54 protein-coding genes (1 of these 54 only partly in view) are annotated in these 56178 nt (G+C 62.6%); 17 read left to right on the top strand and 37 right to left on the bottom strand.

Features of this window, described 5'->3' with window-relative positions; translation table 11 throughout:
- The 9 genes from mshE to J9893_RS08485 all read right to left on the bottom strand — a co-directional run.
- On the bottom strand, positions 1-368 hold the 5' portion of the coding sequence (mshE, locus tag J9893_RS08525; protein WP_128271412.1) for an MSHA fimbrial ATPase MshE. It extends 1345 nt beyond the left edge of the window; only the first 368 of its 1713 coding nucleotides appear in the window; the start codon lies at positions 366-368; its stop codon lies beyond the left edge, outside the window.
- Positions 369-442: 74 nt separating this feature from the next.
- On the bottom strand, positions 443-1579 hold the full coding sequence (locus J9893_RS08520) for a tetratricopeptide repeat protein (protein ID WP_103858945.1): 1137 nt from the start codon (positions 1577-1579) through the stop codon (positions 443-445).
- A complete protein-coding gene (locus J9893_RS08515) occupies positions 1576-2466 on the bottom strand; it encodes an AAA family ATPase (RefSeq protein ID WP_103858944.1) in 891 nt (296 codons plus the stop codon). Before J9893_RS08515 ends, J9893_RS08520 begins: the two co-directional genes overlap by 4 nt.
- Positions 2457-2639, bottom strand: coding sequence for a hypothetical protein (locus J9893_RS08510; protein WP_124244044.1), 183 nt, complete (start codon positions 2637-2639; stop codon positions 2457-2459). The genes J9893_RS08515 and J9893_RS08510 overlap by 10 nt, the downstream gene beginning before the upstream one ends.
- Positions 2618-4294 (bottom strand): pilus (MSHA type) biogenesis protein MshL, encoded by a 1677-nt coding sequence (gene mshL / locus J9893_RS08505; protein WP_103858943.1) that lies wholly within the window; start codon positions 4292-4294, stop codon positions 2618-2620. Before mshL ends, J9893_RS08510 begins: the two co-directional genes overlap by 22 nt.
- A gap of 70 nt (positions 4295-4364) precedes the next feature.
- The gene (locus J9893_RS08500; RefSeq protein WP_029313533.1) at positions 4365-4667 is read right to left on the bottom strand and encodes an MSHA biogenesis protein MshK; all 303 of its coding nucleotides are present in this window, start codon (positions 4665-4667) and stop codon (positions 4365-4367) included.
- 55 nt (positions 4668-4722) lie between these two features.
- Entirely contained in the window at positions 4723-5370 is a 648-nt protein-coding gene (locus J9893_RS08495) for an MSHA biogenesis protein MshJ (protein ID WP_103858942.1), read from the bottom strand.
- On the bottom strand, positions 5370-5963 hold the full coding sequence (locus tag J9893_RS08490) for a PilN domain-containing protein (RefSeq protein ID WP_103858941.1): 594 nt from the start codon (positions 5961-5963) through the stop codon (positions 5370-5372). The genes J9893_RS08495 and J9893_RS08490 overlap by 1 nt, the downstream gene beginning before the upstream one ends.
- Complete coding sequence (locus tag J9893_RS08485) at positions 5963-6826, bottom strand: hypothetical protein (protein ID WP_041214302.1); 864 nt, start codon at positions 6824-6826, stop codon at positions 5963-5965. The genes J9893_RS08490 and J9893_RS08485 overlap by 1 nt, the downstream gene beginning before the upstream one ends.
- A 120-nt stretch (positions 6827-6946) precedes the next feature.
- Between J9893_RS08485 and J9893_RS08480 the strand changes: the two genes are divergently transcribed.
- Positions 6947-7861 (top strand): pyridoxal-phosphate dependent enzyme, encoded by a 915-nt coding sequence (locus J9893_RS08480; protein WP_181023119.1) that lies wholly within the window; start codon positions 6947-6949, stop codon positions 7859-7861.
- Here J9893_RS08480 and J9893_RS08475 read toward each other — a convergent pair.
- On the bottom strand, positions 7858-9777 hold the full coding sequence (locus J9893_RS08475; RefSeq protein WP_010672614.1) for an EAL domain-containing protein: 1920 nt from the start codon (positions 9775-9777) through the stop codon (positions 7858-7860). The genes J9893_RS08480 and J9893_RS08475 overlap by 4 nt on opposite strands.
- 517 nt (positions 9778-10294) lie before the next feature.
- On the opposite strand from J9893_RS08475, the gene J9893_RS08470 reads away from it, so the two are divergent.
- Positions 10295-11830, top strand: coding sequence for an EAL domain-containing protein (locus J9893_RS08470; RefSeq protein ID WP_103858939.1), 1536 nt, complete (start codon positions 10295-10297; stop codon positions 11828-11830).
- Between the two features lie 151 nt (positions 11831-11981).
- On the top strand, positions 11982-13079 hold the full coding sequence (locus J9893_RS08465) for a calcium:proton antiporter (RefSeq protein ID WP_010672612.1): 1098 nt from the start codon (positions 11982-11984) through the stop codon (positions 13077-13079).
- Between the two features lie 195 nt (positions 13080-13274).
- Here J9893_RS08465 and hutH read toward each other — a convergent pair whose 3' ends face one another.
- The 10 genes from hutH to ftsY all read right to left on the bottom strand — a co-directional run bounded on the left by hutH (position 13275) and on the right by ftsY (position 25384).
- A complete protein-coding gene (hutH, locus tag J9893_RS08460; protein ID WP_010672611.1) occupies positions 13275-14807 on the bottom strand; it encodes a histidine ammonia-lyase in 1533 nt (510 codons plus the stop codon).
- A gap of 1 nt (position 14808) precedes the next feature.
- The gene (hutU, locus tag J9893_RS08455) at positions 14809-16512 is read right to left on the bottom strand and encodes a urocanate hydratase (RefSeq protein WP_049637316.1); all 1704 of its coding nucleotides are present in this window, start codon (positions 16510-16512) and stop codon (positions 14809-14811) included.
- Between the two features lie 45 nt (positions 16513-16557).
- Positions 16558-17496: a formimidoylglutamase gene (gene hutG / locus J9893_RS08450; protein ID WP_103859095.1), complete on the bottom strand. Its 939-nt coding sequence runs from the start codon at positions 17494-17496 to the stop codon at positions 16558-16560.
- A complete protein-coding gene (gene hutI / locus J9893_RS08445; protein WP_210600130.1) occupies positions 17489-18724 on the bottom strand; it encodes an imidazolonepropionase in 1236 nt (411 codons plus the stop codon). The genes hutG and hutI overlap by 8 nt, the downstream gene beginning before the upstream one ends.
- A 156-nt stretch (positions 18725-18880) precedes the next feature.
- Positions 18881-19585 (bottom strand): histidine utilization repressor, encoded by a 705-nt coding sequence (gene hutC / locus J9893_RS08440; protein WP_041212197.1) that lies wholly within the window; start codon positions 19583-19585, stop codon positions 18881-18883.
- Positions 19586-19595: 10 nt separating this feature from the next.
- Positions 19596-20255 carry a carbonate dehydratase gene (can, locus tag J9893_RS08435; protein ID WP_010672606.1) on the bottom strand — a complete coding sequence of 220 codons (660 nt, stop codon included), beginning with the start codon at positions 20253-20255 and terminating at the stop codon, positions 19596-19598.
- Positions 20256-20382: 127 nt separating this feature from the next.
- Positions 20383-21237 (bottom strand): RNA polymerase sigma factor RpoH, encoded by an 855-nt coding sequence (gene rpoH / locus J9893_RS08430; protein WP_029313526.1) that lies wholly within the window; start codon positions 21235-21237, stop codon positions 20383-20385.
- Positions 21238-21689: 452 nt separating this feature from the next.
- Entirely contained in the window at positions 21690-22643 is a 954-nt protein-coding gene (ftsX, locus tag J9893_RS08425; protein ID WP_029313524.1) for a permease-like cell division protein FtsX, read from the bottom strand.
- Entirely contained in the window at positions 22643-23311 is a 669-nt protein-coding gene (gene ftsE, locus J9893_RS08420) for a cell division ATP-binding protein FtsE (protein ID WP_010672603.1), read from the bottom strand. Before ftsE ends, ftsX begins: the two co-directional genes overlap by 1 nt.
- A 222-nt stretch (positions 23312-23533) precedes the next feature.
- Positions 23534-25384 (bottom strand): signal recognition particle-docking protein FtsY, encoded by a 1851-nt coding sequence (gene ftsY, locus J9893_RS08415; protein WP_103859093.1) that lies wholly within the window; start codon positions 25382-25384, stop codon positions 23534-23536.
- 110 nt (positions 25385-25494) lie between these two features.
- Here ftsY and rsmD point away from each other — a divergent pair, with 110 nt between their 5' ends.
- Together rsmD and J9893_RS08405 are read left to right on the top strand one after the other, a co-directional pair.
- Entirely contained in the window at positions 25495-26124 is a 630-nt protein-coding gene (rsmD, locus tag J9893_RS08410) for a 16S rRNA (guanine(966)-N(2))-methyltransferase RsmD (RefSeq protein ID WP_043154418.1), read from the top strand.
- A 108-nt stretch (positions 26125-26232) separates the two neighbouring features.
- On the top strand, positions 26233-26547 hold the full coding sequence (locus J9893_RS08405; RefSeq protein WP_010672600.1) for a DUF1145 domain-containing protein: 315 nt from the start codon (positions 26233-26235) through the stop codon (positions 26545-26547).
- A 33-nt stretch (positions 26548-26580) separates the two neighbouring features.
- Here the strand turns inward: J9893_RS08405 and J9893_RS08400 are convergent, their stop codons facing one another.
- Both J9893_RS08400 and fabR read right to left on the bottom strand, forming a co-directional pair.
- The gene (locus J9893_RS08400) at positions 26581-26946 is read right to left on the bottom strand and encodes a YijD family membrane protein (protein ID WP_041212194.1); all 366 of its coding nucleotides are present in this window, start codon (positions 26944-26946) and stop codon (positions 26581-26583) included.
- A 19-nt stretch (positions 26947-26965) separates the two neighbouring features.
- The gene (gene fabR, locus J9893_RS08395) at positions 26966-27586 is read right to left on the bottom strand and encodes an HTH-type transcriptional repressor FabR (RefSeq protein ID WP_010672598.1); all 621 of its coding nucleotides are present in this window, start codon (positions 27584-27586) and stop codon (positions 26966-26968) included.
- A 149-nt stretch (positions 27587-27735) separates the two neighbouring features.
- On the opposite strand from fabR, the gene J9893_RS08390 reads away from it, so the two are divergent.
- Positions 27736-28854 carry a fatty acid desaturase gene (locus tag J9893_RS08390; RefSeq protein ID WP_103859092.1) on the top strand — a complete coding sequence of 373 codons (1119 nt, stop codon included), beginning with the start codon at positions 27736-27738 and terminating at the stop codon, positions 28852-28854.
- A gap of 468 nt (positions 28855-29322) precedes the next feature.
- On the opposite strand, the gene J9893_RS08385 is transcribed toward J9893_RS08390, so the two are convergent.
- Positions 29323-30576 carry a phospholipase D family protein gene (locus tag J9893_RS08385; protein ID WP_103858878.1) on the bottom strand — a complete coding sequence of 418 codons (1254 nt, stop codon included), beginning with the start codon at positions 30574-30576 and terminating at the stop codon, positions 29323-29325.
- Positions 30577-30651: 75 nt separating this feature from the next.
- Between J9893_RS08385 and J9893_RS08380 the strand changes: the two genes are divergently transcribed.
- Positions 30652-30813, top strand: a complete 162-nt coding sequence (locus tag J9893_RS08380) for a hypothetical protein (RefSeq protein ID WP_010672595.1) — start codon at positions 30652-30654, stop codon at positions 30811-30813.
- A 5-nt stretch (positions 30814-30818) separates the two neighbouring features.
- On the opposite strand, the gene J9893_RS08375 is transcribed toward J9893_RS08380, so the two are convergent.
- From J9893_RS08375 to tatA, 3 genes are all read right to left on the bottom strand, one after another.
- Positions 30819-32240, bottom strand: a complete 1422-nt coding sequence (locus J9893_RS08375) for a lytic transglycosylase F (RefSeq protein WP_010672594.1) — start codon at positions 32238-32240, stop codon at positions 30819-30821.
- Positions 32241-32456: 216 nt separating this feature from the next.
- Positions 32457-32759, bottom strand: coding sequence for a YfcZ/YiiS family protein (locus tag J9893_RS08370; protein ID WP_010672593.1), 303 nt, complete (start codon positions 32757-32759; stop codon positions 32457-32459).
- 10 nt (positions 32760-32769) lie between these two features.
- Positions 32770-32934, bottom strand: coding sequence for a twin-arginine translocase TatA/TatE family subunit (gene tatA / locus J9893_RS08365; RefSeq protein WP_010672592.1), 165 nt, complete (start codon positions 32932-32934; stop codon positions 32770-32772).
- Positions 32935-33226: 292 nt separating this feature from the next.
- Between tatA and J9893_RS08360 the strand changes: the two genes are divergently transcribed.
- On the top strand, positions 33227-34204 hold the full coding sequence (locus tag J9893_RS08360; protein ID WP_010672591.1) for a LysR substrate-binding domain-containing protein: 978 nt from the start codon (positions 33227-33229) through the stop codon (positions 34202-34204).
- Between the two features lie 60 nt (positions 34205-34264).
- On the opposite strand, the gene J9893_RS08355 is transcribed toward J9893_RS08360, so the two are convergent.
- A complete protein-coding gene (locus J9893_RS08355) occupies positions 34265-34864 on the bottom strand; it encodes a YhgN family NAAT transporter (RefSeq protein ID WP_010672590.1) in 600 nt (199 codons plus the stop codon).
- A 101-nt stretch (positions 34865-34965) separates the two neighbouring features.
- Entirely contained in the window at positions 34966-35211 is a 246-nt protein-coding gene (locus J9893_RS08350; RefSeq protein ID WP_039040405.1) for a YecH family metal-binding protein, read from the bottom strand.
- Between the two features lie 208 nt (positions 35212-35419).
- Here J9893_RS08350 and J9893_RS08345 point away from each other — a divergent pair, with 208 nt between their 5' ends.
- A complete protein-coding gene (locus tag J9893_RS08345) occupies positions 35420-36703 on the top strand; it encodes a dicarboxylate/amino acid:cation symporter (RefSeq protein ID WP_041214291.1) in 1284 nt (427 codons plus the stop codon).
- Between the two features lie 15 nt (positions 36704-36718).
- On the opposite strand, the gene J9893_RS08340 is transcribed toward J9893_RS08345, so the two are convergent.
- Together J9893_RS08340 and J9893_RS08335 are read right to left on the bottom strand one after the other, a co-directional pair.
- Positions 36719-37033, bottom strand: coding sequence for a DUF2007 domain-containing protein (locus J9893_RS08340; RefSeq protein WP_010672587.1), 315 nt, complete (start codon positions 37031-37033; stop codon positions 36719-36721).
- 50 nt (positions 37034-37083) lie between these two features.
- Positions 37084-37986, bottom strand: coding sequence for a LysR family transcriptional regulator (locus J9893_RS08335; RefSeq protein ID WP_010672586.1), 903 nt, complete (start codon positions 37984-37986; stop codon positions 37084-37086).
- A 97-nt stretch (positions 37987-38083) separates the two neighbouring features.
- Here J9893_RS08335 and J9893_RS08330 point away from each other — a divergent pair, with 97 nt between their 5' ends.
- Both J9893_RS08330 and J9893_RS08325 read left to right on the top strand, forming a co-directional pair.
- Positions 38084-39136, top strand: coding sequence for an HlyD family secretion protein (locus tag J9893_RS08330; protein ID WP_039040403.1), 1053 nt, complete (start codon positions 38084-38086; stop codon positions 39134-39136).
- Complete coding sequence (locus J9893_RS08325; protein ID WP_042864576.1) at positions 39136-40689, top strand: DHA2 family efflux MFS transporter permease subunit; 1554 nt, start codon at positions 39136-39138, stop codon at positions 40687-40689. The genes J9893_RS08330 and J9893_RS08325 overlap by 1 nt, the downstream gene beginning before the upstream one ends.
- Before the next feature lie 60 nt (positions 40690-40749).
- On the opposite strand, the gene J9893_RS08320 is transcribed toward J9893_RS08325, so the two are convergent.
- Entirely contained in the window at positions 40750-41376 is a 627-nt protein-coding gene (locus J9893_RS08320) for a lysoplasmalogenase (RefSeq protein ID WP_010672583.1), read from the bottom strand.
- A gap of 172 nt (positions 41377-41548) precedes the next feature.
- On the opposite strand from J9893_RS08320, the gene J9893_RS08315 reads away from it, so the two are divergent.
- Positions 41549-41707, top strand: coding sequence for a hypothetical protein (locus tag J9893_RS08315; RefSeq protein WP_005332188.1), 159 nt, complete (start codon positions 41549-41551; stop codon positions 41705-41707).
- A gap of 88 nt (positions 41708-41795) precedes the next feature.
- On the opposite strand, the gene J9893_RS08310 is transcribed toward J9893_RS08315, so the two are convergent.
- The 6 genes from J9893_RS08310 to J9893_RS08285 form a co-directional block, all read right to left on the bottom strand.
- The gene (locus tag J9893_RS08310; protein WP_103858879.1) at positions 41796-44360 is read right to left on the bottom strand and encodes a TRAP transporter permease; all 2565 of its coding nucleotides are present in this window, start codon (positions 44358-44360) and stop codon (positions 41796-41798) included.
- An 87-nt stretch (positions 44361-44447) separates the two neighbouring features.
- Positions 44448-45419, bottom strand: a complete 972-nt coding sequence (locus J9893_RS08305) for a TAXI family TRAP transporter solute-binding subunit (protein WP_103858884.1) — start codon at positions 45417-45419, stop codon at positions 44448-44450.
- A gap of 547 nt (positions 45420-45966) precedes the next feature.
- Complete coding sequence (locus tag J9893_RS08300) at positions 45967-48132, bottom strand: S9 family peptidase (protein WP_103858880.1); 2166 nt, start codon at positions 48130-48132, stop codon at positions 45967-45969.
- Positions 48133-48420: 288 nt separating this feature from the next.
- Positions 48421-48852 carry a DUF411 domain-containing protein gene (locus tag J9893_RS08295; protein ID WP_043154436.1) on the bottom strand — a complete coding sequence of 144 codons (432 nt, stop codon included), beginning with the start codon at positions 48850-48852 and terminating at the stop codon, positions 48421-48423.
- 45 nt (positions 48853-48897) lie between these two features.
- Complete coding sequence (locus J9893_RS08290) at positions 48898-49221, bottom strand: hypothetical protein (RefSeq protein WP_041214286.1); 324 nt, start codon at positions 49219-49221, stop codon at positions 48898-48900.
- A 76-nt stretch (positions 49222-49297) separates the two neighbouring features.
- On the bottom strand, positions 49298-50020 hold the full coding sequence (locus J9893_RS08285; RefSeq protein ID WP_010672575.1) for an SDR family oxidoreductase: 723 nt from the start codon (positions 50018-50020) through the stop codon (positions 49298-49300).
- Positions 50021-50160: 140 nt separating this feature from the next.
- On the opposite strand from J9893_RS08285, the gene J9893_RS08280 reads away from it, so the two are divergent.
- From J9893_RS08280 to J9893_RS08260, 5 genes are all read left to right on the top strand, one after another.
- Entirely contained in the window at positions 50161-51003 is an 843-nt protein-coding gene (locus tag J9893_RS08280; protein ID WP_041212185.1) for a LysR family transcriptional regulator, read from the top strand.
- A 59-nt stretch (positions 51004-51062) separates the two neighbouring features.
- Positions 51063-51662: an NAD(P)H-dependent oxidoreductase gene (locus J9893_RS08275; RefSeq protein WP_010672574.1), complete on the top strand. Its 600-nt coding sequence runs from the start codon at positions 51063-51065 to the stop codon at positions 51660-51662.
- 70 nt (positions 51663-51732) lie between these two features.
- Positions 51733-53589, top strand: coding sequence for a monovalent cation:proton antiporter-2 (CPA2) family protein (locus J9893_RS08270; RefSeq protein WP_010672573.1), 1857 nt, complete (start codon positions 51733-51735; stop codon positions 53587-53589).
- Complete coding sequence (locus J9893_RS08265; protein WP_039040394.1) at positions 53586-53972, top strand: SirB2 family protein; 387 nt, start codon at positions 53586-53588, stop codon at positions 53970-53972. Before J9893_RS08270 ends, J9893_RS08265 begins: the two co-directional genes overlap by 4 nt.
- Positions 53973-54257: 285 nt before the next feature.
- Positions 54258-55244 (top strand): WYL domain-containing protein, encoded by a 987-nt coding sequence (locus tag J9893_RS08260; RefSeq protein ID WP_029313511.1) that lies wholly within the window; start codon positions 54258-54260, stop codon positions 55242-55244.
- The last annotated feature ends 934 nt before the right edge of the window (positions 55245-56178 follow it).

Raw genomic sequence — 56178 nt, 5'->3', positions numbered from 1 at the left:
CTGAGCAGGGCAGCGATGGCGTCGAGGGCGCTCAGATCCGCCGGATCCGACATCACCACGGTGACCTTGTCGTCGCTCAGGTTGACGGCCAGCGCCCGGTAGCGGCGCGCCTGTACCTCGGGCAACAGCGCCACGGCCGAGACGTCGATGGTGAGGTTGTTGAGATCGAAGAAGGGCACATCCAGCTGACGGGCGAGGAAGGTCAGCAGTTGCACCTCGCTGATGAAGCCGAGATCGATGAGGGTGGTCCCCAGCTTGCGGCCGGTCTGGCGCTGCTGCTGCAGGGCGAGCTGCAGCTGATCATCCGAGATGATCTGTTCCTGTACCAGCAGGTCGCCTAGGCGCATTTTCAGTCTGGGTTGTGCCATTGTTGCTCCGATCTCTGTTGCTTCACGCCCGCTGCCTGGTCCGATGGCATGGGCTCATCGAACTGCCGCTTTAATCAATGGGTCAGTTGGCCAATTCGTTGTTCGAGCCATTGGGTGGAGGCCTCCCCCAGATTGCCGTGCAACTGGGCATTGCGATAGGCATCCAGTGCCCGCTGACGGTGTCCCTGACCATCCTCCGCCACCCCCAGTCCCAGCCACCAGCGCCCCTGATCTGGCTGCTGGCGCAACAGCCTGACGTACATCTCGGACGCCTGGACAGGCTGCCCCAGCTCCTGGGCAAGGCCGGCCCAGGTGGCGTAATAATCCAGATTGCTGGCAATATCGGGCTGATAGCCGGTGAGCCAATCCAGCGCCTTCTGCCGATCCCCTACGCTGATGGCCACACGGGCCAGCAGCAGACGCAGGTCCGCCTGCGCGGGATCCAGCCTCAGCCCCTCTTCCAGCACCTGGGCGGCCTCGGTCAGCCGTCCGGCGCCATAGAGCAGGCCCGCCAGCTGTTCCCGCGCCCCCTGGTTGTGGGGATCGTGGGCCAGCACCTCGTAGTAGCCATCCTGCGCCTCCTGCATCCGTCCCTTGGCCATGGCCGTGGTCGCCTTGCGCTCGGCCAGGGTGGCCAGCTCGGCGTCGGAGAGTTCCACCGTCTCGATCTTCAGGATCCCGGGTTTGCGCGGCGCGGCGGGTGCAGGCGCCTCTTCGGCGCTCTGCTCCGCGGCCAGCTCGGCATAGAGGTCCGGCTGCAGCTCCTCGTCGCTCGGGATCGTCTCGTCCCCCAGCGCTTCCTCCGGATTGCCCTCATCGGCGAGCACGGCCTCATCGGCCGGAGCCTGCTCGGCTGCGGAGGGGGCCACTCTCGCGGCGGTCGACTCGGCACTGGCGGCGGGCACCTTTGCCACTGGCGCAGCAGAGGAGACCGCCTGCGTGGTGGCCACCACCGCCAGGGGCGCGGATGGCGCCACCGCAGGGGCGGTGCGGGGGGCCTCGACCTGCGCCGCTGGCAGGGAGGCTCGCAGGCTCTGCTGCCAGAAGATCCAGGTGCGCCAGCCGAGGATCCCCAGGGCCAGGGTACACAGCAGGGTCAGCACCAGCATCCACCAGCCTTGCTGGCGCACCGGCGCCACATAGACGGCGGCTCCCTCGGCCTCTTGCTGACGCCTATCCAGATCTTTCAGCATCTGATTGATCACGCTCATGACCAGACTCCATACGCCAGGGCGGTGCCCAACAACAACAACAGGGGCCACCAGAGGGTGAGACGGCCACGGCGGACATCATCGGTATCCCGGATGGCGAGCCGGACCAGGGCGCTGTCGATCCGCCGCACACCGCGACCATAGGCCAGCATCAGGCACTTCTGCGCCAGTATGTTGATGAGGCGGGGAATGCCGCGGGATGCGCGCCACAGCCTGCGCAGGGCGCGGCCATCGAACAGGGCGGCCCCGCGATAGCCGGACACCTGCAGCCGGTACTCCAGATAGGCCCGGGTCTCGTCGAGCCGCAGCGGCCGCAGGCGGTAGGAAAAACCGATGCGCTGGCGCAACTGGCGAAGACGGGGCTGCCCGAGCCTGGCATCCAGCTCGGGCTGGCCGAACAGCACGATTTGCAGCAGCTTGCTGGATTCGGTTTCCAGGTTGCCAAACAGCCGGATCGCCTCCAGGGTCTCGTCCGGCAGGGCTTGCGCCTCGTCGATCAGCACCACCACCCGGCTCCCCTGCCGATGCAGGGAGATCAGATGGCGGTGAATGCGATCCGTGAGATCCAGCTCGCTCTCCCCCGCCAGCGTCAACCCCAGTTCCAGGGCCAGGGCCGTGCGCAGCTCCCCCGGAGTGAGATGGGGGTTGGGCAGCCAGGCCAGACGCACCGGGCAGGCCTCGGAGCCGAGCTCGCTCAGCAGCTTGCGACAGAGCAGGGTCTTGCCGGTGCCGACTTCGCCGGTCACCTTGATGAACCCCTCCCCCTGGGAAAGCGCCCAGTTGAGCACCTGCATGGCCTCCTCGTGGGGGGGCAGGCCGTAATAGAAACCGGTGTTCGGGGTCAGGCCGAAGGGAGCCTCCCGCAGTCCGAAGTGGCTCAGATACATGCTCCCTCCCGGCCAGAGTCCAGGGCGCGCAGCCGCAGACAGCCCCGGATCAGCGACATGGCGCCACCGCCGTCGGGCAGGGCAGACTGGCAGCAGCCGGGAGGCGCCACCACATGGGAGAAGGAGTGCTCAACAGGCGCGTCATCCCGGATCAGCCCTTGGGGGGATACCATTTGTCGAGCAGCTCGGAGGAGCGTTGCAGCTCTTTCTGCCAGGTGTCTTTTTCCACCACGGTGGGCTTGAGCAGGATCACCAGCTCCACCTTGCGGTTGCTCTCCCGGCGGTTGGTGAAGGCCTCGCCGACCCAGGGGATGTCACCCAGCAGGGGCACCTTGCTGACGATCTCCTGCCTGTCGGTCTTCATCAGACCACCGATGACGATGATGTCCCCATTGTTGGCCTGCACCACGGTATCGGACTCGCGGATAGAGCTCTTGGCCAGCGGCAACACCAGGGGATCGGCGGTGCCGACGCTGATGGTCTTACTCTGCTCCTCGGTGTCGATGACGGAGGGGTGGATATGCAGCAATACCTTGCCCTGCTCGTCGATCTGGGGCGTCACGTCCAGGGCTATCCCCGAGAAGAAGGGGGTCAGCTCCACGTTCGGGGTGACGATGGGGGCCGAAGTCCCCGAGGTGGTGGTGGTGGTCGAGGCGTTGGTGACGAAGTATTCGTCCGTCCCCACCTTGATCACCGCTTTCTGGTTGTTAGTGGCCGTCACGCGCGGGCTGGAGAGGGTGTTCACGTCCCCCTGGGTCTTGAGCAGGCTGACCGCGACGTTGAAGTTGCCATCAGAGATGGTGAAACCGGCGCCGCCCCCCAGAGCCCGGAAGATCTGGTTGGGGGTCGAAGCGATGGGGCTGTCCATGAGGGAGCCGCCCCCCGTGATGCCCTTGCCGCCGTCCCAGCTTGCGGAGAGGCCGCTCCAGTCCACCCCCTGCTCGTAACCCTCGTTGAGGGACACTTCCAGGATCCGCGCTTCCAGCACCACCTGGCGCTTGAGGTGTTCGCCGGACTGGTCCAGGAACTCGCGCACCGCCTTGAGCTCTTTGGGATAGGCACGCACCGTGACCAGGCCCGCCTGGGGACTGGTGATGACGGCCCGCCCTTCCCCTGTGCCGATCAGGGTCTGCAGGGAATCCCGCAGATCGGTCCAGTAGTCGTTGTTGCTGTCCGTCTCGATGCGGGTGCCGTTGCTGTTGGTGTTGTTGTCACCGCTGGCGGTGTTGCCCTGGCTGTTGTTGTTGCCGCTGTTGTTCAGGCCGTTGTCGAAGTTGTTGTTATTGCCATTGTTGTTGTCGTTGGCCGTCACCCCGCCTGTGCTCACCGAGGTACGGGAGAGACCGCGCCGGGCCATCATCAGGTAGTTGACCGGAATGGTCTCGGTACGCAGACCGGCGGGATAGACGTGGAACACGTTGCCCTTGCGCTGTACGTCGAAGCCGTACATGTCGCCGACGGTCGCCAGCGCCTCCTGCAGGGTCACGTCCTTGAGTTCTACCGAAATGACGCCCGCCACACCGGGATGGACCGCCACGCTGTAGCGGGAGCCCTTGAACAGGGAGCCGAAGAACTCCACCGCGTCCACGTCATGGGCCGCGATGCGCATCCGCTTCTCGGGAATGGTCATCGGCTGCTGGGGACGATTGAGCTGCAACAGCTCGCTCTGCACCGAGGGCGGCAGGGAAGTCAGGGGGGCGGTCGGGCTCTGCTCGCTCATCGCCTGCTTGAGTGCATCTTTGGCCTGTACCGGCTCGGGGTGACGATAGGTAGTGCAACCCGCCACCGCCAGCGCGAGGGGAAGCAGACAAAAAGGGGGTTTTTTCATGTTATTCGTGCACCTGACTCGCTATGAAACTCGACAAACCTGGCCCGCACCATCCCGTGCGACACCCACTTCACATCCGGATCTTGCTGCCAAACAGGGTCAGTGTCTGGCGTTTGCCCGCTTTTTCCAGCACTACGCTGTCGGCGCTGATCCCCACCAGCCGGAATCCGTTGACCTGCTGGCCGACCCGGTAGCTTTGACCGTCGAGCACCGCCAGGGCGGGCCCGCTCCCCAGGATGACGCTCTGCAACCTGGGCAGACCGGCCTCCTTGGCGACACTCGCCGCCGAGCCGGATCCCGCCAGGGGCATGGTGGGATCCTGCAGCACCTCGGCCTGGGCCTGCAGCGCGAGCAGGCTCCCCCACAGGGCCAGCCAGCGCCAGGATGGGAAGGCAAAAATGCGGGATCCCGTCCCGCCGACATGCCGCTTAACCACGGATGAACTCCTTGCTGGTGCTGAGGGTGTAGATCTCCATCGCTACCGCCGCCTTGGGATGCTCGACCACCCGGTAGTCAAAGCCCTTCCAGTAGAAGTGCCGAGGCAGGGCTTCGAGCGCTTTCAGGTACTGGTAGACATCGAAATAGCCGCCCTCCAGCTGAAGCTGGATGCCGTGCCTGAACAGGTTCACCTTCTGCTCCCCGGCCATCAGCGGCTCGGGCTTGAGGGAGGTGAGCGCCAGCATATGCAGGTTGGCGGAGCGGGACAACAGGGCTTCCAGCACCGCGGGCATTTCGTGGGCGGGGATCAGATCCACCGTCTGAGCCAGCAGCTCGGCATCCATCTGGCGCAGAGTGGTCTCGACACCAGCGAGCTGCTCGCGTACCTGGGCATCGGGATCCCGCCCCAGCCTGGCCTGCTTGCCCTGGTTTTCCAGAATCAGGATCTCCAGATCCCGCTGCGCCGCAGCCAGGGCCTGCCGATCCTGGCCCAGCCGGGTGTCGGCGTCATCCAGCCAGCCATAGATGCCCATGGCCCCGAGCAGCACGACCCCGGTCAACAGAATGAGGATCCGCTCGCGCAGGCTGAGGGCTGCGATCTGCTGCGCCCATCCCTGCCATTGTGCCTTCATGTCCATCAGGGAGTCTCCCGCGCTATGCCACTGAGCTGGAAGGCAAGCTGGCCCTCCTTGTCCCGACTCAGGGTGAGCTCGCCAAACTGCTTGCCCGCCAGGGAGGGGGTCTGCTTGAAGCGGTTCACCCAGGCAGGCACGTCCTGACTGCGTTCGGCCACGCCCGCGAGGTTGATGCGCCCGTCGCTTATTTCGAGCCGTTGCAGGGAGAGGCGGGGATCCCGCAGGCGGGCAAGGTCCGCCATCACCCCCGCATAGCCCTGGGATTTTTGCAGGGAGAGGTGGCCAAGCTGCTGCATCAGCGCCTGTTTCGCCCCCAGCTCTTCCCGCTTGTCGGCCAGTTGCCGCTGCAAGTCTACATTCGCCAGATGGCGCGCCAGCTCCGCATCGAGACGCCTGGCCTCGCCGCGCTGCACGTCGAGCTGTGCCCGCACGCCAGCCAATTCACGATCGAGGCCCTGCTGTTGCCAGCCATAGAAGAGGGTGGCCCCCAGCAGCAGTACCAGGACGCCGCCCCAGACCAACGCCATCTGGGGCAGGCTGGCCCACAGGCGTCTTGGCCGGAATTCGGCGCCATAGAGGTTGATATGGTGTTTCATCAGTCGCTCCTGCCCAGGGCCGCGCCATAGGCACTGAGGTATTCGACTCCTGCCAGTACCGCCTTGTTTGCCATGGCCGACACCGGGAAACCGAATGTCTGTTCCAGGTGACGCACCAGTACCCCCATGGCGGAGGAGGCGATGGCCAGTTGCAACTGGCCGGGCTCGGGCAGCTTGAGATGGCCGGCCAGATAATCGATGGATCGCTGGATCTCCAGCGCCAGCGCGTCGAGCTGGTCGGCATCTGGCTCATGGCTGCCGGTGAGGCTCGCAAATCCACGCAACTGGCGGGAGAAACAGAGTCCGCCCCGATGGAAGACCAGCAGTTGCAGCTCCTGCCCCCGGGGTTGCCAGAGCAGCATGCGCACCATCTGGTCCGCCTCGTAGAGGGCCGTCATGGCCAGCTCGTCACTGACGATGGCCTCCAGGGTCGCCGCGCCGTTGACCGCATCCGCCACCTGCTGCACCCGGCTCTTGGGCATGCAGACAACGTTGATGCGCGGACGCCCGGCAGGGGGCGTCGGCAGGTCCACATAATCCATGGCGAGCTGCAACACCGGCTCGTTGACGAAATCCTTGATGGCCCAGGGCAGGGCCCCCGCCATCTCGGCATCGGGGACGGCAGGCTTGTCGATCTGGATCTGCTGATAAAGGCTGGCCGCGAGGGCCACCCGCACCTTAGACTTGGCCAGACCGTGCCGGGAAAACAGCTCGGCCAGGGCCTTGGACCAGTCGTGGGGGCCGTTGACAGGCTGGCTGGCAAACACGGGAACGGGGTCCACGCAGGCCAGCAGAATGCGATCGCTGGCCAGCAGGATCCCGACCTGATGGCTGGAGGGAGAACGCCTGAACAGTGACTTCATCTGGATCTTCACCTGGCCGCGTAAAACGGACTAAACCTTAACATAAACAGGCTATTAGCCTCCAACTTTATGACAAACGACGCATCGACGGCCACGCTGGCACCCACGGGAGACGATCCCATGGCTCCCCTTCAGCTCCCCTCCCCCCTGCACCGGATCCGGCATCCTCTGCTGGCAGCCCATGACGTCACGCTCTGGTGCAAGCGGGACGATCTGATCCACCCGACCCTCTCCGGCAACAAGTGGCGAAAGCTCAAATACCATCTGCAACAGGCACAGATGCTGGGCAAGGGCCACATCCTCTCCTTTGGCGGCGCCTACTCCAATCACATTCACGCCCTGGCCGCAGCAGGACTCAGACTGGGACTGCGCACCACGGGCATCATACGCGGTGAAGGGGATACCGTCAGCAATCCCACCCTGAAAGCGGCGAAAGGCTGGGGCATGGATCTCGTTTTTGTCGACCGGCAGGACTATCGCCGGCGCCAGGATCCCGAATGGCTTGCCAGGTTCGAGGATGACGACACCCTGCTGGTACCGGAAGGAGGCAGCAGCCCGCTGGCCATCCCCGGAGTGGCCGAGCTTGTCGACGAGGTGCCCTTCTCGCCGGATCTCTGGGTGCTGCCCTGCGCCAGCGGCGGCACCCTGGCGGGGCTCATCGCGGGCAAGCGGGCACAGGAGCAGATCCTGGCCATCGCGGTGCTCAAGGGGGCCGACTTCATCACCGGCGAGGTATGCCGGTTGCATCCGGCGGCGGCCACTACTCCGGGCTGGCGCATTGCGCTGGATCACCACGACGGCGGCTATGCCAGGTTTAGTCCGGCACTCTGGCAATGGGTGCAGGCATTCAGTGCCGAAACCGGCTTGCCGCTGGAACCCATCTACAGTGGCAAGGCGATGTGGGGGCTGTTTCGCGAACTGGCGGCAGGCCGCATTGCGCGCGGCAGCAAGATCATCTTCATCCACACAGGTGGCTTGCAGGGGCTGGCGGGCCTGCAGGAGCAGGGCCGCCTGTCACCCCGGCCGGAACGCTAGTCAGGCAGGTTGAGGGGCTCGGGGTCGGCAAACCAGGGACCTTGACCGGCATGCACGCCCAGGTGTCGCAGCATCTTCCACTCGTCGCCACTCTCTACCCCCACCGCGATGACCCGGGCCTGGGTATTGGCACAGCCCCCCACCAGACTGCGTACCGCCATCTGGTTGACCTGGCGCAGGTGGATCTCCCGCACCAGGCTGGGGTGCAGCTTGAGGAAGTGGATCTCGAACTCCTTGATGTACTGGGTGCTCACCACGTCCTGGCCCGCATGATCGATGGCCAGCCTGCACCCCAGCATGCGCATCGCCCGAAGCGGCCGCTTGAGGGCCTCGTAGTGGCGGGTCACCTGGGACTCCGACAACTGCAGGATCAACCCCTCGTTGGTACTGCGCGGCAACTGGAACAGCTCGAAGAAGAGCTCGCGCTGGAACTCGCGGGTGAGCAGGTTCTGGGCGCACAGAGAGAGGCTGATGGGGCAGCTCGATGCCGGTCGCTGGCGCAGCAGTCGCAAGGCTCGGGCCACCACCAGCCTGTCCAGCGGCAGCAGCAGACCGGCCTTCTCCGCCATGGGCATGAAGACCCCCGCCTGCAGCTCCCGGCCCTGCTCGTCGTGAAGGCGGATGAGCAGCTCCTGCTGCAACACCACCTGATCCCGCTCCTGCTGCACAGGCTGGACGTAGAAGTCGATGCCCTGCTCCTCGATGCGACGGCTGATCAGGGTGCGCCAGCGCACCGTTCCCTTGCTGCTCGCCTCCTCGTTGAGGGATTTCTCGAACAGGAACCAGCCGCTGTGTCCTTGCAGGCGCGCGCTCTTGAGCGCCAGCTCCGCCTCTTCCTGCACCTTGAGCAGGGAATCCTGTGCTTGATAGCAGACCGCACCGAGATAGACGGCGGTGTCGGCATTGACCGCTTCGGGCCAGTGCAGCCGCTGCAGACTCTTGAGCAACTGGCTGGCACCGTCCACCATCTCGCTCTCTGACATGTTCGGCAGCAGCACGGCAAAGACCTGACCGGCATAGCGCGCCTGCAGGGCTCCGCTGTGCTTTCGCACGAAGGCGGCGATGGTGGCGCTAGCCTCCATCAGGAGTTCCTGGCTCGGGCGCCCGCTCAGCTCGGGATCCAGCTCCTCCAGACCGGCCAGCTCGATCAGCAGCACGCCGCCGCTGATCACACTTGCTTCCATGATGGCGCTCTCCAGCCGGTTGTCGAAGAAGAGGCGGTTGCCGATGCCCGTCGTCTTGTCGACGAAGGCGTTGCTGCGGATGAAGTTGTCGAAGCGGCTGCGCTCCTTGCGGGCGTCGGCCAGCTCGGTCAGCAGATGGGTGAGGGCCTGACTGGCCGAAACGGGCCACTCCTCGGCAGGGTCATGGGCCAGCTTGGTCAGCTTGCCATCCAGGATCAGCTGGGCACGCTCCGCCAGCAGCTCGGCACCGCGCAACTGCTGACGGAGCCAGCGGATGGAGTACCAGAGCCCGAACACCACGATGAAGATACCCAGAGAGATGCCGAACATCGCCTTCATGGAGTACTCGAACTCCTTGAACGGCCTGTCCAGCTTGAAGTCGGCCCGCATCCCGGCCTGATTGGGGATCGCCTCGCTGTAGGCGATCAGCAGGCTCTCATCCGTCTGCTGCTGCACGTCGCGAAACCAGTAGACCCGCTGCTTGTCCTGACGGATCTCCAGCTCCACCACATGGGAGGCCCGCAACAGGGAGGGCAGCCAGCGGGCAAGGGCTTGCTGGTCATCGGTCACCCCGAGCTGCTTGTCGATGATCTCTACCAGGGAGTCGACCCGGTTCTGCTGCAGCTCCATTCCCATCTGGCGGAAACTGAAGACCCCGCCGAGCATCACCATGGCCATGGCCGAGATCACGCACAGCGTAATAAAAGAGACGAGTTGAGTTGTCAGTTTCATGTGCCTTTCCGTAGCCGACAGCATCCATAGGGCATCATGGTATCAGCCCAGACCAAACGCCGCCTATGGATGAAGATCCCGCTTCTGCAAATAAGCGGGCGGATGCGTCATGCAGCGCCGTAGTGCAGGTCGCAAAAGAGAGAGGCATCAAGGGAGCAAACGAGGGGACACAGGCTGAGGAGCGGACAGAAAAATGGTCCCACAACGGGGACCAAAAGAAACACTCATATCAAAACTAACACTCTGTGCTACTGACAAAAATAGATACAGGAGTATTGAACACACGGTGAGTCAAACCGCACCGCTACTTTAGCCACTTCAGATAAGCTGGACAATTGTCATTTATGACAGGTCAGCGATTGAATCTTGTTCAGGTGTGTAGCCATATCCTTTATTTATCAATTAATTATCGTTTTTGTTCCAAGTGTGACCAACTTGGCTCAAATCGATGCAGCTAATGCTATGATGCTTGAGTCTCAATCGGGTTGTTTCATTTCAGGGAAGAAGGGGGCCCACCATGTCTGCACGATCTCCGTTATGGATTCCTCTGGGCCTCTTCTGTTTGCCCCCGCTGCTGATGCTGTTGCTCACCCCCCTGTTGAGCGACAAGCTGGCTCACCACCTGTTGCAGACAAAGGAAAGGGCTCTGCTCGACTACCAGCAGGAGCGCAACCAGCTCCTGGATCACGATGTCCCCGCTCAACTCGCCCACTTTGCCTTCGATTGCGGCCCCAAAGACATGGCGCTGCTGCGCTCACCCCAGTATTACAACCGCCATATTCGCCTGGCCGGCCTGCAGCTTGCCAACGGGAGCGGCTGCTCCACCCTGGGCCCCGCCCTGCCCCAGCTTGCCGACGCCGGCATACCGGTCTCCCCCGACTTTCATATTTCCAGCACGGCCCCCATGTTCGATACCGAACGCGAAACCCTGGTCTATGCGAGACGCAACGGCAATCTGGCCTATTGGGTGCTCGACAGCAGCTGGAGCCATGAGCTGCTGCGCACCCCCTGCAACGACTGTTTCTACCTGGAGTTCAACCACAAGCACCCGACCCAGTCCGGGCTCTTTTTCCCCCGTGGCAACAAGCACATTCGAGAAGAGGCAAACCCGATGCGGCTGCTCAGTTTCGACCCCCAGCATCAGGTGGAACAGACCCTCTGGGCTGGCGAGGCACTGAAACGCTACGCCCGCTCACAGATACACCGCGATGGCCTCTGGTCGGCCGGGGCACTGGGGGCGCTGCTGGCGGCCCTCTACTGGAGCCTTAGAAACTACCGGCGCTCCCTCAAGGGGTTGCTGCAAAGAGGGCTGGCTCGGCGGGAGTTCATCCCCTTCTATCAGCCCATAGTGGACAGCAGAAACCGAAGGGTGGTGGGATTCGAGGCATTGCTGCGCTGGCAGCGAGGACGGGATTTGGTGTCGCCAGGCACCTTCATCGCCTATGCGGAGGAGCAGGGGCTGATCCTGCCGATGACGGATCAACTGCTGGAGCGCATCCTGGCGGATCTCCCCGTCCTGGCCCCGCACCAGTGGGTCAGCGTCAATCTGGTGGCGGGCCATATCGAGCAACCTCGTCTGCGCACCCAGTTGCAGCGCCATGGCTGGCCCTCCCCGGCCCGCCTCACCTTCGAACTCACCGAGCGGGATCCCATCAAGCACATCCAGGGGGCCATGGCGGAGATCGCCGCTCTGCAGGAGAGGGGCTATCACTTCAAGCTGGATGACTTCGGCACCGGTTATGGCGGCTTTGCCTACCTGCAACGGCTCGGCATTCGCCAGATCAAGATCGACAAGATGTTCGTGGATACCATAGGCACGGACGACCTCAAGCGCAGCGTGCTGGATGCCACCATCGCCTTCGGCCTCAAATCGGGCATGGAGATGATCGCCGAAGGGGTCGAAACCCAGGAGCAGGTGGAATACCTGCATCGCCACGGAGTCCACCTGATCCAAGGCTACGTCTATGCCAAGCCCATGCCCCTGAGCAAACTGAAGATCTGGCTGATGGCATGGCAAGAGGGCGAGACAACCAACCCCTCCGACCCGCACTGAGGCGGTATCTGCCCCGTCTCTCACCCTTTGCAACAAAATGATGCTCCGCATGAGGAGCATCTCCCCTTATCATGGGTCTGTGCACCTTGGGTGCACCAAGTCGCTCCATACCCCGTCGGCCGAGGCCGCCCCGAGATGAGAACCACTGCCTATGAAGTCTTTTATCCGACAAGAGATTGCTCTGCCTGCCGGTCTGCTGACCCTGCTCTTCTTCAAAACCCTGGGGAGCGACCTGCTGGCAGAGACAACCCCCCTTGCGGTCTACCTGCCGGTGTCGCTGGCCCTGCTTGCCATCGTGACCTGGGCCATCTTCTCCGTCGTGCGTCACTCTGACGCCCTCGCCATCAAGCTCGGGGAACCCTTCGGTACCCTGATCCTGACCCTCTCGGTCATCTCCCTGGAAGTGGTGATGATCTCCTCCGTCATGCTGACCGGCGATCCCAATCCCACCATGGCCCGTGACACCATGTTCGCGGTGGTGATGCTGGTCACCAACGGTCTGGTGGGCTTCACCCTGCTGTTTGGCGGCTGGCGCTATCACACCCAGAACTTCAATCTGGACGGGGTCAAATCCTATCTGGTGGCCATCATTCCCCTGGCACTGCTCTGTCTGGTCCTGCCGAACTTCACCCAGGGCGGCACCCTGGGCAGCCTCTCCAAGGCCATGTCATGGATGCTGATCATCATCTCCATCCTGCTCTATGGTGTCTTCCTGCTGATCCAGACCCGCAGCCACAGCCACTTCTTCGTCGACAGTGATCACGAGGATCTCGAGGATCACCACGGCCCGCTGCAGAGCAACGTCTATCACACCCTCTTGCTGCTCGCCTACCTGGTGGTAGTGATCCTGCTGGCCAAGACCCTGGCCATCCCCATCAACTACGGGGTGCACGTGATGGAAGCCCCGATGGCGCTGGGTGGTTTCATCGTCGCCTGTATCGTGCTGGCTCCCGAAGCGGTCGGCGCCATCAAGGCGGCCTTCAACAACCAGTTGCAGCGGGCCATGAATCTCTACTTCGGCTCCGTGCTGGCCACCATCGCCCTCACGGTACCCTCCGTGCTCTTCATCGGCTCCCTGATGGGGCAGGAAGTGCGCCTGGGCCTCTCCCCTGCCGACATGGTGCTGCTCATCACCACCCTCATGGTCTGTAAAGTGACCTTCAGCAGCGGCCGCACCCACGCCCTGCACGGCGCCACCCATCTTGTGCTGTTTGTCGTTTACCTGTTCCTGATGTTTGAACACGGATAAGGCTGCCAGCACTCACCCCGGTGCTGTTCGTGGTTTGTCTGTTCCGGATGTTTGAACACGGATAAGGCCGCCACCACCTGCCTGCTGCCACTCTGCGCAGCGCGCTTCCGATGGCCCCGACGCGAGGCGCGGGAGACGGAAATGAAAAGACCGCCCCATGGGCGGTCTTTTTTATGGTTGCTCAGACTCTGGGTCTCAGAGGCTGGGCAGAGTCCCGGCCGGGATCAGGTCGTTGTAGCTGGCACGGCCCAGCAAGGCGGCGGCCGCCTCGATGTCCGGTGCAAAGTACCTGTCCTTGTCATAGAAGCTGACCTCTTCCCGCAGACGGCCCTTGGCCAGCTCGATGAGCTCGGTGGAGCGCAGGGGTGCGCGGAAGTCGAGCCCCTGGGCCGCTGCCAGCAGTTCCACCGCCAGGATGCCACGGGTGTTCTCGGCCATGTCCGCCAGCCGGCGACCGGCGAAGGTGGCCATGGAGACGTGGTCCTCCTGGTTGGCCGAGGTGGGCAGGCTGTCCACCGAGGCCGGGTGGGCCAGGGTCTTGTTCTCGGAGGCCAGGGCCGCCGAAGTAACCTGGGCGATCATGAAACCGGAGTTCACCCCGCCGTTGTTCACTAGGAAGGCCGGCAGGCCGGACATGCGCGAGTCGATGAGTAGCGCCATGCGCCGCTCGGACAGCGACCCGATCTCGGCGATGGCCAGGGCCAGGTTGTCGGCGGCAAAGGCCACGGGTTCTGCGTGGAAGTTGCCGCCGGAGATGATCTCCTCATCCTCGGCAAACACCAGGGGGTTGTCGGAGACCGCGTTGGCCTCGCACACCAGCACCTCGGCGGCCTGACGGATTTGGGTCAGGCAGGCGCCCATCACCTGGGGCTGACAGCGCAGGGAGTAAGGATCCTGCACCTTCTCGCAGTTGTGGTGGGACATGCCGATCTCGCTGCCGTCCACCAGCAGGTGGCGGTAGCAGGCGGCCGCATCGATCTGGCCGCGCTGACCGCGCACCTCGTGGATGCGGGCATCGAACGGCCGGCGGCTGCCGAGGGCAGCTTCAACGCTCATGGCACCGATGGTGATGGCGCCGGCGTAGAGATCCTCGGCATGGAACAGCCCTTCCAGCGCGAAGGCGGTGCTCGCCTGGGTGCCGTTGAGCAGGGCCAGCCCCTCTTTCGGCGCCAGGGCGATGGGCTCCAATCCTGCAATCTTCAGGGCAGTGGCGGCGTCGATCAGCTCACCCTTGTGACGGGCCTTGCCTTCACCGATCAGCAGGCAGCTCATATGAGCCAGGGGCGCCAGATCGCCGGAAGCGCCGACGGAGCCCTTCTTCGGCACCACGGGGTAGACCTCGGCGTTGATAAGGGTCATCAGGGCCTCGAGCACCGTCAGCCGAATGCCAGAGAAGCCACGGGCGAGCGAGTTGACCTTGAGCACCATCATCAACCGCACGGTGGCGTCATCCATGTACTCGCCAATTCCTGCCGCATGAGAGAGCACGATGGAGCGTTGCAGCTCGTCCAGCTGCTCCACCGGGATCCGGGTATTGGCCAGCAGGCCAAAGCCGGTGTTGATGCCATAGACCACCCGGTTTTGCTCGATCACCTTGGTGACCACGGCGGCGGAGGCGTGGATCCCCGCCAGGGCAGCCGGATCCAGGCTGACGTGTACCGGCTCGCGGCTGACACGGCGCAGGGTGGCGAGGCAGAGTTTGCCCGGTTGCAGATTCAGTTCGAACATCTTATTTCACCCCTTTGCCGGTGGCGTCGATCATCGGCAGATCCAGTTTCGCATCAACGGCACAGTTGATGGCAATCTCGTAGCCGGCGTCGGCGTGACGCATCACCCCGGTGGCCGGGTCGTTGCGCAGCACGCGGCCGACCCGCTTGGCGGCATCGTCGGTGCCGTCACAGACGATCACCACGCCGGAGTGCTGGGAGAAGCCCATGCCGACCCCGCCACCGTGGTGCAGGGAGACCCAGGTCGCGCCGCCGGCGGTGTTGAGCAGGGCGTTGAGCAGCGGCCAGTCGGAAACGGCGTCGGAGCCATCCATCATCGACTCGGTCTCGCGGTTCGGGCTCGCCACCGAGCCGGAGTCAAGGTGGTCACGGCCGATGACGACCGGTGCCTTCAGCTCGCCATTCTTCACCATCTCGTTGAAGGCCAGGCCCAGGCGCACCCGATCCTTGACACCGACCCAGCAGATCCGCGCCGGCAGGCCCTGGAAGGCGATGCGCTCGCGGGCCATGTCGAGCCAGTTGTGCAGGTGGGGATCGTCCGGGATCAGCTCTTTCACTTTCTGATCTGTCTTGTAGATGTCTTCCGGGTCGCCGGAGAGCGCCACCCAGCGGAACGGGCCAATGCCCTCGCAGAACAGCGGGCGGATGTAGGCCGGCACGAAGCCCGGGAAGTCGAAGGCATTCTTGACCCCCTCTTCCAGCGCCATCTGGCGGATGTTGTTGCCGTAATCGAGCGTGGCGGCGCCGCGGGATTGCAGGGTCAGCATGGCTTCGACCTGACGGGCCATGGAGCGGCGAGCCGCCACGTTGACCTCGTCCGGTGCGCTCTTTTGCAGATCGCGCCATTGGGCCACGCTCCAGCCCTGGGGCAGGTAGCCGTGTACCGGGTCATGGGCGGAGGTCTGGTCGGTCACCACGTCCGGCGTGATGCCGCGAGCCACCAGCTCGGCGAAGACGTCGGCGGCGTTGCCGAGCAGGCCGACGGAGACGGCGGTACCGCTGCGTTTGGCCTCCTCGACCATGGCCAGCGCCTCATCCAGGCTGTGGGCCTTCTTGTCGACGTAGCGGGTACGCAGACGAAAATCGATACGGGTCTCGTCGCACTCCACGGCGATCATGGAGAAACCGGCCATGGTGGCGGCCAGAGGCTGGGCGCCGCCCATGCCGCCGAGCCCGCCGGTCAGGATCCATCGCCCTTTGGGCTCGCCATTGAAGTGCTGGTTGGCCACCGCGAAGAAGGTCTCGTAGGTGCCCTGCACTATCCCCTGGGTGCCGATGTAGATCCAGGAGCCGGCGGTCATCTGGCCGTACATCATCAAACCCTTCTTGTCGAGCTCGTTGAAGTGCTCCCAGTTGGCCCAGTGGGGCACCAGGTTGGAGTTGGCGATGAGCACCCGCGGCGCATCCTTGTGGGTCTGGAACACCCCGACCGGCTTGCCGGATTGCACCAGCAGGGTCTGATCGTCCTCGAGCCGGGTCAGCACCTCGACGATCTTGTCATAGCAGGCCCAGTTGCGGGCGGCGCGGCCGATGCCGCCGTACACCACCAGGGACTGGGGATGCTCGGCAACATCCGGATCCAGGTTGTTCATCAGCATCCGCAGTGGCGCTTCGGTGAGCCAGCTCTTGGCGGTCAGCTGGGTGCCGTGGGGAGCACGGATCACGCGGCTCGGATCGTGGCGGGGATCCTGGTGTTGTACAGACATAGACACTCCTTGTTTAGCGATGCAGTCAGGCGGCGCGGTGCGCCACTACTTGGTCAACTGGTGAACCAGGCGCGCGGCCACGCGGGCACTGCGGTTGTCCTGATCCAGGTTCGGGTTGTACTCGGCCAGATCGGCGAGCCTGAGCTTGCCGCTGGCCCGGATATGGGCGATGAGCGGCTCGATGACCGCCAGCTCCACGCCGCGAGCGGCGGGAGCGCTCACTCCCGGCATCACCGCCGCCGGCAGCACGTCGAGATCGATGGTGAGATAGAGGTGGTCGCAACGGGCGATGAAGGCATCCAGCCCGCCTAGCAAGGCTGGCAGCTCGGTCGGCGTCATCGCCTCGTCCAGCACGTGCCAGACTCCCAGCGCCTCGGCGCGGGCAAAGAGCGCCGCGGTATTGGCGGTTTCGGCCACCCCGAGACAGGCATAGTGAAAGGGGGTGCCCTGGGCAGCGCACTGCTCGGCAATCTGGAAGAAGGGGGTGCCCGAGCTCGCCTGCTCCTGTTTCATGCGCAGATCGAAGTGGGCGTCGAAATTGATGATCCCGACCCGTCCTTCGCCGCCAAGATGACGGTTCAGGCCGCTCCAGCTGCCAAACGCCACCTCGTGGCCGCCTCCCAGCACCAGGGGGAAGTGCCCCTGATCCAGCGCACTCGCGACCCGCTCGGCCAAGCGCCCGTGGGCGGCATCGAGATCGCCGTCCTCACAGGCCAGATCCCCGCCGTCATAGACGGGGGCTCCCAGATGCCAGGCCGTGTTGGCCAGCAGCTTGCGCACCGCCAGCGGTGCACCGGCCGCACCGACCCGCCCCTTGTTGCGGCGCACCCCTTCGTCACAGGCAAAGCCGAGCAGCACCACGCCGGGTTCGCGATTCCCCTGCCAGGGTTGCACCCTATCGTGCCAGCGCAGGGCCAGCTTGCCGTCTTCGGGATCCTGACGCCCCTGCCAGACCGACATGTCGATCCCGTTGAACTTATCCATGAAGGGTCTCCTCCCCGTTGACCACACGGCTCACCAGCTGATCGACACCGATGAGGTAGCTGAGCTCGGCCGGATGGCCGCAGTTCCAGACAAGGAAATCCGCCAGCATGCCGACCTTGAGCTGCCCCAGCCGTTCCTGCTCACCGAGCGCCCTGGCGGCGTGGCGGGTCACCCCGGCCATGGCCTCCACCGGGGTCAGGCCAAACAGGGTGCAAGCCATGTTCATGGCCATGCGCAGGGAGACGATGGGGGCCGTGCCCGGGTTGATGTCGGAAGAGACAGCCATGGGTACCCCCGCCTTGCGCAAGGCGGTGACCGGGGGCAGCTTGGTCTCCTTGAGGAAATAGAAAGCGGTGGGCAGCAGGGTGGCGACCACGCCACGGTGGGCCAGCGCCTGGATCCCGTCCTGATCCAGGTACTCCAGGTGATCCACAGAGAGGGCGCCGAAGTGGGCGGCGAGCGTGCTGCCCCCCAGGTTGGAGAGCTGATCCATGTGCCCTTTCACCGCGAGGTTGTACTGATCCGCCGCCAGATAGACCTGCTCGGTCTGGGCAAGGGAGAAGCCGATGTGCTCGCAGAAGACATCCACCGCATCCGCGAGACCTGCCTCGGCCGCCGCCGGGATGATCTCCTGGCAGATGGTCTCGACCCAGGAGTCGGGATCGTCGCGATACTCCGGCGGCACCGCATGGGCCGCCAGCAGCGTGGTCTTGACCCGGATAGGTTGCGTCTCTCCCAGACGACGGGCCACCCGCAACATCTTGAGCTCGTCTTCCAGGGTGAGGCCGTAGCCGGACTTGATTTCGACTGTGGTGACCCCTTCCCGGATCAGGGACTTGATCCGCGGCAACGCCAGCTCATAGAGCCGCTCCTCGCTGGCAGCCCGGGTGGCGCGCACCGTGCTGATGATACCGCCTCCCTTGCGGGCGATCTCCGCATAGGGGACTCCCTTCTGGCGCAGCTCGAACTCTTCGGCGCGACTGCCGGCGAAGATGAGGTGGGTGTGGCAATCGATGAGACCGGGGGTGACCAGCTTCCCCTTCATGTCCTGCCAGGAGGCGGCATAGGGGCCCTTGAGATCCTGCATGGGGACCAGAGCGTGGATCTTGCCATCCCGCACGCCAAGGGCATGGGGCTCCAGCAGGCCGTAGTCCGCCAGATCGGGGCGCAGGGTGGCGGGTGTCACGTTGAGCCAGACCCGCTCGCAGTTCAACAGTTCCTTGTTCATACCGACCTCTAAATGTATATACAATAATTTATAGCCGATCTCTGAAAAGAAAGGAAGGATCAAGTTCACATCTTGATAACAGCGGCTTTATTAGAGTGTAAACACAAAAAAGCCCACCGAGAGGTGGGCTTTTAAATGCTTAATTTGTATATACAATTATGCGAGACGCGTCTTGGAGCTCAGCTTGTAGCGGGAACCCGGCGACAACAATCTGGCATAGGAGACCAGACAGCCGTCTGACCAGGTGCGCCGGTGCAGCAGCAGGCAGGGGGTGTCGACCCTCACTTGCAGCAGTCCGGCTTCACCAGCACTCGGCAACACGGCTTCTACCACGTGCTCCATCTCGGAGAGGGGGCAGATCTCCATCAGATAGCTGTTTGGCGTCTGCTGGGTGAAATCCTGCTCGCCATAACCGGGCAGTCGCTCGGCATCGACGAAGCGCTCCTCCAGTTGCAGCGGCTCCCCATCGGCCTGATGGACGATGAGGCTGTGAAAGGTGGGCGCCCCGACCCGCAGGCCCAGACGTACCGCTACTTTCTCGTCGGCGGCCTGACGTTGCAGCCGGATCACCCGCGCGCTGTACTCGCTGCCCCGCTCGGCGATCTCGTCTGCAATATTGCGAATCGCCAGGAGCGGCGACTCGGTACGCCTGTCGGCCACGAAACTGCCGGATCCGGCGGTGCGCACCAGCCAGCCTTCGGCCACCAGCTCACGCAGCGCCTTGTTCACCGTCATGCGGCTCACGGCAAACTGCTCGCACAGGGCGGCCTCGGTCGGGATCCGGTCGCCCGCCTGATAGTGGCGTTCGCGGATCCCGTCCAGGATGTGCTGCTTTATCTGAAGGTAGAGCGCAGGAGCCACCGGATGGTCCTCAGCGGCGACGGTGGGGCGGACGCATGTCCGGCCAGGCGCGATAGACGTCCGGGATCTGGTCAGGGCCGCTGATGCAGAGATCGAGATCATGCAGCAGGCCATCCTTGATGCCGTAGATCCAGCCGTGCACCGCCAGCTCCTGCCCCTTGCGCCAGGCATTCTGGATGATGGTGGTGTGGCAGACGTTGGCGACCTGCTCGGCCACGTTCAGCTCGCACAGGTAGTCGAAGCGCTCGTGCTCATCCTCGATGGCTTCGAGCTGTTCGCCGTATTTGAAGTAGACGTCCTTGATGTTGCGCAGCCAGTTGTCGATGAGACCCAGCTCCTGGTTCTGCATCGCAGCCTTGACGCCACCGCAGCCATAGTGGCCGCAGACGATGATGTGCTTCACCTTGAGCACCTCCACCGCGTATTGCAGCACCGAGAGGCAGTTGAAATCGGTGTGCACCACCAGGTTGGCGACGTTGCGGTGGACAAAGACGTCCCCCGGCAAGAGCCCCATCAGCTGGTTGGCTGGAACCCGGCTGTCGGAACAGCCGATCCAGAGGTACTCGGGTGCCTGCTGGGCGGACAGGGTAGCGAAGAAATTGGGATCCTCGGCCTTGATCCGTTCCGCCCACTCGCGGTTGTTGGTAAACAAGTCGTTCAACAGTTTCACTTCTGCTCTCCCTACTGTGGCAGTGGCGGCAACATACCATACACAAGGGTAACCAAGGCAAGGCCGACCAGATCCCCTCAAAACAAAAACAGGGCCATCAGGCCCTGCTTCTTACCGGAGGAGGCCGTCAGGCATCCATGGCATCTTTCAGCTTCTTCAGCGCGTTTTTCTCAAGCTGGCGCACCCGCTCGGCCGAGACGCCGTAAGTATCGGCCAGCTCCTGCAGGGTGGTCTTGCTCTCGTCATCGAGCCAGCGGGCACGGATGATGTGCTGGCTGCGCTCGTCCAGGGTCGCCATGGCCGCACTCAGGCGACGGGTGGCATGGCTGTCCCAGTTGTCGTTCTCGATGTTCGCCGCGAGATCGGAAGATTTGTCTTCCAGATAGTGCACCGGCGCGAAGCCACCCTCGTCTTCATCGTCACCGACCAGATCGAAGGCCTGATCGTAATTGCTCATGCGCGCTTCCATCTCGGTGACGTCGGCAGCGGATACTCCGAGGTCGGCAGCCACGGCCTGCACCTCTTCGTGGTTCAGCCAGCCCAGACGCTTCTTGGACTTGCGCAGGTTGAAGAACAGCTTGCGCTGGGCCTTGGTGGTCGCCACCTTGACCATGCGCCAGTTGCGCAACACATATTCGTGGATTTCGGCTTTGATCCAGTGCACGGCGAAGGAGACCAGACGCACGCCCACGCTCGGGTCGAAGCGTTTGACGGCTTTCATCAGGCCGATGTTGCCTTCCTGCACCAGATCGGCCTGAGGCAGGCCATAGCCGGAGTAGCTCTTGGCCACGTGAACGACAAAACGCAGGTGCGACATAACGAGCTGGCGTGCAGCTTCGAGATCGCCATCCTGCTGCAGACGCATCGCCAGTTCGCGCTCTTCCTCTGCGCTCAGCACAGGGATCGAGTTGACGGCCTGGATATAGCCTTCCAGACTACCTTGCGGAATCAGAGCCATAGTGCGTTGCAATGAAGTTCCCATGTTCTACCTCTTACTTTTCAATCGAATCAGTCTAACACCCTGAGAAGACGTGTCTACCAACCAAGTATCATTCTGCGTGCTGCATCATACATCACCCCAGCATGAACCCGGCCTATCTTAGGCTGACGGCATGAATCATAAATGAACAGTCAAAAAAAAGGGGTCACAGTAAAGGACCCCTGAAAAGTAGCATGCTAAGTCCATTGTTGCGGAGCTCGCAACCTTCACATGCTTGCCAAGTCAGACGAGCAAGGCATAGGGGCCATACCCGTATTCATTCTGCTGCAGTCAATAGACCATTGATAAATCAAAAGGTTCAGAGGATCCACATATGATCCTCGGCGCAGACACCATTCAGATTACTCTGAGAAAGTGGCCCGTGCCAGAAACGGGCCACTCTTTTACTTGATCCAGTTCGCAAAATCCAGCGCTTTAAAATGCTGACAAATTAATCAGGACGGTTCTATGTCGCGAATGTGCCTGTGCACCGAGAACCAGGAGGCGATCAACCCCAGCAGGGCGCCCAGCAATATGAGATTGAAGCCGTCGAACGCCCCCATCCCCACCAGACGGAAGTTGCTGTTGTAGAGCCCCGCCAGCTCCTTCACCACCCCCTCGCTCCAGATCACCATCACCTCGGTCAGCCACCAGGCCAGCATGCCGCCGATGACCCCAAACCAGATGCCCGTATAGAGGAAGGGACGGTGGATGAAGGCATCGGTCGCGCCCACCAGCTTGAGCACTTCAATCTCGGAACGCTGGTTCAGAATGTTCAGGCGCAGGGTGTTGCCCACGATCAGCAACACAGCGGAGAGCAGCAACACCGCGATACCTGTAATGGTGTGGCGCAGCAGGTTCATGATCCCCTGCAACCGGGTCAACCACTGCAGATCCAGCTTGCCCTGCTCGATACCGGGCTCGTTCTCCAGCTTGGCAAGCAGCTCGGCGGCCCCTTCGGGATTCTGCCAGCGCGGATCCGGGATCACGCTCAGCACCGGCGGCAGCGGGTTGCTGTCCAGATAATCCAGGGCATCACCGAAACCGGAGATCTCCCGAAATTCCCTGAGCGCCTCGTCACGGTTCATATAAGTGACGGACTCCACTTCCGGATAGAGCAGGATCCGCTGCTTCATATCGAGGATGCTCTGCTCCGGCAGATCCTTGCGCAGATAGAGGGAGATCTGGGAGCTGGTCTGCCAGCTCCCCTCTACCACTTCGGCATTCTTCAGCAATACGTGGAAACAGGAAGGCAGCGCCAGACTCACGCCAAGTACCGCCAGGGTCATCAGGGAGGCGAGCGGGTTGCGCCACAGCTCACCCAGGCTGGCAAAGGCCTGGCGCACGTGATCCACCCCATACATCATCAAGCGACGCAACGGCGGCTGTTTATGACGAACAATAGCCATCAGCGATCCTCCCCGGACGAATACATGCGACCCGCCTTGAGGGTCAGGGTGCGGTAGCGCATCCGGGCGATCAGCCCCAGATCGTGAGTGGCAATCAGTACGGAGACGCCGAAGCGGTTGAACTCCTCGAACAGGCGCATGATGTCCATGGAAAGCTGGGGATCCAGGTTGCCGGTCGGCTCGTCCGCCAGCAGCAGGGGGGGTTTGTTGACGATGGCGCGGGCGATGCCGACCCGTTGCTGCTCACCACCGGAGAGCATGCGCGGCTGGTAGCGCTCCTTGCCGAGCAGCCCGACCTTGTCCAGAGCCGCCGCCACCCGCTTGTTGATGTCCCCATGGCTGTAGCCATCGATCACCAGGGGCAGGGCGACGTTGTCGAACACGGTACGATCCATCAGCAGGCGGTGATCCTGGAAGATCATGCCGATCTGGCGGCGCACGTAGGGGATCTGACTGCGCTGGATGTGGCTGACGTCATCGCCGTGGAAGAAGACGCGGCCGTCGGTCGGCCGTTCCATCACGCTGATGAGCTTGAGGAGGGTACTCTTGCCCGCCCCCGAATGGCCGGTCAGGAAGGCCATCTCCCCCTTGCGCAGGTGAAAACTGACCTTTTGCAGCGCTTGATGACCGCCACTGTAGACCTTGCTGACCTTGTCAAAACGAATCATAACGGTTCCCTGAGATTGACAAACCCCGACCGGGATAAAGCATGGGGCGCTCACTCCCCCGTACCGGCACAACACCTGGATGACAACACCGGTCGCAACCATGCCGCATGTCATCCTTGCCCGGATGAGCCATACCTGCGCTCTCATAGTGACATACCCCGACCGGAGTCGGGGTATGGAACACGTGCTCGTCACGGCCGGGCCGACTCATGTCGGCCGGATTTATTCTTCGCGGCTGAAGAGCGCCTCGATGAAGTCGTTGGCGACGAACGGGCGCAGATCGTCGATCCCCTCGCCCACCCCGATGTAGCGGATCGGGATCTGGAACTTGTCGGCCACCGCGAAGATGACACCACCCTTGGCAGTGCCGTCCAGCTTGGTGAGGGTGATGCCGGTCAGGCCCACCGCCTCGCTGAACAGCTTGGCCTGGCTCAATGCGTTCTGGCCGGTGCCTGCGTCCAGAGTCAGCATGATCTCGTGGGGTGCCGCATCGTCCAGCTTCTTCATCACCCGCACCACCTTCTTGAGCTCCTCCATCAGGTTGCTCTTGTTCTGCAGGCGGCCGGCAGTGTCGGCGATCAGCACGTCAGCCCCGCGGGAGCGGGCTGCCTCGATGGCGTCATAGATGACGGAGGCGGAGTCGGCACCGGTGTGCTGGGCAATCACCGGAATGTTGTTGCGCTGACCCCACACCTGCAGCTGCTCGACGGCGGCAGCACGGAAGGTATCGCCAGCGGCCAGCATCACGCTCTTGCCCTCGGCCTGGAACTGTTTGGCCAGTTTGCCGATGGTGGTGGTCTTGCCGACGCCGTTCACGCCAACCATCAGGATGACGTAAGGCTTCTTGCTGGTGTCGATCACCAGGGGCTGCTCGACCTTGGCCAGCATCTCGCCCATATCCTGTTTGAGCAGACCGTAGAGCGCCTCGGCGTCCTTGAGCTGCTTGCGGTCCGCGTGCTGTACCAGCCCCTCGATGATACGGGTGGTGGTGTCGACGCCAAGATCGGCGGTCAGCAGCTGGGTCTCCAGCTCTTCGAACAGATCGTCATCGATCTTCTTGCCGCTGAACAGGCCGAAGAAACCGGAACCGATATTCTCCCTGGTACGCACCAGGCTGCGCTTGAGGCGGGCAAAGAAGCCCTCCCGCTGCGGCTTCTCCTGAGTGTCGTCGTCCACCTTGGCGGCCAGTGGCAGAGCGGCCAGAGCGGCGGCCTCAGCCTCCATCGCGGCGACCAGACGCAAATCTTCCGCTCGCTGGGCCTCTTTGGCGACACGAGCTTCCTCGGCAGCCTGAGCTTCGGCGGCAATACGAGCCTCTTCCGCAGCGCGAGCTTCGGCGGCAATACGAGCTTCTTCTGCTGCACGGGCTTCGGCAGCGATGCGAGCCTCTTCTGCGGCGCGTGCCTCGGCAGCAATACGAGCTTCTTCCGCAGCGCGGGCTTCGGCGGCCACACGGGCTTCTTCTGCGGCGCGGGCTTCGGCGGCAAGACGAGCTTCTTCCGCAGCGCGGGCTTCGGCAGCAATACGAGCTTCTTCCGCGGCACGGGCTTCGGCGGCAACACGGGCTTCTTCTGCGGCGCGGGCTTCGGCGGCAATACGGGCTTCTTCCGCGGCGCGAGCCTCGGCGGCAATACGGGCCTCTTCCGCAGCGCGGGCTTCGGCGGCAATACGAGCTTCTTCCGAAGCGCGAGCCTCGGCGGCAATACGGGCTTCTTCTGCGGCGCGGGCTTCGGCAGCGATGCGAGCCTCTTCCGCAGCGCGAGCCTCGGCGGCAACAATGGCTTCGTCTGCGACCTGAGCTTCGGTGGCGATCAAGGCCTCATTGACGATGACGGGCTCAAGCTCGCCCTCCGGCTCTTCCACAACCAGGGGGCCTTCGTCAGGGCCGCTCAGCGGCGCTTCGGGCTTGGCGGCGGGGGCATCAGCCGGGGCAACATCGGCGACAGGCGCGGGAACAGCGGCGGCCTCCGACTCGACTACCGCCGGGGTAGCGTCGGGCGCCTGCGATGGAACGGCCTCAGCCTCTTCTTTCTTGCGGCCGAAACCCAGCCAGGAAAACAAACCTTTTGCCATCTAAAAATACTCACATCAAAGGCTGACTGCTAAGATAGCCGTCCCTCGGCGGGTCGGCATAAAAATGAACCGCCTTATACTATCACTTTATTTTCTGACGACGAAACGCGATGCCCAGAGTGAAATCCAGCCGTAACAGCCCGAGCAAGAGCCCGGCCCCCCAGGGGCGAGCGGGCGTGGTACGAATCATCAGCGGCCAATGGAAGGGGCGCAAACTCCCCGTCAGGGATGTGGAAGGGCTCAGACCCACCACGGATCGCGTCAAGGAGACCATCTTCAACTGGCTGGCTCCCCACGTGCGCGGTACCCGCTGCCTGGATCTGTTCGCCGGCAGCGGCGGGCTGGGGCTGGAAGCCTTGTCCCGCTATGCCGAACAGGTCACCCTGATCGAGATGGACAGAGGCGCCGCCGACCAGCTCAAGAAGAACCTGACGACCCTGGGCAGCAGCCAGGGGCAGGTGATCCAGGCCGATGCCGTGAGCTGGCTGCAAGGCACGGCCACGCCGTTCGATCTGGTCTTTCTGGACCCACCGTTTCGTCGCGAGCTGCTGCCCCAGGTGTGCGAGCTGCTCGAGCAACGCGGCTGGCTGGCATCCGATGCCCTCATCTATCTGGAGCGGGAAAAAGAGATGGCCGATCTGACGCTGCCCGCCAGCTGGAAACTACTCAAGGACAAGCAGGCGGGTCAGGTCTGCTATCAGCTCTATCTGCGGGACACCAAGCATGACGCTGCTGTTTAAAGGGGAGATGGGCACAGTCCCCTTCTCCGTCAATTTGGACAACGGCTCAAGGACAAGCAGGTCGATCACATCAGGCCTGCTATCAACTCTATGTACGGGAGGTAAACGATGAAGCGGGTGTTTAATCTGTTGGCGATGGGGGTGCTGCTGTTCTTCTGGTTCGGTGTGGCACTCGCCCTGCTGGGCACCCTGCCGGGCAAACTGAACGGCTTTCTGCCGGTGTGCGGCGTCATCGTGATATTGATGCACTGGGTACAGGCCAGCATGATCAAGGCGGCATGCAAACCCTACTTCGCGGTCACTCGTCTCGAATTCACCCAGGTGCTGATCTTCGGGGTGTTCGGCATGATGGATATCCGCACCAAGCTGCAGGCCATCATAGACGCCAGGAAGAAGGGAGAGACTCCCCCCAGGGCCGACTAGGCCACCCCCGGCCCGACCAGAAGGAGTGATTCGTCACTCCTTCTGCGTTTTTCCGAGGCTGATTCCCAGCTTGATGGAGAGAGCGGCGAGCAGCAGCAGCATGGCAATGAGGGAGAAGAAGTTGCTGCCAAGCTCGGGGTACTGCACCTTGACCAGGGCAGAATGGCCGAACACGCCGATAAAGAAGCAGAGCAGGATGCAACTGGGTGTGTTGCCCACCATGGGCTCATGGCGATAGTGCTGATAGAGCTGGCTGGCCGCCAGCAACAGGGCGATGAGGGGGTAGAAGGAGAAGGGGACGACCGACTCCATCAAGGCCGACAGGAAGGCATCGCCACAGATACCGATCAGCAGGGCCAGCACCAGGGGCTTCTTCGGAATCGCGTTCGGTTCATGCATGAGGCTGTCCATCCTTGCGTTATGTGAGAGATTCGTGGCGCTTGCGGTTCTGCACCTCGGCGCCCATGGCGATCATCCGCAACTGGCTGATGGTGCGCTCCGACAGTGCCTTGCACTCTTCCGGAGTCATGTCGAGGGCGTCTGCACCAGCGCTGAAGACAATGGTCACCATGGCCTCGGCCTGGATATAGGCCTCTTCCCGTGGCGCCTGCGTGGTGGCTTCCAGATAATCGGTCAGCTCGGCGATGAAGTGCTGGATCTCCCGGGCCACCGCCTGACGGAACGCAGCCGAGGTGCCGGAGCGCTCGCGCAGCAGCAGCCGGAAGATGTTCGGGTTGTTTTCGACGAATTCCATGAAGGTCTGCACCGAGGTGCTGATGACGCTGCCACCACCGGCAATGCGCTGGCGCGCCTGGCGCATCAGTTGGCGCAGGGTCAGCCCTCCCTCGTCCACCAGCGTCAGCCCCAGCTCTTCCATGTCCCGAAAGTGGCGATAGAAGGAGGTCGGCGCTATGCCCGCCTCTCTGGCCACTTCCCGCAGGCTGAGGTTGGAGAAACTGCGGTTGGCGCAGAGTTGACTGAACGCCGCCTCGATCAGCGTACGCCGGGTTTTTTCTTTTTGTTGCGCGCGAATACCCACGAAAACAGTCACCTTGAGATTAGCGAGGCCAGATGATAACCCGAAGGCGGGGCCGGGATCAGGTTTGTCTCCGACTTTTTTACCATTGACCCGCATTCCAGCTCAATGGAGAATAGTGAACAGCTGTTCGCTGAAAGGAGCCGAGTGAAATGGACCGCCCCCCGATCATCATGACCAACACCCTGTTGTTCGCCCTCTCCGGGCTGACGGCACTGATAGCGGTCCCCTGGTATGGACTGAGCCAGGGCTACGACCTCTGGCAGTGGCTCTGCTTCCTGCTGCTGTTCTGCTATTGCGGCATCTCCATCACCGCCGGCTACCACAGGCTCTGGTCCCACAAGTCCTACAAGGCGCACCCGGCCCTGCAATGGATCTTCGCCATCGGAGGCGCGCTAGCCCTGCAGAACTCGGCGCTGCACTGGTCCTCGGATCATCGCCGCCACCACCGCCACGTGGATGACAACCAGAAGGATCCCTACAGTGCGGGTCGCGGCTTCTGGTACTCCCACATCGGCTGGATGCTGCGGGAATACCAGCGCGATACCTACCACGACTACAGCAATGTGCGCGACCTGCAAAACAACCCCGTGGTCGCCTTCCAGCACAGGCACTATCTCGCCCTGGCCCTGGTCACCAACATCGGCATTCCGCTGCTGCTCGGCCTCTTGCACGGGGATCTGCTCGGCATGATGTTGCTGGCCGGGGTGCTGCGCATGGTGATGACTCATCACACCACCTTCTTCATCAACTCCCTGGCCCACATCTGGGGCAGCCAACCGTTCACGGATCGCAACAGCGCCCGGGACAACGGCATCCTGGCCTTCTTCACCTTTGGCGAGGGCTATCACAACTTCCATCACCTGTTCGAGAACGACTACCGCAACGGCATTCAGTGGTGGCAGTTCGACCCCACCAAGTGGCTGATCCGCACAACCGCCTGGTGCGGGCTCGCCAAAGACCTGAGATCCTGCCCGGAGGAACGCATCGAACAGGCCAGGCTGGAGATGCAGCTCAAGCGCGCCCAGGCCAGAGTGCACAAGCAGGATGACAGGGAACGCTGGCAGGCACTGCTGCAGGAGGAGTACGACAAGCTGAGCCTGCAGATCCAGCACTACTATGCCAGCCGCAAGTCACTGCTGGAGCAGCGCAAGCGCACAGCCCTCGCACGCTACGACAGGCTCAGGCTGCAACTGGAGTACCGCACGTTGCGAGACGGTTTCCTCGTTGCCAAGCGCAACTGGAGTCGTCTGCTGGCGGGCCTCGCCTGATCGCCGAGACATCACGCAAAAGACCGCCAGCAGGCGGTCTTTTGATTGGGCAAACGGACGGCGGGCATAAAAAAATGGGGCAACATTCGCATGTCACCCCCTCGCAAATAGCATGTTCCATATTGGGCTCCCGCAACCACGGGGGTCTGTCTGGCATCACGGGTTTCCGCTCCCGATCCGCCTCGCCTGCCGGAGCAATCCGGTTGGCCCATTTCCCCTGTTGCCGTCACCCACACGGCAGACCAGCCGCCGTGTTTGTCCTTGCACTCGAGATACTACGCAGTTAAATAAAATAAAAAACCGTTCTACACGCACCTCTATGCAGTCGAGGAGCCTGGATTGTTACGGCGCCCTTAATATAAATCGATTAAAAACAATACGATGCAATCCAGTCCCGTTTTTGGATGGCAAACGTTATCCTCGAAGGCGCACAAGGCTTTGCGAGATCTCGCACAAGGCGGATCCCACTCACAACCAACGATGCAAAGGTAACCAATCGCTCAATTGCGCCAGCAGGCGCCGCCATGCAGAGGGGGACGCCGCCACCGGGTGCACGGCCTGCTGCAACCAGCCATCGATGAGTTGCTGCAACTCGTCGCACAACCTCGGGCTATGGAGATGCAGCATCAACTCGGTGTTGAGCATCAGGGAGCGGGGATCCAGGTTGAAACTGCCGAGCAGCGCCTCCTCCTTCCCCATCAGGATCAGCTTGGCATGCAGACTGAACGCCTCCGTCGTCAGCTCGAACAGGTTGACCCCCTGACGCTCGAGCCAGGGGCGGTGACGTCGATAGGCGCCATAGACCAGGGGCACGTCCGTGCTGGCCAGGGAGTTGGTCAGGATCTCGATGTCGACCCCCTGCCGTCGCTGCCCCTTGAGCCGGCGACGCAGCCCCCGTGTCAGGATCAGGTAAGGGCTCACCAACCTCAGGGTCCCCTGATTGCTCGCCAGCATGCGTCCCAGCAGGGGCGCCGTGGTCGGCCGGGCGACCAGCCCCTTGCCGGGGCGATCGAACCAGCACTGCCCTCGCCCTGGATGCCAGCAAAGGGGAACGGGGCACTCATCAAACAGAGTGGCCGGCAGATCATAGGCGGCCGCCATGGCGGGGTCGGTCAGGGTCAGCAGGAAATCGTTCAGGGCCCGGGTTTCGGTTGGCAGCAAGGGGCGTCTCAACAGGCGACGGACCGGGTGGCTCCAGCGACTGTGCCAGAACAGCGCGAACCCCTGCTCGGCCTGCTGACAGAGGGGGCCGCGGCAGACCAGATCCAGGTCGATGAAGTGAGGCGGCATCCCCAGCCCGAAGTAACGATCACCAATATTGCGCCCGCCGATCACCGCCTGGCTGCCATCCACCAGCAGCAGCTTGTTGTGCATCCGGTGATTGATGCGGCGAAAGCTCAGCACCCCTTCCAGCAGCAAGGTAAGGGGACGCCAGCCCCGCAGCCAGAAGGGGTTGAACAGGCGCACCTCGATGCCCGGTTCCGCCGCCACCGCCTCCAGAAAGCGGTTCTCCCCACCGTAGAGATCGTCGATGAGCAGTTGCACCACCACTCCGCGCCGGGCCGCCCGCACCAGCTCCGCCAGCAGCAGCTTGCCGCTGCTGTCCTCTTCCCAGCTGTAATACTGGGCGAGGATCCGGTGGCGAGCCTGGCGGATCAACTGGCATCGGGCCTTCAGGGCGGCGCCGGGATCGGCGAGCAAGGCAAAGTCGGCGGGGATCAAGGGTCATCTCCCTGTCATCTGATGGTGGCATAACCCAGACAACCGACCCGATAGCCCAGTGTCAAGGAGCCGATGATGGAACTGCGCGACCACCCCTCTCTCAGTCAGAGACCCCATGCCAGCCAACCGGATCCCACCCCGGCCAGGCTGTTGATGCCCTGGTACCAGCAGCACCGGGATCTGGGCTGGGAACCCCTTGCGCAGCATCACGAGGATCCCCTCCCCGGCCAGCATTGACAGGCTCAGGGCTGCACCGCCTCGATGGCCTCTGACTTGCCCTCCAGCTGGGGCAGGCTGAAACGGTAGGCCACGTAGTATTTGTAGATGGTGCCAACGTAGTTGATGGGCCCCTGGCCCACGTCGTTGGCCACCAGCTGCTCCACATTGCCGAACCAGACGTTCGGATCCAGCCCCTTGTCGGCCGCCTTGGCCTGCAATGCCTGGACCCGGTTCGGACCCGCATTGTAGGCGGCCAGGGCGAACAGATGGCGATTGAGCCTGTCCATCCCGGGATCATTGAAGTAGGTGTCCAGGATGAGCCGCATGTAGCGACAGGCCGCCTCCACATTGCCCTCCAGACTGGTGAGTCTGGCGCCGCGGATCCCCACCTCCTTGCCGGTACTCGGCAGCAATTGCATGATGCCGACGGCCCCCCGGTGAGAGCCGACATTGGGATTGAGCCCCGACTCCTTGTAAGCCAGCGCGGCCAGCATCAGCCAGTCCAGCTGATACTTGTCCGCCTGGGCCTCCAGTACCTTGCGAATGGTCGACAGTCGCCCCAGCGGGTCCGGCGCCAGTATGTTGCTCATGCGGTCGCTCTGCGCCAGCAGGCGGCGCAATGTCATGTCACTGTAGAGGGTCCGCTTGCTCGACTCCGAGATGTAGGCGTTCACCGCCTTGAGCAGCTCCGGGCTGTTGTTGCGCAGGGCCCAGGCGCTTCGCCCCTTGTCCCGCAGCGGAATCAGCCTGTGGGCCTTGAGGCCGCCAATCATGTCGAGCCAGATCCGCCCCTTGAAGCTGTCGGTGACCGTCAGCGGAATGATCCCGGCTGACACCATCTCCAGCAGGTCCCCGTCCTGCAGGTATTCGGGAACCGTCTCGATGTAGACCGGGGGCAACCCCAGCTCCCGAAACAGCCAGTTGAGCTGGTGCAGGCTCTCGAAATAACTGGAGCTGGCTCGCACCCAGATCCGCCGGCCGGACAGCTGGGTGATGCGATTGAAGGCAGGGAGCTCCCGCTGGCTCACCACCCACTCCTCGATGGGGGCGATCAGCGGCTGGGAGAAGGTCACCTGTTCGCGCCGGGTGGGGGTGACCGTCAGGTTGGCGGCCACCAGATCCCCGCGCCCCTCGGCCAGATAGTCCAGCAGCTTGTCCTGGCGCACCGGGATATAAATGATCTTGAGCTTGAGCTTCTCCTTGGCCAGGTAGGTCTGGTTCAACCAGCGCTCGAATCCCTGAAGCTGATTGACCAGGATGCCGTACTGGGCTCCCTTGTCGAAAAAGAAAAACCCCCGCTCATAGACCACCAGGGCCCTGAGCTCTTTTTTTTGCAGGATGTGTTCGAGATCACCGGCCTGGGGCAGCAACTGCGGCTTGAGATCTGCCGCCAGCAGAGGGAGAGAACAGAGAGCCAGCAGGGCCCAGATCCATCGCCGCATCATGATTTAACCACCTCGCTGTGGGCCGGTGCGCACCGTCGGGTCTGTCAGAGAAGGCGCCTGCGCCAAGTCATGGGGCGTCGCGGGATCTTCTGCCGATCGGCGCATGCCGGACGGAAAACGGATCGTCCGTGGGATAACTCACTATACAACGCAAAGGGAGGGAAAATGCGAGGGGCAGAGCAAGACGGCAGGCAAGCCTGCCGTGTCATCACGATCTCAGAGGGAGCGGGCGCGCATCTCGAAGATCAGCTTCTCGGCGGTGCAGGTGAATTGCAGGCGGGCCTTCAGGATCACGCCATCCGGGCCCCGGCTCAGCTCGCTGCTGCTTTTGGCTTCGGCAGTGACCTGCTTGGCCAGCGCCTCGTAAGCTGCAAATTTCTCGCGGGCGTCGGCTTCTGCAGCGGCCTCGATCACCAGCTCCATGACGTCGTCACCTTCGCCGATGATGGTGCCAATTTCGGCGAAACAGCCGCAACTGTCACAGGTCTCGTTCAGTTCCACTTTCTCGTCTACAGACATACGTTCACTCCTACTTATTCCGGATATTGTCATCGTCGCGCAAGGCGTTGCGAAAATCCCTGATGGCAGTGCCCAGATCCTCACCGGCGCCAGCCAGGCGTTTGCTGCCAAACACCACGACGACGACCACGAGCAGGATCAGCAGATGCCAGATATGAATGCCACCCAGTCCCATAGGGAGACTCCTGACTGTTAGATACCTGGAGGTTGTATCAAAAGAAAGCGTATCGATTGTTGGGCAAAATCAAGGCAGGTGCAAGTTGGCGAAAAAATCGCGCAAAAACGGCGACGAGGCGCAAAAAAATACGGCGACCATGGGCCGCCGTATGAGTCGGTGCTACTTGTCCCCTCAACCGCTACATCCTGTACCAGCCGCCACCAGGGCGAGAGACCCGTCGAGCATAGGATCGCCAAGATATGAAAACAAATGGTATATATTCATCTAGGAATTGAAGAGGATTCATATCATGTTGCTGGAACAGCTTGCACGCATAGACCTTAATTTGTTGATAATCCTGCAAGTCTTGCTGGAAGAGCGCAACGGCAGCCGGGCTGCACGCCGTTTGCACCTGAGCCAGTCCGCCGTCAGCAAGGCCCTCGGACGGTTGCGGGAGACCTTTGACGATCCCCTGTTCGTGCGCTCGGCCTACGGGATGGATCCCACTCCGCGCGCCCTGGATCTCCAGCAGCAACTGCAGCCCATACTGCTCTCCCTGGACAACCTGATCCAGCCGCCGGACTTCGATCCCGCCAGCACGGAGCGGGAGTTCGTCATTGCCAGCATGGACAGCGCCTTCACCCTGTTTGCCCCCCTCTACCTGAGCGAACTGAAGCGTCAGGCTCCTGGCATCCGCCTGCGCTACGAGGAGTGGACCGAGCACAGCCTGACCGAGATGAGCCAGGGCCAGGTGGATATCGCCTTCACGGTGCGGGAGAACTGCATCAATTCGGATTTTCGCCTCGACACCCTGCCCAACGCCATTTGCCAGCGGTTGCTCACCATCGACGATCTCACCTGCCTGGTGCAGCGGGATCACCCTGCCTTGCAGGAGCCCGAGTGGGATCTCGCCCGTTACCTCGCCTACCCCCATGTGCAGACCTACTGCGAAGGGCGGGATCGCTGGATGCTGGATCACAAGCTGGCGGAGCAGGATCTCTATCGCCGGATCGAGGCGACCGTCCCCTCCTTCGAGGCGGCCCTGCGCATGGGCATGCACTCGGACATGATAGTGACCCTCTCCCGGCTCTATGCCCGCCACGCGACCCAGGTCTATCCCCTGGTGCCGCTGCCGCTGCCCATCGCCCTGGACAGCATCTCCCACCTGCTCATCTGGCATCAGCGCCACGAGGAGGATCCGGGCCATCGCTGGCTGCGGGAGACCCTGCTCGCTCTCATCATGGGCAAGCTGGAAACCTCGGCGGACGGCCCGGCCGCTGCCGCCTGACGCGCAAAAAAAACGGGGCTCAAGAAGCCCCGTTTCACGTTGACATCAGCATTCGCCCCGTCAGTTCTGACCCGTCACCGCCAGATAGTGGTGTACCCCGTCCAGCAGCATCTGCACCGAGATCATCACCAGCAGCATGCCCATCAGCCGCTCCACCGCCGTGAGTCCTCGCTCACCCAGCAGCTTGTTGAACAGCTCGTAGAACATCAGGATCACGGCGCTGGCCCCCCAGGCCATCAGCAGGGCCAATGACCAGTCCACCATCCGGGTCGGCTCCTGGTTAGCCAGAAGCAGCAGGGAAGCCAGGATGGAGGGGCCCGCAATCATGGGGATGGCCATGGGCACCAGGAAGGGCTCCTCCCCCGCCGCCAGCCCGGTCACGCCACCGGGGCTCGGGAAGATCATCTTGATGGCGATGAGGAAGAGGATGATGCCCCCCGCGATGCTGACCGCTTCCTGACGCAGGTTGAGGAAGCTCAGGATCTGCTGACCGGCGAACAGGAAGCCCATCATGATCACCAGTGAAAACAACAGCTCCCGCAGCATTACCTTGCGTCGACGCTTGGGGTCGACATGGCGCAGGATGGAGAGGAAGACCGGCAGGTTGCCCAGCGGATCCATGATCAGAAACAGCATGACGGCAGCGGAGAATGTGTCCATAGAGCGCCCGGGCAGAACCTTTCAACAAGAGGGGAAGGAGGGCGAAATATAACAAAGGTGGCGGGATTCGGCGAGCGCCCCACCGCGCTCGCCACTGGCGATCATCCGTGGTTGCAGATCTTGTCAGCGCGGGTCTGGAACCCTGACTCCGAGTCGATGAACTTGCCGCGCCTGGCCAGGAAGTCGATCAGGGCGTCAGCGTCCATCTCGCTGGCGCTGCAGGTGTGGAACCGGGCCTCGGCACCGAAGCGCGAGGCGATCGCCGCCCTGAGGCTGGCCCGGGTAAACGGACTCTCCTGCTCCAGCATCATCTCCATCACTTCGTGACCGTGTATCGATTGGGACATCTCGAACCTCTTTAATCATCATGTCAGATGACAATTAAAGCTCGAAGCCCGGAGAGGGTTCTTGATATAGGCCAACAAAACGCCTTTTTTAACGCCAGCGGGCTGGTCGTGAGCGCCGCTTTGTCGATAATGTGGCAACCTGACGGGGGGATGGCTACACTGTCGCCCCTTTTTGCCACCGCAGACAGAAAATAAGGACATTGGCGTCATGCTGTTCCATGGATTGGTCTTCAAACCCTGGCGGATCTGGACCCGTCGCCCGCTCTGGTTGAAGACCCTGCTCGGCATGCTGACCGGGATAGGTCTGGGGCTCTGCTTCAGCGAGCAGGCCCTGCTGCTCAAGCCCATCGGCGTCCTGTTCGTCAACACCATCCAGATGCTGATGGTGCCCCTCATCTTCTGTTCCGTCCTGGCAGGCCTCACTGCCCTGCTCAAGGGCAAGCGGCTCGACCGCATCGCCGGCAAGGCCATCGGCTTCTATCTCTGCTCCACCGCCGTCGCCATCTGCATCGGCCTGATGATGGGCTGGCTGCTGGAACCGGGCATGGGCGCCAATATGGGTCCTTATGAACGGGGCGCCATGGCGCAGCAACCTACCCTGGCCAGCGTGCTGAGCCACCTGGTGCCGCGCAACCCGGTGCAGGCCATGGGCGATGGCAAGATATTGCAAGTGATCGTGTTCGCCGTGGCCCTCGCTCTCGCCCTCAACGCCACCGGGCGACGCGGCCGCCCCGCCATCCTGTTCTTTACCTCTCTGGCGGAGGGAATGTTCAAGCTGACCCAGATGGTGATGGCCCTGGCCCCCTATGGCGTCTGCGCCCTGATGGCCTGGATGACCGGCAAGTACGGCGTCAGCCTGCTGTTGCCGCTGCTCAAGGTGATCGGCGCCGTCTACCTCGGCTGCCTGCTTCACGTGCTCGGCGTCTACAGCAGCCTGCTGCTCCTGATGGCGCGCCTCAACCCGTTGCACTACTTCAAGAGCATCGTCGATGCCCAGGCGGTGGCCTTCACCAGCAGTTCAAGCAGCAGCACCCTGCCCATCAGCCTGGCCTGCGCCGAACGCAGGCTCGGGGTCTCCCCCGCCATCACCGCCAAGGTGCTGCCCATCGGCGCCACCATCAACATGGATGGCACAGCCCTCTATCAGGGGGTCACCGCCCTGTTCGTGGCCCAGGCCTTCGGGGTGGATCTGCATCTGGTGGACTACCTGACCATCATCAGCATCGTCACGCTGGCCAGCATCGGCACGGCGGGCACACCCGGTACCGGGCTCATGCTGCTGACCCTGACCCTCACTGCCGTGGGACTGCCGCTGGAAGGGGTGGCGCTCATCGCCGGCATAGACCGGATCCTCGACATGGCGCGCACCACGGTAAACGTCTCCGGCGACATCCTGGTCTCCGTGCTCATCGCCCGCAGCGAGAAGGAGCTGGATCTCGCCACCTACCACGATGCCCATGCGGGGGATGACATCGACTTCACCCTGCGCTGAGGGCGCGAGGGGCGTTCAATGATCCTGGGGATCGTGATGGCAGCGCCAGCAGATATCGAAGTTGGCGCCGTTCTCCTCCCCGCACTGGCCGCACAGCCAGCCGTTGCCCTGGCGCTGCTGGTAGCGCTCGATGATCCGGCCCGCCCGCTGACGATCCCGCTCGTTCACCATCAGGGTCACTTGCAGCAGATCCACCGGCAGCTCCCCGAGCGCGCCGGAGAGCCCTTCGCCGCTGAGGCGCACCCTGACTCCCTCTACCTCCAAGGCCCCTTTCAGGGCATGCGCCTCCAGGGAGTGAGAGGCGCGATACAAGTTAATCCACTGATCCATACGTTGTCCTCGAAACCCTTGCCAGTTCAATCATCGCCGCATTGGGCTCTTCACAGCAGCTTGTCGATGCCGTAAGCCGGGCCGTTGGCCACCAGAAAATCGATGAATGCCCTCAGCTTGCGCGGCATCAGGCGCCGCTCGGGAAACAGCAGGTAGATGGGTACCCTGGGTTGCTGCCACTCCGGCAGCAAGGAGACCAGTGTCCCGTTCGCCAGCTCATCATGGCACAGCATGGCGGGCAGGGAAGCCAGCCCCAGCCCCGCCTTCGCCGCCTCCCTGGCACAGGTGATGTTGTTGACCTGGAAGCGGGACGGGGGATCCACCAGCACTTCGCGATCATCCAGCTCGAAACACCAGTGCGAGGCGAGGAACCCCGTGCTGACCGCGATCCGCTCGTGATGCACCAGATCGGCGGGCCTCTGGATCACCGGGTGGCGCGCCAGATAGTCCGGGCTGGCGCACAGCAGCCGCTCGGTGCTCCAGAGACGCCGCGCCGCCAGGTTGGAGTCGCTCATGTCGCCGACCCGCACGATGGCATCCAGCCCCTCGCTGATGGGATCCACGATGCGGTTGGTCAGCTCCAGCTCCACCTTCATGCCCGGATAGGCTTGCAGGAAGTTCGCCACCAGCCTCCCCACCACCAGCTGTCCCGTCTCGATGGGCACCGCCAGCTTGAGGGTCCCTGTCACCTCCTGCTGGCTGGCACTGAGCATCAGCTCGGCCTGGGCCAGCTCCTCCACCGCCTTGCTGCAGCGTAGATAATATTGTTCACCGGCTTCCGTCAGGGTGAGCTGCCGGGTGGAGCGATAGAGCAGCCGTGCGCCGAGACGCTGCTCCAGCTCGGCGATGCGGCGGCTCACCGTCGCCTTGGTCATGCCCAGCTCCTGGGCAGCGGCGGTAAAGGAGCCCTTGTCGACGATACGAACGAGGATTAAGGCAGCATTCAGGTCCATTGTTTCACCAGTGAAACTGTATATCTCATGAATGGATACTAATCGAAACAGTTGCACGATGTTAGCCTGCCCGCCACAGTTCAGGAAAACCAATATCATGAGTCAACACAAGAAGATCCCCCTGCTGGCCGCCCTGGTGCTAGCCCTGCTCGGCCTGCTGTTTGCCGGTTACTGGTATCTGCATGGCCGCTACTTCGAGAGCACCGACAACGCCTACCTGCAAAGCGAGGTGACCGGCATCGGTTCCAAGCTCTCCGGCTACATCAGCGAAGTACTGGTGACCGACAACCAGGCGGTGAAGGCCGGCCAGCTCATCGCCCGGCTCGACGACCGCGAGTACAGGACAAAGGTGGCGGAGGCCGAGGCCGATCTGCACCTCAACCAGGCGACGGCGGATAACCTCGCCGCCACCCGTATCCAGCAGTTGAGCCTCATCCGCCAGGCCGAGGCAAAAGTCAGCTCGGCCAATGCCGAGCAGGTCCGGGCCCAGCAGCAGGTGCGCCGGGTCAGCCAGCTCAATGAGCGTCACTACAGCTCCCAGGACAGCCTGGACGAGGTGCGCGCCGGCTTGCAGGTCAACCAGGCCCAGGCACTGGAGGCCAAAGCCGCCTTGCAGGCCGCCCGCGAGCGGCTGCTGGTGCTGGATGCCGAAGCCAAGCAGAACCAGGCCAGGCTGGCATTGAGCGAAGCCCAGCTTGAACAAGCCAGGCTGGAACTCGGCTACACCGAGCTGCGAGCCCCGGCTGACGGCATCATCGGCAAGCGCAGCCTGCGGGAAGGGCTCTACGTCCAGTCCGGTATGCAGGTGGCCAGCCTGGTGCCACTGAGCCAGGTGTGGGTCGAGGCCAACTTCAAGGAGACCCAGTTGCAGCACATGCAGCCGGGCCAGAAGGTGGAGGTGATCCTGGATGCCTATCCGGATCAACCGGTCGAGGGGATCATCGACAGCCTCTCTCCGGCCACCGGCGCCAAGTTCGCCCTGCTGCCGCCGGAGAACGCCACCGGCAACTTCACCAAAATCGTGCAGCGGGTACCGGTCAAGATCCGTATCCCGGATCCGGGCGCCCTGGCGGGCAAGCTGCTGCCCGGCCTCTCCACCGAGGTGATCGTCGACACCCGCACCCCTGATCCCGTGGTGGCCGCCCACTGATGGACGCCATACCACGCCGCAACTGGATCGCGGTCATGGGGGGCCTCATCGGCGCCTTCATGGCCATCCTCGACATCCAGATCACCAACGCCTCCCTGAAAGACATTCAGGGGGCGCTCTCGGCCACCCTGAGCGAGAGCTCCTGGATCTCCACCTCCTATCTGGTGGCGGAGATGATCGCCATTCCGCTGAGCGGCTGGCTGAGCCGGGGACTGAGCGTGCGGCGCTACCTGCTGTGGACCACGGGCGCCTTCATCGTCGCCTCCGTGCTCTGCTCGTTCAGCTGGAACCTCACCAGCATGATCGTCTTTCGGGCGCTGCAGGGCTTTACCGGCGGGGCCCTGATCCCCATGGCCTTCTCCCTCATCGTCAGCCTGCTGCCGCTGCACAAGCGAGCCACCGGCATGGCGCTGTTCGGCCTGTGCGCCACCTTCGCCCCCGCCATCGGCCCGACCCTGGGGGGCTGGCTGACGGAGCAGATGTCCTGGCACTACATCTTCTATCTGAACGTGCCGCCCGGCCTGCTGGTGATGGCCATGCTGGCCCACGGACTGGACAGGAAGCCGGTGGACTGGGAGGTGATCAAGCGGGTGGATCTCATCGGTATCCTCACCATGGCGGTGGGTCTCGGCCTCCTGGAGGTGGTGCTGGAAGAAGGCAACCGGGAGGACTGGTTCGGCTCGAGCTTCATCGTGCGGCTCACCGTCATCTCGGTGGTGGCCCTGGTGTTCTTCGTCATCAGCCAGTTGCTGCGCCGCCACCCCCTGGTCAACCTGCGGCTGCTGCACAACCCGCGCTTCGCCCTGGCCTGCTTCGCCTACCTGGTGCTCGGTATGGGGTTGATGGGCTCCATCTATGTGCTGCCCCTCTACATGACCCAGATCCACAATTACAACGCCCTGGAAATCGGTGAAGTACTGATGTGGATGGGGTTGCCCCAGTTGCTGGTGCTCCCCCTGGTGCCCAAGCTGACCCACAAGATAGATCCGCGCTATCTGGTGAGCTTCGGCTTTCTGGTCTTCGCCATCAGCTGCTTCATGAACGTGAACATGAATGCCGACTACGCCGGGCCCCAGCTGATCCAGTCCCTCATCGTGCGGGCCCTGGGGCAGCCCTTCATCATGGTGCCCCTCTCCCTGGTGGCGACCGCCAGCCTGACGCCGGACGAGATCCCCTCCTCCTCGACCCTGCTCAACGTGCTGCGCAACCTGGGGGGCGCCTTCGGCATCGCCATCATCGCCACCCTGATCGACAACGACACCCGGACTCATGTCAGCCAGATCGGCAGCACCCTGGCCGCCACCAGCATCGAGGGGCAGGCCTATCTGATGCAGTTGGCCCAGACCATGATGGCCCAGGGAGCCGGGCCGGAGCAGGCCCAGTTGCAGGCCCGGGCCATGCTGTCGAACACCATCAGCCGCGAGGCGGCCATCATGGCCTACAACCAGGTGTTCTACGTGATGGGTATCTTCCTGCTCGTCGCCAGCGCCCTGATGCTGCTGCTCAAGCAGCCGGCCCCGAGGGCCCCTGACGCAGAACCGGTCGAAGCGTGAAAGGTGGGGAGCACATAGCAAAACGGGCCAGAAGGCCCGTTTTTCATGGCTGCCCGCCGGTCAGCCCGCCAGGGAGGCGGCGATCAGGAACTGGGCCGCGAAGTAGCTGCTCATGATCCAGGCCGTGGCATGGGGGAAGGGGCGGCGGAATCTGTCCAGCGCCAGCATGCTGTCGGAGAAGAGGAACATCAGCGCCCCCACCAGGGCGGCGGCGCTGCCGGCAGTGAGAGAGGCATGCCAGGCACCGGCGGCCACCCAGGCCATGGCGATGATCACCAGCATGTAGCAGAAGACGGGGATCCTCATCTCGCCGAGCTGGCCCCACAGGAGCCCGAACACCATGCCAGCCACCAGCAACAGCAGCAGGCCGTCCACCAGCTTGAGCACCAGGGGCCCCTGGGCGAAACCGACGATGTAGCAGAGGTGAGCGACAAAAAATGCCGCCAGCCCCTGGATGAAGCGATCCCGTGGCAGCATCAGCAGCACGTCCCCCGCCAGCGACAGGCAGAGACCGAGCAGGATCCAGGCGTGGGAGCCGTTGTGATCGTCGCTCTGGTAGCCAAACGCCAGGGCGATGATGAACAGCATGGTCAGGGGTTTGCTGATGTAGAACTGACGGGAGTCTGAGCCGTAAGCCGCGCGGATGTGCCACCAGCCCGATGCGATGATCAAGAAACTCAATAACATGCCCTGCTCCTCACCGGCTGCTCGCCCTGGGGCGGCAACCTCTTTAGTGCCCGCAAGAGTAGCAAATTCCCCTGGCCAGTGGCAGAGGCTGAAGCAGATGGCACCCTACACCTAAAGTCTAATTGCCCCCATCCCCGCCCTCGGGCATAAGAGACAGTTCTGGAGGATCACCATGGAAGACGCTATGACCAACTACCTGCCCGCTATCGACATCATGATGTGCCATCTTGGCATCAGCTTTGAACAGGCCTGCGAGCAGCTTGGCCTCAGCCCGCAGGAGCAGCAGACCCTCGACCAACTGCAAAAACAGAAGCAGACCCAGTCCAACTGATGCCCTGGACTGATGGCCCGAAGCGGCTGGCATCACAGCCCAGCATAAAAAACGGCGCCCGAAGGCGCCGTTTTTTATTGGGTGATGGTCAGGGTCGAGCGACCCGGCGGCGTTGCAGCCAGACCACGGCCCCGAACAGCAGGAAGCCCGGCAGCCACATCAGCTCCTTGGGCCAGCGCTCGGTAGGCGCCTTGACGCTCAGGATCTGCTGATCCATCTCCAGCCCCAGATCGGCGGCCTGGCTGCCGAAGGTGACGGTGTCGATCAGGATCTTGCCCTCCTGCTCATAGGTCTGGATCCCCAGCTTGGCCAGACGATCCTCGCCACTGGCGCCCTCCGGCACCGGCAGCAGCACGGTGAAGCGGCGCAACTTGCCCACCGCATCTTCCCCTTCCATGCGCAGGCGCAGGGTGCTCTCGGCCTCCACCTGCCCCATGGTCTGGACCAGCTCGGCCGGGGCGGTGTCGCGATACGGGTCGTGCAGCAGATCCATCCAGAAGCCAGGACGGAACAGGGTGAAGGCCACCAGCAGCAGCAGCACGCTCTCGTACCAGCGGCTCTTCACCAGGAAGAAGCCCTGGGTGGCGGCAGCGAAGATCAGCATGGCGATGGTGGCCACGAAGAAGATCAGTACGCCGTGGGCGAAGTCCACGTCGATCAGCAGCAGATCCGTGTTGAAGATGAACAGGAAGGGCAGCGCCGCGGTACGCAGGCTGTAGTAGAACGCCGTGATCCCGGTCTTGATGGGGTCGCCCTTGGAGACGGCGGCCGCGGCGAACGAGGCCAGCCCCACCGGCGGGGTCACGTCCGCCATGATGCCGAAGTAGAAGACGAACAGGTGCACCGCGATGAGCGGCACGATGAGGCCGTTCTGCTGACCCAGGGTGACGATCACCGGCGCCAGCAGGCTCGATACCACGATGTAGTTGGCAGTGGTCGGCAGCCCCATGCCGAGGATGAGGCTCAGCAGCGCGGTGAGGATCAGCATGAGCAGCAGGTTGCCCATGGAGAGGAACTCCACCAGATCCGCCAGCACCAGGCCGACGCCGGTCTGGGAGACGGCCCCGACGATGATGCCGGCAGTGGCGGTGGCAATGCCGATGCCGATCATGTTACGAGCACCGGCAATCAGCCCCTCGCGCAGGTCCACTACGCCATCGGTGAAGGAGCCGTAGTCATGCTTGCCGTCGGTGCGCAGCCAGTTCAGCAGCGGTCGCTGGGTCAGCAGGATGATGATGAGCATCACCGAACCCCAGAAGGCCGACAGGCCGGGGGAGAGGCGCTCCACCATCAGACACCACACCAGCACCACCACGGGCAGGAGGAAGTGCAGGCCGGAGAGCAGCACGGCGCGGGTCTCGGGCAGCTCGTCCAGTGGCTTGTCCGGGTCTTCCGCCGGCAGCGGCGCGTTGCTCGCGGCGATCTTCAGCAGTCCCAGGTAGGCGACGGCCAGCAGCACGCTGATCCCCGGCAGGGCATAGTCACCCAGTACCGGCTTGAGCCAGCCCAGACCGTAGTAGACCGCCATGGAGAGGCCGCTGATGAGGGCGGCACCGAAGGCGAAGCCGGTCAGGCGACGCAGCCAGGGGCGCGGCTGACGGTTGCCTATGGGCTGCATCCCGAGCTTGAGCGCCTCGAGGTGCACGATGTAGAGCAGGGCGATGTAGGAGATGGCCGCCGGCAGGAAGGCGTGCTTGATGATCTCCACATAGGGGATGCCCACGTACTCCACCATCAGGAAGGCAGCAGCCCCCATGACCGGCGGCATGATCTGGCCGTTGACCGAGGAGGCCACTTCCACCGCGCCGGCCTTCTCCTTGGAGAAACCGACCCGTTTCATCATGGGGATGGTGAAGGTGCCCGTGGTCACCACGTTGGCGATGGAGGAGCCGGAGATGACGCCGGTCAGGGCCGAGGCGACCACGGCCGCCTTGGCCGGGCCGCCGCGCAGGTGACCCAGCAGGCTGAAAGCGAGCTGGATGAAGTAATGGCCCGCACCGGCACGCTCGAGCAGGGCGCCAAACAGCACGAACAGGAAGACGAAGCTGGTGGAGACCCCGAGGGCGATGCCGAACACCCCTTCGGTGGTGATCCACTGGTGGTTGGCCAGCGCATGCAGGCTCACCCCGCGGTGGGCCAGCAGGGAAGGCATCCAGGGACCGGCCAGGCTGTAGGCCAGGAAGACGATGGCGATGACCGCCAGGGCCGGGCCCAGGGCGCGGCGGGCCGCTTCCAGCAGGAGCGGAATGCCGACGCAGGCCACCGCGAAGTCCATGGTGGTCAGGTTGCCGGGACGCTGGGCAAGCTCCTGGTACATGACGAACAGATAGCTGGCGACGGCGGCACCGACGAGGCCGAGGGCGATGTCGGCAAGGGGAACCCTGTCTCGCGGTGAGCTGCGCATGGCGGGGAACACCAGGTAGGCGAGCAGGATGGCGAAAGCCAGGTGAATCGAGCGTGTTTCAGTGTCGTTGAGGACGCCGATGCCGAGGGAGAAGGGCAGCGGCGAGGCAATCCAGAGCTGGAACAGGGACCAGATCAGCGCAAGACCCGCGATGATCCAGCTCATGGGGCCGACGGGCAGCCTGGCGCCGACGTCCTGGGCGATCAGCTCCTCGGCCGAGAACGCCTCTTGTTGTTGTGTTTGCTGCATAGTGTGACTCTGTAGGTACTGCAATAAATGAGACTCGCTCCCCCGAAGGAGGAGCGAGTCCGGGGCACATCCGAAGACGCAGCCGGATTACATCCAGCCACGTTCCTTGTAGTAACGCACAGCGCCTTCATGCAGCGGAGCGGAGAGACCCACCTTGATCATGTCGGCTTCCTTCAGATCCGCGAAGGCCGGGTGCAGGCGCTTGAAGCGGTCCAGGTTGTCGAACACGGACTTGACCAGCTGGTAGACCACTTCCGGATCGGCCTTGGCGCTGGTGGAGAGCACCGCCTTGCCACCGATGGACGGGGTCGGGTTCGGGCTGCCCTTGTAGAGACCACCCGGGATCTCGGCCTTGCTGTAGTAGCTCTTCTCGGCCAGCAGCTTGTCGATCTCGAGGCCGGTGACCGGTACCAGCACGGTGTCCGTGGTGGTGGAGGCTTCCTGGATGGCGCCGTTCGGGTGGCCGACGAAGTAGCTCATGGCGTCGATGTTGTTGTCACCCAGGGCAGAGGCCTGCTCGGCGGGTTTCAGTTCGGAGACCAGGCTGAAGGCGGACTTGTCCCAGCCCTTCACGCCCATGATCTCTTCGAAGGTGTCACGCTGACCGGAACCCGGGTTGCCGATGTTGACGCGCTTGCCCTTCAGGTCGTCGAAGCTGGCTACCTTGGCGTCCTTGCGGGCCAGGATGGTGAACACTTCGCTCTGCAGGGAGAAGACGGCGCGGATGTCATCCATCGGACCTTCGGCCTTGAACGGCTCGACGCCCTTCATCGCCTTGTACTGGTGGTCGGACTGCATGATGCCGAAGTTGAATTCGCCGGAGCGGATGCCGTTGACGTTGGCAACGCCGCCGCCACTGGCCGGGGCGTTGCACTTGATCTGGTGATCGGCGGCGCCGCGGTTGAGGAAGCGGCAGATGGACTGGCCCGCCACGTAGTAGACGCCGGTCTGACCGCCGGTGCCTATGGTCACGAAGCGCTCCTGCGCTTGCACCGGACCACCAAACGACACACCGACCAGAGCCGCCGACAAGGCGCACGCCAAGGATAATCCTTTCATGTTCTTCATCCTTTTCATTGATTTATTTCACCCGTTTCCCGGGAGAATATGAGACAGACCCGCATCAAGACCGGGCTCGCCTATACGACCTCGTACGAGGAAATGGTCGAGCGGCACGCGCCCTTCCAGAAGCCACCATCATCCTGCGGTGAGATAATCAGCGTCATGCCGATCGGAGGTGATCTGACCAGAAACGGGTCAGTTCAAAAGCATTAACGCTCCGATTAAGCACATAACACCAACATAAATCAAACAAAACAGCAAAATGGCGGATTTAAATAGCGAGAAGTTTGAAGCGGATCATTCATTTCTCAAGGGCAGATTAATTACATGAACTATCAAAGGGAAGCAATAAAAAGCACGCCCAGATTCTTTCGCAACCCTTGACTGGCAAGGATTAGAAACCTGGTCCGTTATATTGCGAAGTACTTACTGAACAGCATAAACACGACGTTAATGACGCTTTTGTCGCCAAGATGCAAAAACCCCGATCCGGGGCTGCCGGAACGAGGTTTGGTAACAAGCTGATTTCATTTGGGCCCGGCCATCACGCCTTGCTGCCGGCCAGCTCCAGAATGAAGGCGAACTCCAGGGCGATGTCCTCATAGGCCTTGAAACGGCCCGACTTGCCGCCGTGACCGGCCTCCATGTCGGTACTGAGCAGCAACTGGTTGTCATCCGTCTTCAACTCACGCAGCTTGGCCACCCACTTGGCTGGCTCCCAGTACTGCACCTGGGAGTCGTGCAACCCCGTGGTCACCAGCAGATTCGGATAGGCCTGGGCCTTGACCTGATCGTAGGGGCTGTAGGCCTTCATGTAGTCGTAGTAGCGCTTCTGGTTCGGGTTGCCCCACTCGTCATACTCCCCTGTGGTGAGGGGAATGGACTCGTCCAGCATGGTGGTGACCACGTCGACGAAGGGCACCTGAGCCACCACGCCGCGATAGAGCTGGGGCGCCTGGTTGATGACGGCCCCCATCAGCAGGCCGCCGGCGCTGCCTCCCATGGCATAGACCTGATCCCTGGCACCGTAGCCTTGCGCCACCAGCGCCTCGGTCACGTCGATGAAGTCGTTGAAGGTGTTCTGCTTCTTGAGCAGCTTGCCCTCTTCATACCAGGTGCGGCCCAGCTCCTCGCCACCCCGGATATGGGCGATGGCGTAGACGAAGCCCCGGTCCAGCAGGCTCAGGCGTGAGCTGCTGAAGTCCGGGTCCATGCTGGCGCCGTAGGAGCCATAGCCGTAGACCAGCAGGGGATTGGTGCCTGCACCGCCCCCTGCCTTCTTGAACTTGTCCTTGCGATAGACCAGCGACACCGGCACGGCCACGCCGTCACGGGCGGTGATCCAGAGCCGCTCGCTGGCATATTGCGCAGGCACGAAGCCCGCCACCGGCTGCTGCTTGAGCAGAGTCCGCTTGCCGCTGTCCATGTCGAGCTCATAGGTGGAGGACGGCGTGGTCATGGAGGAGTAGCCATAGCGCAGGGCGCTGGTGTCCGGCTCCGGGTTGTAGGCAAGCCAGGTGACATAGGCGGGATCGTCGAAGGCGATCTCCTTCTGTTCGCCGCTCTGCCAGTTGACCTGACGCAACCGGGTCAACCCCTGGCTGCGCTCCTCCAGCACCAGCCAGTCCCTGAACAGGGCATAGCTCTCCAGCAGCACGTCCGGATTGGGGGCGATCACCGCCTTCCAGCGATCCACCGGGCTCTCCTTGGTCTCATAGAGGCCGAAGTTCTTGCCGTCCTTGTTGGAGCGCACATAGAAGCGGCCGCGGTAGTGATCCAGGCTGTATTCGTGATCCACCTGGCGGGGCAGGAACAGGCGTGGCGTCTGACCCGGCACATTGGCATCGATGAGGCGCGCCTCGCTGGTGGTGGTGCTGGAGAGGGAGATGACGATGAAATCTTCCGAGGTGGTGGCGTAGAGGCTCACATAGAAGGAGTCGTCCTTCTCCTCGTAGACCAGGGTATCCTTCGCGGGGTCCGTGCCCAGCTCGTGGCGATAGACCTGGTAGGGCAGCAGGGTCTTGGGGTGCTTGCGCACGTAGAAGACCGTCTTGCTGTCGTTGGCCCACACCAGGTTGCCTGAGGTGTTCTCGAGGGTGTCGGCGGCCCAGGCGCCGCTCTCCAGATCGAGGAACTGGATCCTGTATTGACGGCGGGAGAGATAATCTTCCGCCACCGCCAGCCAGCGGTTGTTGCGGCTCACCTCGAGCGCCCCCAGGGCATAGAACTCGTGGCCTTCGGCGCGCTGGTTGCCATCCAGCAGCAGGGCGGGCGCCCCGTCCCCTTCCACCTTGCTGCGGGAGTAGATGGCATACTCCTTGCCCGGCTCGTAACGGGTCTGATAGCGGTAGCCGTTCTTCACATAGGGGACAGACTCGTCCTGCTGGGGAATACGGGCCACCATCTCCTTGTAGAGCTGCTCGCGCAGCGGCTTGATCGGTGCAAGCATGGCCTCGGTGTAGGCATTCTCGGCCTTGAGATAGTCCAGCACCTCGGGCTTCTGCCGCTCGTCGTCACGCAGCCAGTAGTAGTTGTCGACTCGTGTGTCCCCGTGTTTTTTCAGGGTATGGGGGTGCTTGGCAGCCACCGGGGGGACAATGACAGGCTGGGTGGAAGTATCGCTTGTAGGCATGGCGGACTCTTCGTTGGCATGGGAACAGGGCGCAGCAAGCAGGCAAGCCAGCAGCAACCCCCGGGAAAAGGTGAACATGTCGCATCCTTTGCGCTGTCACAGGGCCGCCCCTCCCGCTGGTGCTGCACGCATCCAGACGGCACACCGGCAGGCAGTGGGAAAAGCGTCCCTGAGAAAATAAAAATTGGCGATCAATCTGCCCCTTGTCGCCCGGGGTTGCAAGGGCTCCCCGGACATTCCCCCCCAAATCGACGAAAAAGGGCCGCCATCTCGCGATGGCGGCCCTCCTCCCTGACCGTGGGCGACACGGGTTCGCTCAGGTGTGCCTCACATGATGGAAGTGTGTCTGCTCACGGTCAGCATCCATCAGCCGGGGTAGCTCGACCAGACTTTGGTCGCGCCCTCGTCACTGATGCTCAGCACCTGATAGGGCTGACCCGGAATATCCATGCCCGGCGCACTCTGGGGCATCCCCGGAATGGTCAGACCGCGGATCGCCGGTTTTTCCTTTAGCAGCTTCTGCACGTCGGCAGCGGGCACATGCCCCTCCACCACATAGCCATTCACCACCCCGGTGTGGCAGGAGGCCAGCTGCGGGGTGATGCCATGCTGCTGCTTGATCGGGTCAAGCTGCTCGGTTTCCACGACCTTGACCTCAAAGCCGTTCTCTTCCATGTGCTTGATCCAGGTCTTGCAGCAACCGCAATACTGGGACTTGTAGACGGTCATCTGCCCGGTTGCCAGAGCAGAAAAACTGATGGTACCGGCCAGCACGGCCAGTAACAGGGACTTGTACATATCTCACCTCGGTTAAGAAGAAATGCCCGGAAAGGGAAACTCGACTCAGCCGTGGTGACGGGGCGGACGCTCGAGACGCTCCAGGGGAGCCTCCGGCATGAACAGAGAGGGAGAGAGGTATGTCGGCCTGTCGGGCTCAAGCCGGGCAACCGTCAGGCTGTCGCTGGTGAGCACCGTCATGGCGAGCGCCGAGGTGAAGCTGCCGCAGGGCATGGCTTTTTCCAGGGTACGCTCGCTCTGGCTGCAATGGGGCGTCAGGGTACAGAGATCGGTGGCCGCACGGCTGCCAAACGACATCAGCACCAGCACCAGACTCCACAGGGGGAGCCAGCGGCGGGCGCGAGCGAGTTGGCGACGGGTCAGGACCATGAGACGACTCAATGACGAAAGAGGGCCTATGGTAACCCTTGGCCCAGGGGGAGGGTCAACCCCTCCCCCGTTTGCATCAGGGTTGCTGACGGGTGGCTGCCAGCACGATCTCCCGCACGCAGACGTTGGCCGGCTGGTGCCAGGCGTAGAGCACGGCGTCGGCGATCACCTCGGGTGCAATGACGCCTCCCATCTGATCCTTCCAGTCGTGATAGCCCGCCTTGATGCGCTCGTCCGTGGTGTGGCTGAGCAGCTCGGTCTCCACCGCGCCCGGAGCGATGGTCACCATCCGCACGCCGACATCGGCCACCTCTTCCCGGATATTTTCGGTCAGGGCGTGAACGGCGAACTTGGTGGCGCAGTAAGCGGCATGGTTCGGGAAGGTCTTGCGACCGGCGATGGAGCTGATGTTGATGATGGTGCCGCTGCGGCGGGCCTTCATGCCGGCCAGTACCGCATGCACGCCATTCAGAACCCCCATCACGTTGATGTTGAGCATCTGCTGCCACTCGGCGGGATCCTGCACGTCGGCCTGTCCCAGCAGCATGACGCCGGCATTGTTGACCAGACATCCCACCGGGCCGAATTGCGCCTCCGCCTGCGCCACGGCGGCCTTCATGGCGGCGGTGTCGGTGACATCGACCCCGATGCAGAGGGTATCGGGCAGGTTCAGCGCCTGCATGGGCTCGACCCGGCGGGCCAGCAACAGCAGCGGATGGCCGGCGGCGGAGAAGGCGCGGGCAATGGCGGCACCGATCCCGGCGGACGCGCCGGTGATCACCACGAGGGACTTGGACATGGAGTTTTCCTTCTGATGCGTTGAAATGGGCGTCAAACAAGGGCTGGCCAGCACGGGACCCAGTCACTATAGTCGCTACATCCATCGGCGATAAATATAGTTTTCCGCTGGTTATCATCTGAATTAACTATGGTATCCCCATGCTGGACCTGAGATTGCTGCGCTTCTTCATCGCCATCTATGAAGAGAAGAACATCACGGCGGCGGCAGCCCGCTGCCACGTGAGCCAACCCTCCCTCTCCGCCGGCCTTCGCCAGCTTGAAGAGAGCCTGGGGGACAGCCTCTTCATCCGGGGCAAGAAGGGGGTGGAAGCGAAGGATCCGGCCCACTATCTCTATCCCCACGCCGTCAAGCTGGTGGAAGAGGCGCGTCGCCTGCCGACTCTGTTTCGCCAGAAGGCGACGCGTGCGAGACTCAACATGGCCATCATGCCCGACCTCAGCCGCCGTCGGCTGGCGGGATTGCTTCGGCGGGTGCAGGGGGTGCTGCCCGAGCTGGATCTCACCCTCTCCGATTACGGCACCCCGGCCGACTGCCGGCTGACCCTGGATGCCCTGCGCCGGGAGGACGAGATCTTCCTGCCGCTCTGGGAAGAGGAGTACGTGCTGTGCGTTCCCAGGGGACACCCTCTTGCGGGCAGGGCGCGTATCGAGCTGGCTGAGTTGCAACACCATGATTTCATTGAGTGCCCACCCTGCGAAGCCCATCAGCAAACCATAGGCCTGCTGGCCTGTGACCGGCTCACCCTCAATCTGGTGGCCAAGGCCGAGAGCAAAGGGCTGGTGATGGCGCTGGTGCTGGCCGGTGTGGGCATCAGCTTCCTGCCCGACGGGCTGGTGGAGGACGAAGCGGGCCTGTGCACCCTGCCCGTGAGCGGCCCCCGGATGTTCCGCCGCATCGGCCTCTGCTACCCCGCCCACCAGACCCTGAATCCGGCGCTGCGCGCACTGATCCCGGAACTGGCGGGCCAGGGAGCTTCTTGATAACGTTTCAGCTCACAATCTGTCGCATGTGCCGGCAGCAGACCCTCTTCAGGAATCACATGAAACGCATTCTGGTCATCTTTTCACACCCGGCGCTGCAGAGTTCCCGGGCCAACAAGCAACTCCTGCACGCCATCGAGGGGCTGGAGGGGATCACCCTGCACGATCTCTGCCAGCGCTATCCGGATATGTTCATCAACGTGAAACGGGAACAGGCCCTGCTGGCGGAGCACGACATCATCGTCTTCCAGCACCCCTTCTACTGGTACTCCTGCCCGGCCATCATGAAAGAGTGGATGGACCTGGTGCTGGAGTACGGCTATGCCTACGGCCCCGAGGCCCACGCCCTCAGCGGCAAGCAGTGGCTCAGCGCCATCACCACGGGGGGCGGCCCGGAGTCCTACTGCCGCGCCGGCTACAACCAGCGCCCGCTGCTCGACTTCCTGCTCCCCTTCCAGCAGACCGCACAGCTGTGCGGCATGCGCTGGCTGCCCCCTTTCGTGCTGCACTCCTTCCACAAACTCGAGGATCCCGAGGCGCTGCGCCGCTGCGGCCAGGACTATCGCCAACTGCTGTGCGCCCTGCGTGACGAGCAGCTGACCCCGGCCCAGCTGGCCGAGAGCCCCTATCTGCGCGATCTGCTGGGGGTACTCCCATGACACACACTCGATCCGGGCGCATGCCCGGCCAGCCCTCACCGGCATTCATCATGTTAAGGAGGAGCCGCTGATGGGACATGGATTGCTGTTTGACGCCCTGATCTACCTCTCGGCGGCGGTGATCGCCGTCCCGCTGGCCAAGCGGTGGGGGCTGGGCTCTGTCCTTGGCTACCTGCTGGCGGGGATCATCATAGGTCCCTTCCTGCTTGGTCTGGTGGGCGAGCAGAAAGACGTGATGCACTTCGCCGAGTTCGGGGTGGTGCTGATGCTGTTTCTGGTCGGTCTGGAGCTGCGCCCGGCCCTGTTGTGGCAACTGAAAGGGCCCATCCTCGGCACCGGTGGTCTGCAGGTGCTGCTCACCAGTGTCGCCCTGACCGGGGTGGGTTATCTTTTGGGTCTGCCCTGGCAGCAGGGGCTCGCCATCGGTCTTATTCTTGCGCTCTCCTCCACCGCCATCGTGCTGCAGAGCCTGCAGGAGCGCAAACTGATGCAGAGCGAGAGCGGCCGCTCCGCGTTTGCGGTGTTGCTGTTCCAGGACATCGCCGTCATCCCCATCCTGGCGATCCTGCCGCTGCTGGCCATCGCGCCGGTCGCCAGCAGCGGCAGTTCGGAGCTGGCAGGCTGGCAGCACGGCCTGCTGGTGGTGGCCGCCATCGCCGGCATCGTGCTGGGTGGCCATTACCTGATGCGGCCGGTGTTTCGCGCCATCGCCCAGTCCCACATGCGGGAGATCTTCGTCGCTGCCGCCCTGCTGCTGGTGATCGCCATCGCCGTGCTGATGGAATCCGTCGGTCTCTCCCCCGCCCTCGGCTCCTTCCTCGCCGGCGTGGTGCTGGCGGACAGCGAATACCGCCACGAGCTGGAAGCAGACATAGAGCCGTTCAAGGGGCTGCTGCTCGGCCTCTTCTTCATGTCGGTGGGTGCCGGCATCGACTTCAGCCTCTTTGCCGCCCATCCCCTGTTGATCCCGGCACTGGTGATCGGTCTGATGGTGCTCAAGTGGCTGGTGCTGATGGGGCTCGGCTTTGTCATTCGCCTCTCCCCTAACCAGCGCTGGACCTTCGCCCTGGCCCTGGCCCAAGGCGGGGAGTTCGCCTTCGTGCTGTTCTCGTTCGCCGCCCAGAACAAGGTACTGCCGGGCAGCACCATCTCACTGCTGACTCTGGTCGTCGCCCTCTCCATGGCGCTGACACCGCTGCTGCTTATCCTCAACGATCGGGTGATCCAGCCCTGGTTCGACTACCGCAACCAGAGTGACACCCCCGAACATGAACAGCCCGAGCTGGTGGAACACCCGGTCATCATCGCCGGCTTCGGTCGCTTCGGTCAGATAGTGGGGCGCCTGCTCCACGGCCATGGTATTGGCACCACCATCCTGGAGCAGGATGCCAGCCAGATAGAGATGCTGAGAAAGTACGGCTACCAGGTGTTTTATGGGGATGCCAGCCGACTCGACCTGCTGCACGCGGCCGGCGCCCACAAGGCCAAACTGCTGGTGCTCTCCCTCAATGACCCGGCCACCTCCCTCGAAGTGATCGAGATGGTGAAAAAGCACTTCCCGCACCTCAGAATACTGGCCCGTGCCCAGGACAGACCCCATGCCCACGAGATCCTGCGCCACGGGATAGACAGCGTGCACCGCGAAACCCTGGGGTCGGCCGTGGATCTTGGGGTAGAAGCACTCACCCTCTTGGGATTCAGGGCCAATCAGGCCTGGCGTGCGGGGCAGATGTTCAAGCAGTATGACAACCGGCTGCTGCGGGAACAGGTCAACTACCTGGACGACGAGCACACCTATATCAACAAGAGCCTGCAATACCGCGACATCCTCTCCGACCTGCTGCAAGACGATCAGGAAGGACAGGAGCGTACCCACGCCCATCAATGGAACAGCGGTCTGCCCGACAACGACAAGGAAGCAACATGATTGCCTATTACCCCATGCTCAAACACCTTCACATGACCCTGGCCCTGGTCAGCCTGCTGCTCTTCCTCTACCGCTGGAGCCTGGCGCTGGCGGGCAGCGGGCGGCTGCAACAGAAATGGCTGAAGGTGCTACCCCACATCAACGACACCTTCCTGCTGCTGTTTGGTGTGCTGCTGGCGGTGACCCTGCAGATGAGCCCTGGCCAGCAGCCCTGGTTGATGGCCAAGCTGATTGCCCTGGTGATCTACATCGGCCTGGGCGTCATGGCGCTCAAGCGTCCTGCCCGCGGCCAGAAGCTGGTGGCCGGAGTGGCCGCTCTCGCAGTATTCGGCTACATGGTGGGCGCAGCCATCACCAAATCAGCCTGGTCCTGGCTGGCGTAACGACGTGTCGAGGTGGGGGCCCGTCCCTCACCTCCTTCCCACCTCCCCCTCCATATTGCTTCCATTTCCTTCCAGTCACCCAGGTCGCGAGCATTCTCGCAAGGCTTGTTTTCAATAAAAAAAGGGTCAAACAACCCCTTTAACTTGTTATTTTATCTTATTTATCAACAGCTTGGTTCTTCATGTATGAAAATGGCGACAGTTGTCGCAGTAAAACTTGCGACATAGACTGTCGCAGGCCATGGCTAGGATACACTCAACGCTAAACCAGTGAAGGCATGCACCATGAGTAAGAAGCTGTTACGACAACTGACCTTGGCGCGTTGCATCCCGCACCGCCCTTACAAGCTGACCGCCAGCCAACTCCAGGTAAAACTGGAAGAGGAAGGCATTCACGTCAGTCTCCGTACCGTGCAACGGGACCTGGAAGAGATGTCCGGCATGGGACTGTTCGACCTCACCTCCGATGAGCGCAGCAAGCCTCATGGCTGGTGCTTCGAGCGCCATGGTCTCAATGACTTTGCCAACATCATGCCGCTCTCGCTGGCAGTGGCCCTGAAAACCTGGAGCGACCAGGCGAGCCAACTGTTGCCGGCAAGCGTGCTGACCGAATTGAACCCGCTGATCGACAAGGCTGGTCAGGTGATCCGCGACAGCCAGAGCGAACTGGCCGAGCGCTGGCTGGAGAGCGTGCACCAGTCACCTCGCCCCTTCGCCGGCAATCCGGAGATCCGCCGCAGCACCCTGATCCGCGACGCCCTCTGGCGTGGCCGCAAGTTCAGCGCCGAGATCCAGCGTGTCATCAAGGAGCGTACTGTCTGGCTCTGCTATGACCGCATCAATCCCCTCGGCATCCTGAACCAGCCCGATGGCCCCATCCTGCTCTGTACCCTGTCCGAGCTGGATCCCAAGGTCTACGGCATTCCGTTCGATCACATCAAGAACGTGGAGTTGACCAACTTCAGCGCGACCCAGCCGAAGGACTTCAATATCCAGAAGCTGATCCGCGACCAGGGTTATCAGGACGTCAGCGGTCCGATCCGCTTCGTCGGGCGCATCGATGCCAACTGCCCGACACTGATCGATGGACAAATCCCGGGACATAACCCGCGTATGACCCGTTACGACAAGCGCAGCGTGGTGGTGGAGACCGAAGTGCAAGATACGCCCGAGTTCCGCTCCTGGCTGAACAACATGAGCGGCAACCTGGAGGTACTTGCACCCGAATCACTGCGCAAGGCCTACCCGACTCCTGGGACAAGGGTCAGCTAAAGAAACCAGCAGACAATACAAAGCCGAGATTTATCTCGGCTTTTGTCTACTTTTAAAGCATAAGTATTCAATTAATTTTGAACTCTTACACCCCTGATTGAAGCGGCTGTACCATCGTTTTCCTACCGATTTCTGCTTGTAAGAGATCTGCCATTCCCCCTGTAAGACCCCTCAGTGTTGAACCGTACGTGAAGCCATCCCGCACTGGGTATGCTTTCCATGGAAACTATCTAAGTAACTGATAAACGTAGATAATATTCCACACAAGCCCATTTCTGCACCGCATGTCACGGAACCCAAGCCGAATGCACACCTTGTTCGAGCCCGTAATTGCCTTAGTATGGGTCTCACAAGGACGAGCTGATTCGGCAGGATGCAGAAACAGCGCATAAACAAGGAATAGCCTGCAGGATGTGGGCAAGGAACACCTCGGGATGGGGTTGATAGCCAGGATGGTTATCACAAGGATCGACAGGACAACCGCAGGATGCGGTAGTTGGATACCTCGGGATGAGGTTGAGTGGCACGGATTGTCGCTCATCAAGGATGAAAGGACACCGCAAGACGCGGTCAGGAACAGCTTCAAGATGAAGCGTGATAGCCAGGATGGTTATCAGTCAGGATGACGCAGGAACACCACGGGATGTGGTAATGGACACCTCCAGGAAGGAGAGGGTGAAGCAATCAGGACAGATTGCCAGGCTAGGAAGGCCACAGGATACCCCAACGGATTGGGAAGGGGAATTTCCAAAGGAAAGGATAGCGTCAAGGATTGCAGGGAGCATGGCAGTTCAGGGAATGGACGAAATGACTTGAGGGGACAGCATCTGCTGTCCCCTTTTCTTTTGTGCACCCCATGCCCGCGACACAACAGAAAATGGAATCAGCCTGAGCGGCCCTACAACATCACGCCATCTGCATCACTGATAACCTG

The sequence above is a fragment of the Aeromonas sp. MaB10011B genome (assembly GCF_017939325.1).
Classification (GTDB): Bacteria; Pseudomonadota; Gammaproteobacteria; order Enterobacterales; family Aeromonadaceae; genus Aeromonas; species Aeromonas caviae.
The sequence above is the reverse complement of the archived record's forward strand: the minus strand, read 5'-3'. Positions and strand labels throughout refer to the sequence as shown.

Bases quoted from the DNA above. Each gene is read 5' to 3' on its own strand.
- J9893_RS08520 (WP_103858945.1), bottom strand. From the start codon at position 1,579: ATGAGCGTGATCAATCAGATGCTGAAAGATCTGGATAGGCGTCAGCAA.
- J9893_RS08515 (WP_103858944.1), bottom strand. From the start codon at position 2,466: ATGTATCTGAGCCACTTCGGACTGCGGGAGGCTCCCTTCGGCCTGACC.
- J9893_RS08510 (WP_124244044.1), bottom strand. From the start codon at position 2,639: ATGGTATCCCCCCAAGGGCTGATCCGGGATGACGCGCCTGTTGAGCAC.
- mshL (WP_103858943.1), bottom strand. From the start codon at position 4,294: ATGAAAAAACCCCCTTTTTGTCTGCTTCCCCTCGCGCTGGCGGTGGCG.
- J9893_RS08495 (WP_103858942.1), bottom strand. From the start codon at position 5,370: ATGGACATGAAGGCACAATGGCAGGGATGGGCGCAGCAGATCGCAGCC.
- J9893_RS08490 (WP_103858941.1), bottom strand. From the start codon at position 5,963: ATGAAACACCATATCAACCTCTATGGCGCCGAATTCCGGCCAAGACGC.
- J9893_RS08485 (WP_041214302.1), bottom strand. From the start codon at position 6,826: ATGAAGTCACTGTTCAGGCGTTCTCCCTCCAGCCATCAGGTCGGGATC.
- J9893_RS08480 (WP_181023119.1), top strand. From the start codon at position 6,947: ATGGCTCCCCTTCAGCTCCCCTCCCCCCTGCACCGGATCCGGCATCCT.
- J9893_RS08475 (WP_010672614.1), bottom strand. From the start codon at position 9,777: ATGAAACTGACAACTCAACTCGTCTCTTTTATTACGCTGTGCGTGATC.
- J9893_RS08470 (WP_103858939.1), top strand. From the start codon at position 10,295: ATGTCTGCACGATCTCCGTTATGGATTCCTCTGGGCCTCTTCTGTTTG.
- J9893_RS08465 (WP_010672612.1), top strand. From the start codon at position 11,982: ATGAAGTCTTTTATCCGACAAGAGATTGCTCTGCCTGCCGGTCTGCTG.
- hutH (WP_010672611.1), bottom strand. From the start codon at position 14,807: ATGTTCGAACTGAATCTGCAACCGGGCAAACTCTGCCTCGCCACCCTG.
- hutU (WP_049637316.1), bottom strand. From the start codon at position 16,512: ATGTCTGTACAACACCAGGATCCCCGCCACGATCCGAGCCGCGTGATC.
- hutG (WP_103859095.1), bottom strand. From the start codon at position 17,496: ATGGATAAGTTCAACGGGATCGACATGTCGGTCTGGCAGGGGCGTCAG.
- hutI (WP_210600130.1), bottom strand. From the start codon at position 18,724: ATGAACAAGGAACTGTTGAACTGCGAGCGGGTCTGGCTCAACGTGACA.
- rpoH (WP_029313526.1), bottom strand. From the start codon at position 21,237: ATGGGAACTTCATTGCAACGCACTATGGCTCTGATTCCGCAAGGTAGT.
- ftsX (WP_029313524.1), bottom strand. From the start codon at position 22,643: ATGGCTATTGTTCGTCATAAACAGCCGCCGTTGCGTCGCTTGATGATG.
- ftsE (WP_010672603.1), bottom strand. From the start codon at position 23,311: ATGATTCGTTTTGACAAGGTCAGCAAGGTCTACAGTGGCGGTCATCAA.
- ftsY (WP_103859093.1), bottom strand. From the start codon at position 25,384: ATGGCAAAAGGTTTGTTTTCCTGGCTGGGTTTCGGCCGCAAGAAAGAA.
- rsmD (WP_043154418.1), top strand. From the start codon at position 25,495: ATGCCCAGAGTGAAATCCAGCCGTAACAGCCCGAGCAAGAGCCCGGCC.
- J9893_RS08405 (WP_010672600.1), top strand. From the start codon at position 26,233: ATGAAGCGGGTGTTTAATCTGTTGGCGATGGGGGTGCTGCTGTTCTTC.
- J9893_RS08400 (WP_041212194.1), bottom strand. From the start codon at position 26,946: ATGCATGAACCGAACGCGATTCCGAAGAAGCCCCTGGTGCTGGCCCTG.
- J9893_RS08390 (WP_103859092.1), top strand. From the start codon at position 27,736: ATGGACCGCCCCCCGATCATCATGACCAACACCCTGTTGTTCGCCCTC.
- J9893_RS08380 (WP_010672595.1), top strand. From the start codon at position 30,652: ATGGAACTGCGCGACCACCCCTCTCTCAGTCAGAGACCCCATGCCAGC.
- J9893_RS08375 (WP_010672594.1), bottom strand. From the start codon at position 32,240: ATGATGCGGCGATGGATCTGGGCCCTGCTGGCTCTCTGTTCTCTCCCT.
- J9893_RS08370 (WP_010672593.1), bottom strand. From the start codon at position 32,759: ATGTCTGTAGACGAGAAAGTGGAACTGAACGAGACCTGTGACAGTTGC.
- tatA (WP_010672592.1), bottom strand. From the start codon at position 32,934: ATGGGACTGGGTGGCATTCATATCTGGCATCTGCTGATCCTGCTCGTG.
- J9893_RS08360 (WP_010672591.1), top strand. From the start codon at position 33,227: ATGTTGCTGGAACAGCTTGCACGCATAGACCTTAATTTGTTGATAATC.
- J9893_RS08355 (WP_010672590.1), bottom strand. From the start codon at position 34,864: ATGGACACATTCTCCGCTGCCGTCATGCTGTTTCTGATCATGGATCCG.
- J9893_RS08350 (WP_039040405.1), bottom strand. From the start codon at position 35,211: ATGTCCCAATCGATACACGGTCACGAAGTGATGGAGATGATGCTGGAG.
- J9893_RS08345 (WP_041214291.1), top strand. From the start codon at position 35,420: ATGCTGTTCCATGGATTGGTCTTCAAACCCTGGCGGATCTGGACCCGT.
- J9893_RS08340 (WP_010672587.1), bottom strand. From the start codon at position 37,033: ATGGATCAGTGGATTAACTTGTATCGCGCCTCTCACTCCCTGGAGGCG.
- J9893_RS08335 (WP_010672586.1), bottom strand. From the start codon at position 37,986: ATGGACCTGAATGCTGCCTTAATCCTCGTTCGTATCGTCGACAAGGGC.
- J9893_RS08330 (WP_039040403.1), top strand. From the start codon at position 38,084: ATGAGTCAACACAAGAAGATCCCCCTGCTGGCCGCCCTGGTGCTAGCC.
- J9893_RS08325 (WP_042864576.1), top strand. From the start codon at position 39,136: ATGGACGCCATACCACGCCGCAACTGGATCGCGGTCATGGGGGGCCTC.
- J9893_RS08320 (WP_010672583.1), bottom strand. From the start codon at position 41,376: ATGTTATTGAGTTTCTTGATCATCGCATCGGGCTGGTGGCACATCCGC.
- J9893_RS08315 (WP_005332188.1), top strand. From the start codon at position 41,549: ATGGAAGACGCTATGACCAACTACCTGCCCGCTATCGACATCATGATG.
- J9893_RS08310 (WP_103858879.1), bottom strand. From the start codon at position 44,360: ATGCAGCAAACACAACAACAAGAGGCGTTCTCGGCCGAGGAGCTGATC.
- J9893_RS08305 (WP_103858884.1), bottom strand. From the start codon at position 45,419: ATGAAAGGATTATCCTTGGCGTGCGCCTTGTCGGCGGCTCTGGTCGGT.
- J9893_RS08300 (WP_103858880.1), bottom strand. From the start codon at position 48,132: ATGTTCACCTTTTCCCGGGGGTTGCTGCTGGCTTGCCTGCTTGCTGCG.
- J9893_RS08295 (WP_043154436.1), bottom strand. From the start codon at position 48,852: ATGTACAAGTCCCTGTTACTGGCCGTGCTGGCCGGTACCATCAGTTTT.
- J9893_RS08290 (WP_041214286.1), bottom strand. From the start codon at position 49,221: ATGGTCCTGACCCGTCGCCAACTCGCTCGCGCCCGCCGCTGGCTCCCC.
- J9893_RS08285 (WP_010672575.1), bottom strand. From the start codon at position 50,020: ATGTCCAAGTCCCTCGTGGTGATCACCGGCGCGTCCGCCGGGATCGGT.
- J9893_RS08280 (WP_041212185.1), top strand. From the start codon at position 50,161: ATGCTGGACCTGAGATTGCTGCGCTTCTTCATCGCCATCTATGAAGAG.
- J9893_RS08275 (WP_010672574.1), top strand. From the start codon at position 51,063: ATGAAACGCATTCTGGTCATCTTTTCACACCCGGCGCTGCAGAGTTCC.
- J9893_RS08270 (WP_010672573.1), top strand. From the start codon at position 51,733: ATGGGACATGGATTGCTGTTTGACGCCCTGATCTACCTCTCGGCGGCG.
- J9893_RS08265 (WP_039040394.1), top strand. From the start codon at position 53,586: ATGATTGCCTATTACCCCATGCTCAAACACCTTCACATGACCCTGGCC.
- J9893_RS08260 (WP_029313511.1), top strand. From the start codon at position 54,258: ATGAGTAAGAAGCTGTTACGACAACTGACCTTGGCGCGTTGCATCCCG.